Annotated in this window: 45 protein-coding genes (1 of these 45 only partly in view); 27 read left to right on the top strand and 18 right to left on the bottom strand. The window is 70.2% G+C overall.

All coding sequences use genetic code 11. The annotated features are described in order from the left end of the window. Nucleotides 1–977, top strand: the 3' portion of a protein-coding gene (locus tag NCG93_RS16215; protein WP_194412792.1) for a LacI family DNA-binding transcriptional regulator. 13 nt of this gene lie to the left of the window's left edge; only the last 977 of its 990 coding nucleotides appear in the window; its start codon lies off the left edge, out of view; it ends in the stop codon at nucleotides 975–977. A 49-nt stretch (nucleotides 978–1,026) separates the two neighbouring features. Further along, nucleotides 1,027–1,632, top strand: coding sequence for a YesL family protein (locus tag NCG93_RS16210; RefSeq protein WP_194412791.1), 606 nt, complete (start codon nucleotides 1,027–1,029; stop codon nucleotides 1,630–1,632). Between the two features lie 343 nt (nucleotides 1,633–1,975). Here the strand turns inward: NCG93_RS16210 and NCG93_RS16205 are convergent, their stop codons facing one another. From NCG93_RS16205 to NCG93_RS16195, 3 genes are read right to left on the bottom strand one after another with little or no spacing between them, the layout of a single operon-like run. Then, on the bottom strand, nucleotides 1,976–3,724 hold the full coding sequence (locus NCG93_RS16205) for a type 2 periplasmic-binding domain-containing protein (protein WP_194412790.1): 1,749 nt from the start codon (nucleotides 3,722–3,724) through the stop codon (nucleotides 1,976–1,978). A 32-nt stretch (nucleotides 3,725–3,756) separates the two neighbouring features. Next, nucleotides 3,757–4,713, bottom strand: coding sequence for a carbohydrate ABC transporter permease (locus NCG93_RS16200; RefSeq protein WP_206687293.1), 957 nt, complete (start codon nucleotides 4,711–4,713; stop codon nucleotides 3,757–3,759). 10 nt (nucleotides 4,714–4,723) lie between these two features. Next, nucleotides 4,724–5,725, bottom strand: a complete 1,002-nt coding sequence (locus tag NCG93_RS16195) for an ABC transporter permease (RefSeq protein WP_194412789.1) — start codon at nucleotides 5,723–5,725, stop codon at nucleotides 4,724–4,726. Between the two features lie 333 nt (nucleotides 5,726–6,058). Here NCG93_RS16195 and NCG93_RS16190 point away from each other — a divergent pair, with 333 nt between their 5' ends. Then, a complete protein-coding gene (locus tag NCG93_RS16190; protein ID WP_194412788.1) occupies nucleotides 6,059–7,066 on the top strand; it encodes a LacI family DNA-binding transcriptional regulator in 1,008 nt (335 codons plus the stop codon). A gap of 16 nt (nucleotides 7,067–7,082) precedes the next feature. Here the strand turns inward: NCG93_RS16190 and NCG93_RS16185 are convergent, their stop codons facing one another. Continuing rightward, nucleotides 7,083–7,754 (bottom strand): rhamnogalacturonan acetylesterase, encoded by a 672-nt coding sequence (locus NCG93_RS16185; protein ID WP_194412787.1) that lies wholly within the window; start codon nucleotides 7,752–7,754, stop codon nucleotides 7,083–7,085. A gap of 49 nt (nucleotides 7,755–7,803) precedes the next feature. Here NCG93_RS16185 and NCG93_RS16180 point away from each other — a divergent pair, with 49 nt between their 5' ends. Both NCG93_RS16180 and NCG93_RS20390 read left to right on the top strand, forming a co-directional pair. Next, a complete protein-coding gene (locus NCG93_RS16180) occupies nucleotides 7,804–9,591 on the top strand; it encodes an ABC transporter ATP-binding protein (protein ID WP_194412786.1) in 1,788 nt (595 codons plus the stop codon). Between the two features lie 135 nt (nucleotides 9,592–9,726). Then, a complete protein-coding gene (locus tag NCG93_RS20390) occupies nucleotides 9,727–10,827 on the top strand; it encodes a Gfo/Idh/MocA family protein (RefSeq protein ID WP_194412785.1) in 1,101 nt (366 codons plus the stop codon). A gap of 205 nt (nucleotides 10,828–11,032) precedes the next feature. On the opposite strand, the gene NCG93_RS16170 is transcribed toward NCG93_RS20390, so the two are convergent. From NCG93_RS16170 to NCG93_RS16145, 6 genes are read right to left on the bottom strand one after another with little or no spacing between them, the layout of a single operon-like run. Then, on the bottom strand, nucleotides 11,033–13,729 hold the full coding sequence (locus NCG93_RS16170) for an exo-rhamnogalacturonan lyase family protein (RefSeq protein WP_194412784.1): 2,697 nt from the start codon (nucleotides 13,727–13,729) through the stop codon (nucleotides 11,033–11,035). Further along, the gene (locus NCG93_RS16165; RefSeq protein WP_252787582.1) at nucleotides 13,726–14,370 is read right to left on the bottom strand and encodes a DUF1961 family protein; all 645 of its coding nucleotides are present in this window, start codon (nucleotides 14,368–14,370) and stop codon (nucleotides 13,726–13,728) included. The genes NCG93_RS16170 and NCG93_RS16165 overlap by 4 nt, the downstream gene beginning before the upstream one ends. Next, entirely contained in the window at nucleotides 14,367–15,248 is an 882-nt protein-coding gene (locus tag NCG93_RS16160; protein WP_194412783.1) for a carbohydrate ABC transporter permease, read from the bottom strand. The genes NCG93_RS16165 and NCG93_RS16160 overlap by 4 nt, the downstream gene beginning before the upstream one ends. Next, nucleotides 15,248–16,219 (bottom strand): ABC transporter permease, encoded by a 972-nt coding sequence (locus tag NCG93_RS16155; RefSeq protein WP_206687292.1) that lies wholly within the window; start codon nucleotides 16,217–16,219, stop codon nucleotides 15,248–15,250. Before NCG93_RS16155 ends, NCG93_RS16160 begins: the two co-directional genes overlap by 1 nt. 59 nt (nucleotides 16,220–16,278) lie before the next feature. Then, nucleotides 16,279–17,826 (bottom strand): extracellular solute-binding protein, encoded by a 1,548-nt coding sequence (locus NCG93_RS16150; protein WP_194412782.1) that lies wholly within the window; start codon nucleotides 17,824–17,826, stop codon nucleotides 16,279–16,281. Nucleotides 17,827–17,876: 50 nt separating this feature from the next. Beyond that, complete coding sequence (locus NCG93_RS16145) at nucleotides 17,877–18,536, bottom strand: YesL family protein (protein WP_194412781.1); 660 nt, start codon at nucleotides 18,534–18,536, stop codon at nucleotides 17,877–17,879. A gap of 414 nt (nucleotides 18,537–18,950) precedes the next feature. Here NCG93_RS16145 and NCG93_RS16140 point away from each other — a divergent pair, with 414 nt between their 5' ends. The 11 genes from NCG93_RS16140 to NCG93_RS16090 all read left to right on the top strand — a co-directional run bounded on the left by NCG93_RS16140 (nucleotide 18,951) and on the right by NCG93_RS16090 (nucleotide 33,605). After that, nucleotides 18,951–20,252 (top strand): ABC transporter substrate-binding protein, encoded by a 1,302-nt coding sequence (locus NCG93_RS16140; RefSeq protein ID WP_194412780.1) that lies wholly within the window; start codon nucleotides 18,951–18,953, stop codon nucleotides 20,250–20,252. A gap of 75 nt (nucleotides 20,253–20,327) precedes the next feature. Further along, complete coding sequence (locus NCG93_RS16135) at nucleotides 20,328–21,326, top strand: carbohydrate ABC transporter permease (protein ID WP_194412779.1); 999 nt, start codon at nucleotides 20,328–20,330, stop codon at nucleotides 21,324–21,326. Then, on the top strand, nucleotides 21,323–22,249 hold the full coding sequence (locus NCG93_RS16130; RefSeq protein WP_194412778.1) for a carbohydrate ABC transporter permease: 927 nt from the start codon (nucleotides 21,323–21,325) through the stop codon (nucleotides 22,247–22,249). Before NCG93_RS16135 ends, NCG93_RS16130 begins: the two co-directional genes overlap by 4 nt. Before the next feature lie 74 nt (nucleotides 22,250–22,323). Further along, nucleotides 22,324–22,971 carry a hypothetical protein gene (locus NCG93_RS16125; protein WP_194412777.1) on the top strand — a complete coding sequence of 216 codons (648 nt, stop codon included), beginning with the start codon at nucleotides 22,324–22,326 and terminating at the stop codon, nucleotides 22,969–22,971. A 58-nt stretch (nucleotides 22,972–23,029) separates the two neighbouring features. After that, the gene (locus tag NCG93_RS16120) at nucleotides 23,030–25,162 is read left to right on the top strand and encodes a beta-galactosidase (protein WP_194412776.1); all 2,133 of its coding nucleotides are present in this window, start codon (nucleotides 23,030–23,032) and stop codon (nucleotides 25,160–25,162) included. Between the two features lie 39 nt (nucleotides 25,163–25,201). Then, nucleotides 25,202–26,485 (top strand): ABC transporter substrate-binding protein, encoded by a 1,284-nt coding sequence (locus NCG93_RS16115; protein ID WP_194412775.1) that lies wholly within the window; start codon nucleotides 25,202–25,204, stop codon nucleotides 26,483–26,485. Nucleotides 26,486–26,772: 287 nt separating this feature from the next. Next, nucleotides 26,773–28,986: a beta-galactosidase gene (locus NCG93_RS16110; protein ID WP_252787581.1), complete on the top strand. Its 2,214-nt coding sequence runs from the start codon at nucleotides 26,773–26,775 to the stop codon at nucleotides 28,984–28,986. 97 nt (nucleotides 28,987–29,083) lie between these two features. Further along, entirely contained in the window at nucleotides 29,084–30,286 is a 1,203-nt protein-coding gene (locus NCG93_RS16105) for a Gfo/Idh/MocA family protein (RefSeq protein WP_194412774.1), read from the top strand. Between the two features lie 13 nt (nucleotides 30,287–30,299). Then, the gene (locus NCG93_RS16100) at nucleotides 30,300–31,517 is read left to right on the top strand and encodes a dihydrodipicolinate synthase family protein (RefSeq protein ID WP_194412773.1); all 1,218 of its coding nucleotides are present in this window, start codon (nucleotides 30,300–30,302) and stop codon (nucleotides 31,515–31,517) included. After that, nucleotides 31,514–32,416 (top strand): sugar phosphate isomerase/epimerase family protein, encoded by a 903-nt coding sequence (locus NCG93_RS16095; RefSeq protein ID WP_194412772.1) that lies wholly within the window; start codon nucleotides 31,514–31,516, stop codon nucleotides 32,414–32,416. Before NCG93_RS16100 ends, NCG93_RS16095 begins: the two co-directional genes overlap by 4 nt. Nucleotides 32,417–32,426: 10 nt before the next feature. Then, nucleotides 32,427–33,605: a dienelactone hydrolase family protein gene (locus tag NCG93_RS16090; RefSeq protein ID WP_194412771.1), complete on the top strand. Its 1,179-nt coding sequence runs from the start codon at nucleotides 32,427–32,429 to the stop codon at nucleotides 33,603–33,605. Here NCG93_RS16090 and NCG93_RS16085 read toward each other — a convergent pair. From NCG93_RS16085 to NCG93_RS16065, 5 genes are read right to left on the bottom strand one after another with little or no spacing between them, the layout of a single operon-like run. Then, nucleotides 33,589–36,570 carry an alpha-mannosidase gene (locus NCG93_RS16085; RefSeq protein WP_241741578.1) on the bottom strand — a complete coding sequence of 994 codons (2,982 nt, stop codon included), beginning with the start codon at nucleotides 36,568–36,570 and terminating at the stop codon, nucleotides 33,589–33,591. The genes NCG93_RS16090 and NCG93_RS16085 overlap by 17 nt on opposite strands. 53 nt (nucleotides 36,571–36,623) lie before the next feature. After that, on the bottom strand, nucleotides 36,624–38,459 hold the full coding sequence (locus tag NCG93_RS16080; RefSeq protein WP_206687290.1) for a glycoside hydrolase family 3 protein: 1,836 nt from the start codon (nucleotides 38,457–38,459) through the stop codon (nucleotides 36,624–36,626). 37 nt (nucleotides 38,460–38,496) lie between these two features. Beyond that, the gene (locus NCG93_RS16075; RefSeq protein WP_194412769.1) at nucleotides 38,497–39,420 is read right to left on the bottom strand and encodes a carbohydrate ABC transporter permease; all 924 of its coding nucleotides are present in this window, start codon (nucleotides 39,418–39,420) and stop codon (nucleotides 38,497–38,499) included. Then, the gene (locus NCG93_RS16070; RefSeq protein WP_194412768.1) at nucleotides 39,417–40,382 is read right to left on the bottom strand and encodes a carbohydrate ABC transporter permease; all 966 of its coding nucleotides are present in this window, start codon (nucleotides 40,380–40,382) and stop codon (nucleotides 39,417–39,419) included. The genes NCG93_RS16075 and NCG93_RS16070 overlap by 4 nt, the downstream gene beginning before the upstream one ends. Then, on the bottom strand, nucleotides 40,379–41,770 hold the full coding sequence (locus tag NCG93_RS16065) for an ABC transporter substrate-binding protein (RefSeq protein WP_194412767.1): 1,392 nt from the start codon (nucleotides 41,768–41,770) through the stop codon (nucleotides 40,379–40,381). Before NCG93_RS16065 ends, NCG93_RS16070 begins: the two co-directional genes overlap by 4 nt. Nucleotides 41,771–41,963: 193 nt before the next feature. On the opposite strand from NCG93_RS16065, the gene NCG93_RS16060 reads away from it, so the two are divergent. The 4 genes from NCG93_RS16060 (at nucleotide 41,964) to NCG93_RS16045 (ending at nucleotide 46,395) form a co-directional block, all read left to right on the top strand. Next, entirely contained in the window at nucleotides 41,964–42,989 is a 1,026-nt protein-coding gene (locus NCG93_RS16060) for a hydroxyacid dehydrogenase (protein WP_194412766.1), read from the top strand. Between the two features lie 58 nt (nucleotides 42,990–43,047). Beyond that, on the top strand, nucleotides 43,048–44,130 hold the full coding sequence (locus NCG93_RS16055) for a LacI family DNA-binding transcriptional regulator (protein ID WP_194412765.1): 1,083 nt from the start codon (nucleotides 43,048–43,050) through the stop codon (nucleotides 44,128–44,130). A gap of 67 nt (nucleotides 44,131–44,197) precedes the next feature. Beyond that, nucleotides 44,198–45,229 (top strand): LacI family DNA-binding transcriptional regulator, encoded by a 1,032-nt coding sequence (locus NCG93_RS16050; RefSeq protein WP_194412764.1) that lies wholly within the window; start codon nucleotides 44,198–44,200, stop codon nucleotides 45,227–45,229. A 161-nt stretch (nucleotides 45,230–45,390) separates the two neighbouring features. Then, nucleotides 45,391–46,395, top strand: a complete 1,005-nt coding sequence (locus NCG93_RS16045; RefSeq protein WP_194412763.1) for a LacI family DNA-binding transcriptional regulator — start codon at nucleotides 45,391–45,393, stop codon at nucleotides 46,393–46,395. Between the two features lie 71 nt (nucleotides 46,396–46,466). Here the strand turns inward: NCG93_RS16045 and NCG93_RS16040 are convergent, their stop codons facing one another. Continuing rightward, nucleotides 46,467–46,769: a hypothetical protein gene (locus NCG93_RS16040; protein WP_194412762.1), complete on the bottom strand. Its 303-nt coding sequence runs from the start codon at nucleotides 46,767–46,769 to the stop codon at nucleotides 46,467–46,469. 132 nt (nucleotides 46,770–46,901) lie between these two features. On the opposite strand from NCG93_RS16040, the gene NCG93_RS16035 reads away from it, so the two are divergent. Genes NCG93_RS16035 through NCG93_RS16015 form a run of 5 tightly spaced genes read left to right on the top strand, consistent with a single transcriptional unit; the run spans nucleotide 46,902 to nucleotide 52,744 of the window. Continuing rightward, complete coding sequence (locus NCG93_RS16035; protein WP_194412761.1) at nucleotides 46,902–48,284, top strand: Gfo/Idh/MocA family protein; 1,383 nt, start codon at nucleotides 46,902–46,904, stop codon at nucleotides 48,282–48,284. After that, the gene (locus NCG93_RS16030; RefSeq protein WP_194412760.1) at nucleotides 48,281–49,255 is read left to right on the top strand and encodes an NAD-dependent epimerase/dehydratase family protein; all 975 of its coding nucleotides are present in this window, start codon (nucleotides 48,281–48,283) and stop codon (nucleotides 49,253–49,255) included. The genes NCG93_RS16035 and NCG93_RS16030 overlap by 4 nt, the downstream gene beginning before the upstream one ends. After that, nucleotides 49,252–50,151 carry a 5-dehydro-4-deoxyglucarate dehydratase gene (locus NCG93_RS16025; protein ID WP_194412759.1) on the top strand — a complete coding sequence of 300 codons (900 nt, stop codon included), beginning with the start codon at nucleotides 49,252–49,254 and terminating at the stop codon, nucleotides 50,149–50,151. Before NCG93_RS16030 ends, NCG93_RS16025 begins: the two co-directional genes overlap by 4 nt. Beyond that, complete coding sequence (locus NCG93_RS16020; RefSeq protein ID WP_252787580.1) at nucleotides 50,148–51,254, top strand: mandelate racemase/muconate lactonizing enzyme family protein; 1,107 nt, start codon at nucleotides 50,148–50,150, stop codon at nucleotides 51,252–51,254. Before NCG93_RS16025 ends, NCG93_RS16020 begins: the two co-directional genes overlap by 4 nt. 29 nt (nucleotides 51,255–51,283) lie before the next feature. After that, on the top strand, nucleotides 51,284–52,744 hold the full coding sequence (locus NCG93_RS16015) for an aldehyde dehydrogenase (NADP(+)) (protein WP_194412758.1): 1,461 nt from the start codon (nucleotides 51,284–51,286) through the stop codon (nucleotides 52,742–52,744). A gap of 394 nt (nucleotides 52,745–53,138) precedes the next feature. Here NCG93_RS16015 and NCG93_RS16010 read toward each other — a convergent pair whose 3' ends face one another. Continuing rightward, a complete protein-coding gene (locus NCG93_RS16010) occupies nucleotides 53,139–53,450 on the bottom strand; it encodes a GIY-YIG nuclease family protein (protein WP_194412757.1) in 312 nt (103 codons plus the stop codon). 438 nt (nucleotides 53,451–53,888) lie between these two features. Next, on the bottom strand, nucleotides 53,889–55,016 hold the full coding sequence (locus tag NCG93_RS16005; protein ID WP_194412756.1) for a glycerate kinase: 1,128 nt from the start codon (nucleotides 55,014–55,016) through the stop codon (nucleotides 53,889–53,891). A 131-nt stretch (nucleotides 55,017–55,147) separates the two neighbouring features. Here NCG93_RS16005 and NCG93_RS16000 point away from each other — a divergent pair, with 131 nt between their 5' ends. Both NCG93_RS16000 and galE read left to right on the top strand, forming a co-directional pair. Further along, complete coding sequence (locus tag NCG93_RS16000; RefSeq protein ID WP_194412755.1) at nucleotides 55,148–55,849, top strand: ThuA domain-containing protein; 702 nt, start codon at nucleotides 55,148–55,150, stop codon at nucleotides 55,847–55,849. A 353-nt stretch (nucleotides 55,850–56,202) separates the two neighbouring features. Continuing rightward, the gene (gene galE / locus NCG93_RS15995; protein ID WP_194412754.1) at nucleotides 56,203–57,180 is read left to right on the top strand and encodes a UDP-glucose 4-epimerase GalE; all 978 of its coding nucleotides are present in this window, start codon (nucleotides 56,203–56,205) and stop codon (nucleotides 57,178–57,180) included. Nucleotides 57,181–57,671 lie beyond the last annotated feature (491 nt).

Below are 57,671 nucleotides of genomic sequence, written 5' to 3'. Positions count from 1 at the left end.
CGGACGTCGCACAGGCGGCAGGCGTATCGATCTCGACGGTGTCGTACGTCATGAGCGGCAAGCGGGCCATCTCGCAGGAGACGCGCGACCGCGTCGAGAAGGCCATCGACCACCTCGGCTTCAGCCCGCACGCCGGCGCTCGCTCGCTCGCGTCGCGGTCGACCAATGTCATCGGCCTCCAGGCGCCGCTGCGCACCGGCGTCGACGTGCACGTCGTCATGCAGATCGTCACCGGGGTCGTCACGCAGGCGCGCAAGCACGGGTACGACATCCTGCTGCTCGCCAGCGACGACGCCAAGGCGCTGCAGCGTGCGGCGAAGGGGTCGATGGTGGACGCGCTGCTGGTGATGGATGTCGAGTCCGACGACCCCCGCATCGACACGCTCTCGGGCCTCGGGCATCCGAGCGTCCTCATCGGCCTGCCGGTGGGCCGTCGGGCGATCCCGTGCGTCGACTTCGACTTCGAGGCGGCGGGCTGGCTTGCCGTGGACCGCCTCGTCGCGCTGGGACACCGGCGCGTGGCCCTCATCGGCTCGCCCCCCGAGGTCATGTCGCGCCACACGTCCTACGCCGACCGCCTCGCGCGCGGCTTCCTGGCCGCCTGCGAGGCCAACGGCGTGACGGGCACCGTGCACGCGTGCCCGAGCAGCGCGGAATCGGTCGCCACGGTCGACGCGGTGATGACCGCGGACCCCGACATCACCGGGTTCTTCGTGCACAACGAGGGCGCTCTGCCCCACGTCGCCACGACCATCGCACAGCGCGGTCACGCGCGCGGCGACGACCTCGCCGTCGTCGCGCTGTGCCCGGACGACGTGGCCCGCTCCGTCTCGGGCCTCGCCGACAGCATCGCGGTGCCGGCGGAGGCGATCGGCGCGGCGGCGACCGACATGATCTGCGAGATCCTCGCGAACGGCACGAAGCCTGCGGTGCGGCTGCTGCCGCCCCTCCTGACCGGTGCACCCGCGGCCTCATGACGGCGATCGGCGCGCACATCCCGAGGCCCGGGCAGCGGGTGGCCCGTTGATGAGGATCGACCCCGACAGCCGCACCCTCGGCGGCTTCTCGACGTTCCTGACGTTCGTCGCGCTCAACCTGCTCTACATCGTGCTGTGCCTGCCGATCGTCACGATCGGCGCCGCCACCAGCGCCCTGTACGAGGTGACGATCCGCTACTCCGACGACGAGAGCGGCCGGCCGTTGAAGGACTTCTTCCCCGCGTTCCGCACGAACTTCGGGCGGGCGACCGTGCTGATGCTGTGCCTGCTCGCGCCGGCCGCCCTCCTCGGGTTCTCGAGCGTGTTCTGGTTCGCGCACCCCGCGCTCTTCGCAGGGGTGGCGGGCGTCGTGGCCGTGATCGGCGCGGTGTATCTGTTCGCCGCGTTCCTCTACGCGATGGCCCAGGTGGCGTACTTCCGCAACACGGTGGGCCAGACGCTCAAGAACGCGCTGCTGCTCCCGGCGGCCGAGCCCGTCCGCACGCTCGGCGTGCTCATCATCCCGGTCACCGCCGTGGCCATGATGATCCTGTTCCCGCCGGCCGCGATCCTCGTCGGCACGATCGGCTTCTCGGTCGGCGCCTACGCCACGGCGTTCCTCTTCCGCAACGTCTTCACGCGCCACCTGGCCTGAGGCGACGCGCGACGGTCGGGCGGCGGGCGGCCGATCGTCGGCCCGGTCGTCACTGCTCCGGGTCGTCGCCCGGGGTCCGCTCCGCCGGTCGTCGGCCCGCCGAGGCGCGCCCCCTGTGTCGTCGAGACCGGGGATTCTCCGCGGAACCCAGGACCACACCCTCGGTCTCGGCGAGAATCCCTTGTCTCGACGGATGGCCGGCCCGCCCCGCAGCGACCGTCCCAGGACGGACCCACACGGATGCCGCGCCCGGCGCCCGAACGCAGAGCCACCGCTCTCACCCCCCAGGGGACGACGAAGGGCTCGGGATGCGGCATCCCGAGCCCTTCGCGTCACGCGGGGGTCAGCCGGCGAACTCCTCCGTCACGGCGACGCGCGCGTCGTTCTGCGACTTCGCGTTGTCCATGTCGAACTCGAGCACCTGCTCGTAGCCCAGACCGTTCGCCGTCTCGATGAGCTCGTCGCGGAGCGACTCGAACTGCGCCTCGCTGTCGGCGAAGACCATCTGCCACGAGAGCTGCTTGATGATCTCCTTGACCTGGTTGCGGAGCGTCTCGATCTCGGAGGTGTCGGCAGGGGCGGCGTAGCTCGCACCCGGGGCGACCAGCACCTGGTCGTTGGTCTGCAGGTACTCCATCGTCGAGGTGACGTCGCCCATCTTGGCCGACCAGTCCTCGGTGAGGGGGTTGGCGATCGACGCCTGGTACGTCGGCCAGAACGTGTAGCTGTACGGCAGCCCGGTCTCGGCGTCGACCTCGATCGGGAGGACCGCGCTCAGGTTCAGGGCCGAGACGCCGTCGGCGTAGTCGCCGCCGCCCCACTCCTCGGGAACCGTCGCCCCGCCCTCGAGGAAGACCTGGTTGCCGAACTCGGTCAGCTCAGGCTCACCGGCATCGTTGACGTCCCAGGTGAGACCCTGGGGGCCGGCCGACGCACCGGTCTGGCTGCTGTTGGCGTACGCGCCCTCGGCCGAGTAGAGCCAGTCGATGAACGCGGCGATGCGCTCCGGGTCTTCCGCCTTCGAGCCGATCGCGAACACCTGCTTGCCGCCGTAGGCCTCGGCACCGTACGAGAAGATCTTCTGGTCTTCGAGCGGGACCATCTCGAAGCCCTTGCCCGCGGCCATATTCTCTTCGGTGTTGTACGCCGACTGGCCGAGCCACGGCCACCACGAGAACAGCACCTGCCCGTTCTGGAACTTCGAGAACAGGGTGTCGTAGTTCTGCGTGGTCGACTCGGGGTCGACCAGGCCCAGCTGGTTGGCGTCGAAGTACAGCTTCAGGTTGCGCATGTACTCGCTGTCGGGGTCGAGGATGCTCTGGTAGTCCGAGCCGTCGGCCTTCGCCAGCACGAAGCCGATCTCGTCGTAACCGTAGAAGCAGGCGGGCTGCTTGGCGGTCACCATCATGTTGCCGTCCCAGTCCTTGAACAGCGAGAAGGCGTAGGTGGGCTGACCGTTCTCGGCGGTGGGGTGCGCCGCCTGGATGTCGGCGAGCACCGGGAGAAGGTCTTCGAGGGTGCCGATCTGGGGGTAGCCGGCCTCCTTGTAGTAGTCCCAGCGCAGGTAGGGACCGAAGGTGGGGTTCAGGCCCTCCGACGGTTCCGTGGGCTTGAGCGAGGAGACGGCCGACGGGAATCCGTAGACGCCGTCCTTGCCGTCGTTGAGCTTGTCGACGGCCGCGTCGAAATCGGCGAGGTTGTCCATCGCGCCGACGTAGTTGGACGAGTCCTGCACCAGGCCGCCCGCGATGAGCTCATCGAGCTTCTCGCCCTTGTCGGTGATGATCAGATCGCCCAGATCACCGGCCGCGACGCGGGTGTTGTAGAGGGTGTCACCGCCGCCCGCGACGTTGGGGGCGATGATGTTGAGCTTCATGTTGAACTTGTCTTCGACGATCTTGGCGAACCAGCCCTGCTGGATGCCCATGTAGTTCGCGAGACCGTCGAACACGTCGATCGTGATCTCCTTGTCCCACTTCTCGGGGAACTCGTCGATCGCCCCCTGCTCGGCGCCGCCCGCGCTGCAGGAGGCGAGCGAACCCGCCGCGAGCAGCGTCACGAGCGCCAGGGACACCTTCTTTCGAAGCTTCATTGCTTTCCTTTCTTGGTGGTGCGTAGCCGCCGTCAACCCTTGACGGCGCCCAGCATGATGCCCTTCACGAAGAAGCGCTGGAACAGGGGGTAGATGAAGATGATGGGCAGCACGACCAGCACCGAGACGGTCATGCGTATCGAGGTCGGCGTCTGCTGGGTCGCCACCCCGGCGATCTGCCCGAGATTGCCGCCGGCGTTCTGTGCGGCCTGGGCGAGGCTCGACGCCTGGTTGATGAACATGTAGAGCAGGTACTGCAGCGTGTACAGGCTCTGGTCGGTGATGTAGATCAGGGTGTCCTGGAAGCTGTTCCACTGCGTGACCGCGCTGAAGATCGCGATCGTCGCGAGGATCGGCGTCATGTTGGGCAGGTACACGCGGAAGAACACCTGCAGGATGTTGGCGCCGTCGACTTCGGCGGCCTCCTGCAGCTCTCGCGGCATCGACTCGACGTAGGTCTTCGCGAGGATCACGTTGAACGGCTGAACGACGAACGGCAGCACGTAGACCCAGAAGTTGTTGGTGAGCCCCAGCGTCTTCATGATGATGAACACCGGGATCAGGCCGGCGCTGAAGTACATCGTGATGATGAGGAACCGGTACCAGAACTTGCGGCCCCACATGCGGGTCTGCGTGAACATGAACCCGAGGAACGCGGACGCGAGCACCGTGAGCGCCGTGCCGATCACGGTGCGCCCGATGCTGACCACGGCCGCCATCGGCAGCCCGGGCAGCTGGAACACCTGACCGTAGTTGGACAGGTGGAACCCGACCGGCCACAGGCGCACGTCGCCGAGCGCCGAGACGTCGTTGGCACTGACGGAGTTGATGATCAGGTAGTAGAAGGGGTACGCGCAGATGAGCGCGAACACCAGGAAGAGCGCGTAGTTGCCGATGCGGAACAGGATGTCGCCGACCGAGGCCCGATAGCGCGCCGAGGTGTCGCCGCGCTTGGTGGTGGTGAGCGTCTTGGTCATCGTCGTCGTCATGGCCGGCCCCTCACACGATCGATTCGCCGCGGACGCGCTTGGAGACCGCGTTGACGGTGAGCAGGAGGGCGACCGAGATGAGGGACTTGAGCATGCCGATCGCGGTGGCCAGCGACAGGCTGTTGCCGGTCATGCCGATGTTGTAGACGTACAGGTCGAGCACCTGGATCCACTCCTTGTTGAACGCGTTCTGGAACACGTAGTACTGCTCCATGCCGTTGTTGAGGATGTTCGCGATCGACAGCAGCAGCAGCACCAGGTACGTCGGCATCAGCTGCGGCACGGTGATGTAGCGCATCAGCTGGAAGCGCCCGGCGCCGTCGATGCGGGCCGACTCGTACAGCGACTGGTCGATGCCCGCGATCGAGGCGAGGTAGATGATCGCGCCCCAGCCGAGCCCCTTCCAGATGCTCCAGAGCGTCATCGTGATCCACACGTTCTGGTCGCTGTCGAGGAACTTGATCGGCGTCGTGATCAGTCCCGTGTCGGCGAGGACGTCGTTGACCAGCCCCGAGCTCGAGAACAGCGAGAAGGCGATCATGTAGACGAGCACCCACGAGATGAAGTTCGGCAGCGCCGTCAGCGTCTGCACCGAGCTGCGGAACCACGGCGCCTTGATCTCGTTGAGCAGGATCGCGAAGAACAGCGGCAGGACGGACGTCGCGATCCCCAGGAAGCTGATCGCCAGGGTGTTCATCAGCACCTGGCCGATCTGGGCCATCTGCGTCGGCGAGCTCACCAGCATCTGGAACCACTGCAGACCGACGAACTCGCTGCCCTCCAACCCGAGGGCCGGCTTGTAGTCGTACAGCGAGTAGATCCACCCGTACAGCGGCAGGTACGAGAACAGGAACGCCAGGATCAGGAACGGGACGATGCAGAGGAACAGCCGGAACGAGGTCCGGCTACCCGCCGGCCGCAGCCGCCGGCCGCGGCGCTTCTTGCCGTTCGCATCCAGGTTGTGGACGGCTGCCTCCTGGAAGACCGTCTGCGCCTGCGCCTGCGTGGTCATCGGAACGTGACCGGGTGCCGGGCCGCCGAGCCCGTCGAGGCCGTTGCCGGGTGAGCATGACGCCGTCCCATGTCACTCCTTCGTGTACGTGGCTGCCGCTCCCCTCAGGAACGGAGTGCAATCTGTCGAACCGCTTCGATTTCGAACCGCTTCGATTGAAGAGTAAGCGTGAGCGCGCCGTTCGTCAAATGTCTGGCCGTAACGCCGCGGTAACGATCCGCCGCAGGCACGGCGCCGCGGCCGGCGCAGGGAAAGCGCATACCATGGTCGCATCGGACGCGCGGGGGCGTCCGCCCCGGCCGAGCGCCGGGCGACCAGGACGGAACGGGCGACATGAAGCGAGTCGGCATCCGCGATGTCGCGCAGCGCGCCGGCGTGTCGATCAGCACCGTCTCGAACGCGCTCAACCGTCCGCACATGGTCAGCGATCGTCTGATCGATCGCGTGCGTTCGGCCGCCGATCAGCTCGGCTACATCCCGCTGCAGGCCGCGCAGCAGCTGCGTGCCGGACGATCGGGCCTGCTCGGCATGACCGTCATCAACATCGCCAACCCGTTCTTCGCCGACATGGTCGCCGGCGCCGAGGACGCCGCCTCGGCGTCGGGCCTCCGCGTCCTCGTCGGCAACTCCAGCGATGACATCGCCAAGGAGCGCGACCACCTGGAGCTCTTCGAGCGCGTGCAGGTGGAAGGAGCGCTGGTCAGTCCCTTCGGCCCGCTCGAGCCCTGGCTGCAGCGACTCCGCGGCCGCGGCATCCCGGTCGTCCTGGTCGATGCGGTCGACGACACCGGCGAACTGCCGTCGGTGTCGTTCGACGACGTCGCCGGGGGGCGCCTCGCCGCCGAACACCTGCTGGCCGACGGGCGGCGCCGGCTGGCGTTCGTCGGCGCCCGCGAGGAGGTGCGCCAGGTACGCGAGCGGCTGCAGGGCGCGCGGCTGGCCGTCGCGAACCACGCCGGCGCATCGATCGAGCGGATCTGGACCGCGCGCACCACGTCGGCATCGGGTCTCGCGTTCGGCGCAGAGCTCGCGCGCCGCTCCCCCGCCGATCGGCCCGACGGCATCGTCACGTCGAACGACCACCTCGCGATCGGCCTCGTCCACGGGCTCATCTCGCACGGAGTGCGCGTGCCGGAGGACGTCGCCGTGGTGGGCTACGACGACATCGAGTTCGCCGCGATCGCCGCGGTGCCGCTGACGTCGGTGCGCCAGCCCGCGCGCGAGATGGGACGCACCGCGGCCGAGATCCTCCTGGCCCGCATCGCCGGAACGGCCGGCGCGGAGGTCGGCAACGTGGTCTACCTGCCGGAACTCGTCGTCCGCGCCTCCACCGGCGGCTGACCGGGCGGCCGACCCGTCAGCTGACGAGCTGCGAGCCCTTCGCCGGCTCATCGCCGTCCCTCCGCTCGATGGCACGCAACGACCGACCCACGTACGCCCCGATCCGGCGCGCCCCCTCCTCGCGGAAGTGCGTGTCGTCGGCGAGTCCCTCGCTCCAGAGCGCATGCTCGCCCGGTGCGAAGTGCGAGAGCAGACCAGCGGATGCCTCGGGGCCGAGGTCCTCGTAGAGCCACGTGGTGAACGCCGTCAGGTCGATGAGGGGGACGTCGAGGTCGTGCGCGAGGTCGCGCACCGCATTCGGGTAGTCGCCGTGCGTCGCAGTCACGCGGTCGCCGTCGAACCAGCGCCGTTCGACCGACGTGCACAGCACGGCGGTCGCGCGGCGCGCGCGGACGTCTTCGACCATGCCGCGCAGGTTCGTGGTGTACCCGGTGCGCGCGCCGAGCTCGGGAAGCTTCTGGTCGTTGTGCCCGAACTGGATGACGACCGTGTCGCCCGGTTCGACGGCGTCGAGGAGGCACGCCCACGATCCGTCGGCCAGGAACGACGCGGTGGTCGCGCCGCCGTAGGCCAGGTTGCGCACCGGCGCCCCCAGCACGGGCTCGACGTACGAGCCCCAGCCCGTCATCGGCAGCTCCTCGGGTTTCGCGGGCGCCACGGTGGAGTCGCCGGCCAGGTGGTACGTCATTTCTGCCCTTCTCGAGGTCGGTCGCGGCATGCGTCGGTACCATTGCATCATGACGCAGAAAGCGTTTACCGGCGCCATTCGCACCATCTCCATCGCACAGGGCCCCCGGCCGGGGCGATCCGTGCTGCGCCTGCTCGCGCGGCGGCCCGCCCGCATGACTGCGGCGCTGCTCGCTTTCGCCTGCAAAGAGATCCCGCTGTGGTTCCTGCCGGTGGTGACGGCGAAGATCATCGACCTCGTCGCGACCGGCGGCGAGGTCTCGACGGTGCTGGTCTGGTTCGCGGTCGCCGCGGTGCTGCTGATCCAGAACTACCCGATGCACATCGTCTACACGCGCAACTTCATGACCGTGGTGCGCGACACCGGCGCCGACCTGCGCAACGCGCTCGCGGCGCGGCTGCAGAGCCTGTCGATCGGCTATCACACGCGGGTGAGCTCATCGATCGTGCAGACGAAGGTGGTGCGCGACGTCGAGAACGTCGAGCTGATGCTGCAGCAGGTCACCCACCCCCTGCTGTCGTCGACGATGGTGCTGATCGGCGCGATCGTCATGACAGCGATCGCCGTGCCGCAGTTCCTGCCGGTCTACGCCCTCACGGTGCCCATCGCGCTCGTGCTGCGCGCCGCCCTCAGCCGCCGTTCGCGCGCCCGCAACGAGGTGTTCCGCCGCGAGGTGGAGGGCTTCGCCGCCCGCGTGGGCGAGATGGCGTCGCTCATCCCCGTGACCCGTGCCCACGGGCTCGAGCGCACCGCGGTCTCGCGCGTGCAGGCCGGCGCCGACGGCGTGCGTCGCGCAGGGCTCGACCTCGACATGCTCAACGGACACGTCGCGTCGATCTCGTGGGTCGCGATGCAGCTGCTGGGACTCGGATGCCTCGTGCTCGCGGCGATCTTCGCGCTCACCGGCATCCTCCCCATCACTCCCGGCGAGGTCGTGCTGCTGTCGTCGTACTTCACGCTGCTCACGCAGGGGCTGACGTCGCTGCTCATGCTCATCCCGGTCGGCGCCCGCGGCCTCGAGTCGATGCGGTCGATCTCCGAGGTGCTGCAGGAACCCGACCTCGAGCAGAACGAGGGCAAGAGCCCCGTCGCACGGGTCGGCGGCCACCTCGAGCTCCAGCACGTGTCGCACCGCTACGACGGCGCGGAACGGGATGCCGTCCACGACGTCTCGCTCGACATCCCTCCCGGCGAGACAGTGGCCTTCGTCGGCTCGTCCGGATCCGGCAAGTCGACGATGCTCAACCTCGTACTCGGCTTCGTGCGGCCGACGTCCGGACGGATCCTCCTCGACGGCGCCGACATGCAGGGCCTCGACCTGCGGACGGTGCGCCAGTCGGTCTCGGTCGTGCCGCAGGAATCGGTGCTGTTCGAGGGGACGATCCGGGAGAACATCGCGTACGGTCTCGACGACGCGACCGAGGAGCGCCTGCGCCAGGCGCTGCGCGACGCGAACGCCGCCGAGTTCGTCGACGTGCTCCCCGACGGCTGGGACACGGTGGTCGGCGAACGCGGTGCCCGCCTCTCGGGCGGGCAGCGACAGCGTCTCGCGATCGCGCGGGCACTCGTCCGCGATCCGCGGATCCTGCTCCTCGACGAGGCCACCTCGGCCCTCGATCCCGAGTCGGAGGAACTCGTCAAGGAGGCGCTCAATCGGCTGATGCGCGGCCGCACCACTCTGGTCGTCGCCCACCGGCTGTCGACGATCCGCCAAGCCGACCGCATCGTGGTGCTCGAGCACGGGCGGGTCGTCGAGATCGGCGCCCACGACGACCTGCTCGCAGCGGACGGCCGCTACGCCCACCTCCACGCCACGCAGGCCGGCCGCCCGCGCTGACGCCCACTGCCCCGCGAGCAATCACAAAGAACACGAAGACGCATCGGGATAGCGCTTTCCGGGCGTAGAGCATAGCCTGGAACATGCGGATGCCGCGGGCCGCGGCATCCGTTCCCCACCGTCGAAGGAGCCACCGTGACCGACACCCTCCGCTGCGCGATCGTCGGAACCGGGGCGATCGCGCACGCCCATGCGCAGGCCATCGCGGCATACCCGCACGCGGAGCTGGTCGCGGTCACCGACCTGTCGCGGGACTCCGCGGCGGCCTTCGCGCGCGAGTTCGGCGGCCCTGCGGTGTACGACGACCTGGACAGCCTGCTCGAGACCGAGCGTCCTGACGTCGTGCACGTGTGCACTCCCCCGGTGGCGCACCGCGACCAGGCCGTGGCTGCGTCGACCGCGGGCGCGCACGTCATCGTCGAGAAGCCGCCGGCGCCCAGCCTCCAAGAGCTGGACGAGATGCGCAGCGCGGCAGCCGCTGCCGGCCGCGAGCTCGTCGTGGTGTTCCAGCAGCGCACCGGCACGGCCGCCGCGCATGTGAAGCGCCTGCTCGACGACGGCGCGTTCGGGCGTCCACTCATCGCGCAGTGCCAGACGCTGTGGTTCCGCGATCCCGCCTATTTCGCGGTGCCGTGGCGCGGCAAGTGGGAGACGGAGGGCGGAGGCCCGACGCTCGGTCACGCGATCCACCAGATCGATCTGCTGGCGTTCCTGCTCGGAGACTGGGAGAGCGTGCAGGCGCGCCTCTGGCGGCTCGATCGCGAGACGCAGACCGAGGATGCCTCGACGGCGACCGTCGCGTTCGCGAACGGCGCGATCGCCTCGGTCGTCACGAGCGCCGTGTCACCGCGCGAGACGAGCTCCATCCGGATCGACACGCAGCGCGCGACGATCACCGTCGACCACCTGTACGGACACGGGCACGAGAACTGGCGCATCACGCCGGCCCCCGGCTTCGAAGACCAGGCCGGCGACTGGGCCCTCCCCGACGCCGAGGAACCCAGCGGCCACGACGTGCTCATCCGGGACGTCTTCGACGCGCTGCGCAGCGGCGGCCCGCTTCCCGCCGTCGGCGAGGAGCCGGCACGCTCGTTCGAGCTCGTGGCGGCGGTCTACGCGTCGGCCGCCGCCGACGGCGCCGTCGTGACCCCCGACGCGCTCGCCGCACACCCCACGCACCGGCGCGGGTTCGCCAGCCCGGTCACCGATCGCCGAGGACCAGACCCGGTCGGATGACCCGGGCCCCCGGGATCACCCGGGTCGCCCGATGACCGCGGCCGAGCGAGACGGCGGCCGAGCGGGTGCCCAGGGTCGCCCGATGACGCGGCCGGGCAAGACCGTGGCCGAGGGGTGACCCCGCCCGCCCGATGACCGCGGCCGAGCGAGGCTGACCGCGGTCATCCGGCTCCCCCCACGCACCTGCGTGGGAAGCGAGTGCCGGCTACGAGCGCAGCTCGGGCAGGCGGTCGCCGATCAGCGCGAGGTTCTGGATCGCCGCAAGGCCGTACTGGGCCACGTCGTTGGTGCCGACGCTCGGCGCCTCGTCCACAGGGTTCAGCACAGCCGGACCGTCCACGCGGCGGAGCACGAAGTCCCGTCGGTGCACCAGCCACTCGCCGATGCCCTCGAACGCCTGCCACGCGGCATCCGCCATCGTCTCGTCACCCGTGCTCGCCGCAGCGTAGGCGGTCAAGCGACTGTGCGCCTGTTCGAGATGGATGCCGGTGAGCCGCTGGCCGACGGCCGCCTCCTGCTCCTCGGGGGAGGCGAGGTAGAGGCGGCAGTACTCGAGCCATGCCTCGCGGAATCCCGGGACGTCGACGAGGTCGATCAGCTCGCTGCACACCTCGACGAGTCCGAACACGGCGCTGAGGTGCGACACCGCGACCCGGTCGCGAGTCGTGTCGAAGCGGCCGGTCTCGATGTCGTACAGCGCCTCGCCGGTCAGGAAGCCGTGCGGCAGCGCGCCGATGTCGGCCATCGTGCCCAGCAGCCGGTCGCGCGAGCGCTCGTTGCCCGTGCGCTCCCAGTCGGCGAGCCAGGTCGCGGCGAGCGCTCCCCAGTCGGTGCCGAGCCCGACGGCGAGGGCGCCGCGGTCAGGACGATAGGTCGCGGCATCCGTGCGCACCTTGCGCGTGGGATCCGTGTCGACGAAGCGCTCGTCGCTGTCGCGCAGCTCGGTGAGCAGATCGCCGACCCGCTCATCGGCGGTGAGGAAGTGGAAGATGCGCCGGTAAATAGGGCTCGAGATGCGCAGCTGCTTGGCGCTGCATCCCCAGTGCTGCACGTTGTGGCGCGAGCCCAGGCCCTGCCATCGGCCGAGGTGATAGACGTCCACCTCGCCGGTGTGCCTGGTCATCGCCTCGGCGAGTCTGAACACGTCGGCCCGCCCGGTGCGCAGGTACGAGTACCAGAGCCAGAGATCGGGTGACAGCTCGCTGTTGTCCCACGCGTACCCCCCGACGTCGTAGCGCCACACGTGCCGGTCGAGGTCGTACGCGTGCATGACGTCGCCGTAGTTCCAGAAGCCGTACCAGCGGCGCTGATCGATCTGGCCGAGGTAGTAGTCGAGCAGGAAGTCGACGCTGTCCTCGATCTCGGCGCGGGCAGGAGTCGACCGGTCGACCGGCGCCCAGTCGCCGAACACGCCGACCGCGTGCAGGTGCTCGGGCGTCGGCTGCAGCAGCGGCGGGCGCTGGACTGCGGCGACGGATGCCGCGACCTCCTCGATCGCGGGGGTCGCGGCATACGCGAAGAGGGTCAGCTCATGCGTGCGGGCCACGCCGTGGGCGTCACCGAAGCCGGGCTCGTAGTCCTCGTAGGTGATCTCGAGGCCCTCGAGCTGCGTCGCGAAGTCGTCCTGCCCGAGACCGTCGTGGTAGAACCGCACGTCCATCGGCTGCGCCTCGGGTGCGTACAGCCAGGCGGTGAGCTCGGCCCTCTCGCTCGTCGCCCGCCGGAGGTCGAGCTGGCCCGGGTGGGACTGCCAGAACGAGCGGATGCCGACCCCGAAGCCGCCGGTCGGATCGCTGATCGCGACGTAGCCCTCTGCGCGGGTGCCCGCTCCGGCATCGATCCACGCGTGACCGCGCGCGGTGCGCTTGCGGATGCCGAATCCATCGGCGCTGAGCTGGGTGAGCGTGACGTCGCCCCACGCCGGGATGAGCTCCAGGCGTTCGGACACCTCGGGGTTCCACGTCGCGGTCGGCGGCGTCTGCTCACCACGGATCTGGGCGGCGCGCACATCGGCGCCCGGGTCGCGGCGGAGCCCCGTCAGCCCGCGCACCGCCTCGGCGAAGAACCCGCCGTCGGCGCCGGCGAACCGCACGTGGCGGTCGTGCAGCGCAGCGCGCAGCGGCACGTCGGCGCGCAGGCCGAGCCCCGACAGGAAGTCGTGCTCGGCATCGCCGTCCCACACCACGCTGTGCACGACCCGCACATCGGCGGATCCGGCGACGACCACGACGCGCACGGTGAACGGCAGCCACTGGCGCGAGCCGTCAGCGGCGCGGTGGACCCCCTCGAGCCTCACCACCGCCCGCACCGGGCCGTCCTGCTCGACCTCGACGGTGCGGATGCTCGAGCGGAAATGCCGTCGGGGCGCGGCGCCGCCGTCCTCCGTCACCTCGTCCTGCAGCAGGCTGACCAGCCGGAGATCCTCGGCGACGCTGCGACCGTCACGCACGACGCGGCGGACGAGGGTGTCGACCGCCGCATGCTCGGGACGCGCGAAGGCGATGTCGACGACACCGTTGGAGACGACGATCTCGTCGGGCGTCTGCTTCACCCGCACGCGCTGCGCTTCGTCTCGCTGGCGCTCGCTCAGCGGCCGGGCACCGGCACCGGCACCGGCACCGGCACCGGCACCGGTATCGCCGGCATCCACCACCACCTCGTACTGGGTGGGCGCCTCCAGCGCGCCGACGGCGCAGCCGGCCCACTTGAGTGAGCCGTCGGGCCACGTCGCGAGGGGCCAGAACTGGGCCGGAAGGAACGAGCCGTCGACCTCTCGCAGCCCGAGTGCGGAAGGCGAGGCGACGGTGCCGCGCGGAAGCGGGACACCCCATGTCGCACCTCCGGGCAGGCGGGCGGGCGGGGCGTCATCGAGCCAGCGGAGCGGGATGGGTGAAGCGGTCACAGCGAGTGAACCTCCAGGTTGCGGTAATGGGCGACGAGCGGCGCCATCTGACGGAAGCCGATCCGGCCTGCGCGCACACGCGGGCCGGTGGACTCGTCGTCGGTCCAGGAGAAGAGGGGCAGGTCGTCGATCGAGAACGCGACGCGCGCGGCGTCCTTCACGACCTCGATGCGGTAGAACGCGTCCTTCGCGTCGACGACCGGTGGCAGCGGGTCCGCGCCCTGAGACACCAGATGGAACCCCGGCGATTTGCGCAGGTTGCACGTGTGGAACGCGCGTTCGTCATCCCACCGCCGGCGGAAGTACGACACGTGCAGGGTGCGGATGTCGCCGGAGTGGTACTGCGGGTACCGCCCGGTGCGGTGGGCGACGCCGTCGTCGAAGATGCCGCCGCCGTCCCGCGCCGAGGCGCCGAAGAACAGCATCGCGAGGCCCGGCTCCTCCCGCGGGGAGAACTCCCAGGTGACGCGGATGCGGTCGGGGAAGACCTCGGGGCACCACAGCGTCCAGTGGTCGTCGGCTCCTCCCCCGCTCGACAGCGCCAGCGCGCCATCGGCGCCGCGTGCGCTCACGGGACCCTCGGCGACCCAGCCGTCCAGATCGGATGCCGTAGCCAGCGGGTTGCGATACAGCAGCGTCACCCCTTCACCGATCCGATCAGCATCCCCTTCGCGAAGTGCTTCTGCAGGAACGGGTAGAACAGCACGATCGGCAGGGTCGCGACGATGATGACCGCGAACTTGATGCCCTGCGCGGGCGGCAGCTGGGTCGGATCGGACTCGACGATCGACAGGTCGGTGGCCACCGTCACCTGGCGCAGGAACATCTGCAGCGTCCACATCGAGCTGTCGTTGAGGTACAGCAGCGGCGACATGAAGTCGTTCCAGATGCCGACCGCGTAGAACAGCGCGAACGTCGCGAGCACCGGCTTCGACAGCGGCAGCACGATGTTCCAGAGGGTCTGCAGCTCGTTCGCGCCGTCGATCTTCGCCGACTCCTCCAGCTCGGCCGGCAGCTGCTGGAAGAAGTTCTTGATGATGATGAGGCTGAACGGGTTGATCGCCATCGGCAGGATGAGCGCCCAGTAGTTGTTGAGCAGCCCCAGGTCCTTCACGACGAGGAACGTCGGGATCATGCCGCCGCCGAAGACCATGGTGAACACGATCAGCGACAGGATCAGACGGCCGCCGGGCAGATTGGCCTTGCTGAGCGGGTACGCCATGGCCGCCGTCAGCGTCAGCTGCACGAGCGTGCCCACGGCGGTCACCACGATCGTCGTGATGAGCGCGCGCACGAACGCGGAGCTGGTGAAGATCGCCTCGTACGCGTCGAGTGAGAACGTCTCGGGCCACAGGAAGAAAGACCGGGTCGCGAGCTCGGCCTCGGTCGCGAACGACCCTGCCAGCACGAAGATGAACGGGATGAGTGCGACGATCCCGATCGCCGCCATGAGCGCGACGTTGAACACGTCGAACACGCGGCCGGCGGGGGTGTTGAAGCGGTACTTCTCGCGAGCCATCAGAAGATCCCTGCCTGGTTGAAGCGCTTGGCGATCCAGTTCGCGCCGAAGATGAGCACGACTCCGACCACCGCCTTGAACAGGCCGACCGCGGTGCTGTAGCTGTACGAGCCCTGCGTGATGCCCATGAAGTAGACGTAGGTGTCGAACACATCGGCCACCGAGCGGTTCAGCGAGTTGGTCATGAGGTAGATCTGCTCGAAGCCGGTGTTGAGGATCTGGCCCATCTGCAGCACGAGCATCACGATGATGGTCGGCATGATCGAGGGCAGGGTGATGTGCCACACCCGCTGGAACCGACCCGCCCCGTCGATGATGGCGGCCTCGTACTGGGCCTGATCGACGCCCGCGAGCGCCGCGAGGAAGATGATCGTGCCCCAGCCGGTGTTCTTCCAGATGTCCTGCAGCACGATGATCGGCCGGAACCACGCCGGATCAGCCAGGAAGTTGATGTCGGTGCCGAGCATGCCGTTGATCAGCTGGAACAGCGGACCGACGTCGAGGGCGAACAGCAGGTACGTCAGCGACGCCACCACGGTCCACGACAGGAAGTGCGGAACGTAGAGGAGCGTCTGCGTCGTCCGCTTGAGGACCGTCACGCGCAGCTCGTTGAGCAGCAGCGCGACGATGATCGTCAGCGGGAACGCGATCAGCAGGCTCAGCAGGGCGAGGATCAGCGTGTTCGCGAGCAGCCGGGGGAAGTCCGGGCTCGTGAAGAAGTCCTCGAAGTGCGCGAAGCCGACCCACGGGCTGTCGGAGATGCCGAGGAACGGGATGTACTCCTTGAACGCGATGATCGCGCCGTACATCGGCCAGTACCGGAACAGCACGAAGTAGACGATCCCGGGCAGCAGCAGCAGATACAGCCACTTGAACTGCGTGAAGTGCACGCGCACCCCGCGGCGACGACGCGACTGCTTCGCAACAGTCAGCGTCTCGGTCTCGGTGATGGCGGTGTCGAGCATGGCCATGGCAGGAACCTCTCAGGGCGCCGGGGCGACGGCGGACCCGCCGCCCCGGCATCCATCGATCACTTGTCGGCGTCAGCCAGCTCGTTGATCTCGTCGATGACGTCATCGCCACCGCTGGAACGCCACAGCTCGATCGCGTCCTTCAGCCCGTCGAGGTCGATCTGACCGGCGATGTACTGGATGCGCGCGTCGGCCACGATGGTGTCGAGCTGCGCGCCCTTCGAGATGTAGGTCTGCGACACGTACGGCGCCGACGGGTCGAATTCGGCGACCTTGAGGTCGTCGGCCTCGATCTGCTTGCGCTTGTCGTACATCTCCTGCTCGTAGTCGGACGCCTGCTTGGGCAGGTAGCCCTGGAATCCGGTCACGTTGGTGCCGAGCTGGGCGTAGCTCGCCGACGTGTCCTTGAGCGCCTGCGGCGCGTCGTCGACTGCCACGGCCAGATCGCCGTCGAGCGTGTAGGTCTCGCCCTCGATGCCGTTGTTGAGGATCGGGCCTGCCTCTTCCGAGTTCAGCTTGTTCAGCACCTCGAGCACGCCCCGGAGGTCCGCCTCGGTCTTGACGCTGGACTTCGGGATGGCGAGGAACCCGCTGTAGCCGGTGGTCGGCAGCGCGTGCACTTCGCCGTCGGGGCCTTCCAGGTTGCCGGTGACATCGACGTAGGCGTCGAAGTTCTCGGGGTCGGACTGCTTGAAGAGGTTCATCAGCACGGCGGCGCGCGAGTGCACGTCGAGGATGATGCCGCCCTGGCCGTTGAGGAACGGCTCGTTCCACTTCGCCGAGTCGAACGTCGCGTAGTCGGGGTTCACGACGCCCTCCTCGACCAGCTTCCGCTCGAACTTCACCGCATCGAGCCATTCGTCGGTGGTGAAGTTGGGCACCAGCTCGCCGTCGCGCTCGGTCCAGCGGTTGCCGGCGCCGTACCAGGTCTCGATCGCGTCCCACGGGCTGTTGGTGCCGATCGTGCCCGGCCACTTGGGGATGATGAGGCCGTACGTGTCGTCGGCGCCGTTGCCGTCGGGGTCGTCCTCGGTGAACGCCTTGGCGACCTTCTCGAGGTCGGCCGTGGTCTTCGGAATCTCGAGCCCGAGGTTCTCGAGCCAGTCCTTGCGGATGAGCACCGCTTCGCGGATCACGTCGCGGGCGCGGAACACGCCGTAGACCTTGCCGTTGACGCTGGACGCCTTCTGGACCTCGGGGAACGTCGTCTTGAGATTGGGGTAGTCGGCGAGGTAGTCGGTGAGATCCCAGAACGCCCCCGCCTCCGCGTTGCGCACGAAGCCCGGGTCCTTGCCCTGGATCACCATGACCTGCGGCAGGTCACCGCCGGCGAGTGTGATGTTGACCTTGTCGCCGTACGACGAGTTCGGCACCCAGGTCATGTCGAGGTCGACGCCGATGACGTCCTCGACGGCCTTCTCGATCTCGTTGTCGGCCTCGGGCGCGTTGGTCACGAGGTACGGCGCCATGATCGAGAGGCTCTTGAGCTTCGCGGCCTCCGTGCCCTTCGCCTCATCGTCGCCGGAACCGCCTCCGGAGCAGCCGGTGAGGGCGAGGGCGGCGACGACGGCGATGCCGAGGCCGACGAGTGGCTTGCTGTGGTTCATGACGGGAACTCCTTCGTTCGGTGGGGACTGTTCTCTGGGGACGGAAAGGATCAGGAAGACGGGGATGCCGCGGCGGCACGCTCAGCGAGAGCACGGTCGTTGGCAGTGAAGAAGGCGATGCACAGGGCCGTGCTGAGGGTCAGCCACGCGCCCACCGTCAGGAACGGGGCGACTCCGGGAAGGATGCTGGCGACGCCCGCGATCGCGACGGCACCCAGGACCAGCAGGACCACATGGAGGATGTTTCGCATCGCCCACCGGCTGGCCGTCACGAGGTAGGCGCCGAGCGGCAGCTCGTAGTGGACGTACAGCGGGACCGAGACCGCGGTGATGGCGAACGCTGCGACCAGCGCGACGATCGTCGAGATGCCGAGCGCCGAGCCGATGGCGCCGGCCGCGAGCTGGCCGGCGACGCCGACCGCCAGCATCCCGGTCACGAGGAATCCGAGACCGAGCGCGAGGTTCGACGTCCGCAGATCGCGGCGCCACGCGGTGGCGAAGCTCCGTGCCACCGGGAACACGTCGCCGCGCAGGCGGCGCCGTGTCAGGTCGGCGGCGGCGGTGCTCGAGGGGACGATCCCGAAGACCACACCGCCGGCGAGGACGAACACCCACCAGAGCACGTTCACGTACGCCATCCACCACACCCACTCGAAGACGGCGTGGGCACGGAGGGCCCACGTCGGCATGGCTGACGCAGAGTTCGTCATCACATCTCCATCGTTGTGGGCGAGAGCGCTCGTGCCGGAATACGTTTTCCCGCCCGAGCCACGAGTAACGTAACCGCCTCCCCTGGCGGAGTCAACTCGTTCACCGCCCGAAAGTGAAACGTCTCATGCAAATCTCAGAAACGTTTCGCAGCCCACGCGGACATCGGCGCCGCGCGGTGGAAGGCCGACAGCGGCATTCGACACCCCTCCGATCTCGAATGCGCGGTCTCCTCGTTACTGAATCGTTCTAATTCGTCGAGAGGATGCCTTGCGAAACGTTTTTAGAGCGGGTACCGTAGCGGGCAAGCGCTTTCCAGCACACATCACCCAGACCCGGATGCGCCCACCCGCACACCCAGACGACGTAGGTCTGCACGCGGACAGCGAACGCAGACGTTCCTAAGGAGGACAAGGATGTTCAGCAAGAAGCGGGCACTCGCCACAGCCGCGATCGCGGCCGGCGCCGCCCTGGTGCTCGCCGGCTGCGCCGGCGGGAGCAGCGAGACCCCCGGCGGGACCCCCACGTTCGACCCGGACGAGAAGGTCACCCTCAACATGTCGTTCTGGGGCAACGACGTGCGGGCCGACCTGTACAACCAGGTGATCGAGGCCTTCAACGAGGAGTACCCGAACATCACGGTCAACACGTCGTTCCTCGCCTTCCCCGAGTACTGGGAGAAGCGGCAGACCGAGGCGGCGGGCGGCGGGCTGCCGGACGTCATGCAGTTCGACTACTCGTACCTGCGCCAGTACTCCGAGAACGGGCTGCTGCTGGACCTCGACCCGTACCTGGGCGGCATCATCGAGACGGACCCGCTGCCGGAGAACATCCTCAGCATCGGCGTCGTCGACGACAAGACGACCGCCATCCCGACATCGACGAATGCGTGGGGCCTGTACACCAACCCCAAGCTGCTCGAAGAAGCCGGCGTCGACGACTTCGCCGGCGGCGACTGGGAGGACTACACCGACTGGATGGGCGAGATCACCGACGCCAGCGGCGGGGCGATCTACGGCGGCACCGACTACACCGGGCGCATCCAGAACTTCGAAGTGCAGCAGCGCGCGAAGGGCGAGGACCTCTTCACCGAGGACGGCGAGGCGAACTTCACCAAGGACGACCTGAAGGAGTTCTGGGAGCAGGGTGACGCGACGCGCGACGGCATCGGCCTCCCCGCGCAGAAGGCGGAGGAGCTGCTGCCCCTGTCCGGCTTCGACGCCGGCCTCACCGCGAGCGAGCTGACCTGGGACAACTTCGGCGCCGGCTACCTCGCGAACCTCGGCGAGGGCTTCACCGAGCTGAACCTCATCGCGCCGCCGGTCACCGAGGAGGGCGCCAAGGATCTGTATCTGAAGCCGTCCATGCTCGAGGCGGTCTCCGCCAAGACCAAGCACCCCGAGGCCGCGGCCACCCTGGTGAACTTCCTCATCAACAGCCCGGAGTCGGGCGAGATCTTCGGCACCAACCGGGGCCTGCCCGCGTCGGAGACGGCGCTCGAGGCCGCGAACCTCGACCCGATCAGCCAGCAGATCAAGGACTACGAGGCATCGATCTCGGACCGCCTGGGCGACGCCCCGCCCGTCCCGATCAACGGCTACGGCACTCTCGAGCAGAAGTTCCTCGAGATCGGCAAGGAGCTCGGCTTCGGCACGATGTCGGTCGATGACGCCGTCGATCAGTTCTTCTCCGAGATGGACGTCGTCCTCAACCAGTGACGTTCCCCCGGTCCGGGTGCGCAAGCGCCCGGACCGGGACCCCTCGACCCTCCTTCGTGCATTGGAAGTGTTCTCGTGAGTACAACTGCTACCCGTGTGATCGTCACCGGTGAGAAGTCGTCGCGTCGATCGTTGCTGCGGCGGGGCCGTCCCGAAGGCCCGCTGGCGCGTCCCGGCGCACGCGGCCGCGCGGTGCGCGAGAACCTGGCCGGCTACGGCTTCCTGATCCCGTGGCTTGTCGGATTCTTCGGGCTGACGCTGATCCCGATGGCGTATTCGCTGTACCTGTCCTTCACGAGCTACAACATCTTCTCGCCGCCGAAGTGGATCGGCCTGGACAACTACATCCGAATGTTCACGAACGATCCGGCGTTCATCCAGTCCGCGCAGATCACCCTGGTCTACGTGATCGTCGGCACGCCGATCACCCTGGCCGCCGCGCTGGGCGTGGCGATGCTCCTGAACTACCGCGATCGCGGTGCCGCGTTCTTCCGCTCGTCCTTCTATGCGCCGTCCCTGATCGGCGGATCCGTCAGCGTGGCGATCGTGTGGCGGGCGATGTTCGCCAGTGACGGCCCGGTCGACTCCGGCCTCTCGTTCTTCGGCATCGACCTGGGCGGCTGGGTGGGCAACCCGGCGCTGGTCCTGCCGATGATGATCCTGCTGCACGTCTGGCAGTTCGGCGCGACGATGGTCATCTTCCTCGCCGGTCTCAAGCAGATCCCCAAGGAGCTGTACGAGGCCGCCGAGATGGACGGCGCCGGGGCATGGCACCGGTTCCGCGCGGTCACGCTGCCGATGCTCAGTCCGGTGATCTTCTTCAACCTGCTGCTCGGTCTGATCGGCGCGTTCCAGGTGTTCGCGGCCGCCTACATCATCAGCAACGGCACCGGCGGCCCGGCCGGTATGACGAACTTCGTGACCGTGTACATGTACAAGCGCGGCTTCAGCGACGGGCAGATGGGCTATGCCGCCGCCATCGCCTGGGTGCTGCTGATCGTCGTCGCCGTCATCGCCCTGATCCTGTTCCGCACCCAGCGCAGCTGGGTCCACTACTCGGGAGACAACCGATGAGCTCCACCAGCTTCGGCGAACCCGCCATCGAGACCCTCGAGCACCAGCTCGACACCGCTCCGACCACCCCCCGCCGGCGCGTGAAGCGCAAGACGTGGCAGACGGTGATCTGGTTCATCGTGCTCATCGCCGTCACCGCGATCGTGCTCTATCCGCTGCTGTGGCTGTTCCTGTCGACCTTCAAGCCGAACAGCGAATTCGGTCAGAACCCCGGGCTGATCCCCGAGAACCCCACGTTCGCCAACTACCTCAAGGTCGCCGACGGCATCGCCGGCGTGCCGATGTGGCGGTTCTTCCTGAACAGCTTCATCATCGCGGCCTCCTCGGTGGTCGGCGTCCTGATCTCGTCGTCACTGGCGGCCTACGCCTTCGCCCGCATCCAGTTCAAGGGCCTCGGCATCCTGTTCGCGGCGATGATCGGCACGCTGCTGCTGCCGTTCCACGTCGTGATCATCCCGCAGTACATCCTCTTCAACAACCTCGGCTGGGTCGACACCTTCATCCCGCTGATCCTGCCCAAGTTCCTGGCGACGGAGGCGTTCTTCGTCTTCCTGCTGGTGCAGTTCATCCGCCAGATGCCGCGCGACATGGACGAAGCCGCGCGCATCGACGGCGCCGGGCACATCCGCATCTTCTGGTCGATCATGCTCCCGCTCATCAAGCCGGCGCTCATCACGTGCTCGATCTTCGCGTTCATCTGGGCGTGGAACGACTTCCTCGGACCGCTCCTCTACCTGACGAGCCCCGAGAACTACCCGCTGCCGATCGCCCTGCGCCTCTACAACGACGCGTCCTCCGGCGGTGCGGACTACGGCGCGACCGTCACCGCGAGCTTCGTCGCACTGCTCCCGGTCCTGCTGTTCTTCCTCGTCTTCCAGCGCTTCCTCGTCGACGGCGTCGCCACCCAGGGCCTCAAGGGCTGAGTCGCGACCCGCCCCACGCCAGCCGACACCGCCGCAAGACGAGAACCGACAGACGAGAAGGGATGCCGCCGCACATGAGCCGCAGAGAACTCCGCGCCGCGCGCCGCGCGGACGCATCCGGGAGCGGACCCACGCTCGAGGAGCGCGACCCGGCCCGCTATCCCGGCGCGAAGGGCGCCTTCGCACTGTTCGGCGAGGTGCTCCTGACCGGGCTGCTCGTCACCGTCGCCGGCATCCTCGTCGTCACCCTCCCCGCAGCACTGGCCGCCGGCATCCGCCATCTCCGCCGCTATGTCGACGCCGAGCAGTCCCATGCCAAGACGTTCTGGCGGGACTGGTGGACGGCCCTGCCCGGCGGCATCGTGGTCGGCGTCGCGAGCGTCGCGCTGGCGATCCTGCTGCTGCTCGACATCGACCTGGCGAACTCGGGCGCCCTGCCCGGCGGGCCCGTGGTGGCCGTGATCGGCTGGGCCGGCCTGCTCACCGCGGCCGTCGCACTGCTCCTCGCCTGTGGCGCGTGGACGCCGGAACGCGGCTGGCGGGCGGCGGTCCACGGCATCCCGTCGTCCCTCACGTCCGACCCGATCGGCGCCCTGTACCTCGCCGCGGCGGCCGTGCTCGTCGTCGTCGTGACGTGGATGCTGACACCGCTGATCGTCGCCGGGCTCGGCTGCGCGGCCTTCGCGGTGATGGCGATCCCGGCACGCCGCGGCCGGCGCTGATCCGCTCCCGATAGACCACACGCTCACCTGCCACCGACGACAGAACCAGGAGCTCGACGTGCTGTACGGCGCCGACTACAACCCCGACCAGTGGCCCGAAGAGGTATGGGACGACGACGTGCGCCTCATGCAGGAGGCCGGTGTCAACATCGTGAGCCTCGGCATCTTCGCCTGGTCGCGCATCCAGCCCGCCGAGGACGTGTGGGACTTCGCCTGGCTCGACACCGTGATCGAGAAGCTCCACGCAGGCGGCATCGCCGTGAACCTCGCGACCGCCACCGCCTCTCCCCCGCCGTGGGTGAGCGCCCGCTACCCCGAGACGCTTCCGGCCGATGAGTCGGGCGCGTCGTACTGGCCGGGGAGCCGCCAGCACTTCGCGCCGTCGTCGCCGATCTACCGCCGCCTGGCCGGCGAGCTGGTGCGACGCCTCGGCGAGCGCTACGCCCACCACCCGGGCGTCGTCATGTGGCACGTGGGCAACGAGTTCGGCTGCCACCTGTGGATGGACTTCTCGGATGCCGCGCGCGACGCGTACCGCGAATGGCTCGAGAAGCGGTACACCACCGTCGACGCGCTGAACGACGCGTGGGGCACCAGCTTCTGGTCGCAGCGGTACGGCGCGTTCGACGAGATCTTCCCGCCGCGGCTCGCCCCGTACAGCCACAACCCGTCGTCGATGCTCGACTGGCGGCGCTTCACGAGCGACATGCTGCTCGAGTGCTACCTGATGGAGCGGGAGATCCTGCTCGAGGCCGGTGCCACGCAGCCGATCACGACGAACTTCATGGGCCCCTTCAAGCCCGCGGACTACCGCCGGTGGGCGCCGTTCATGGACGTCATCGCCGACGACTGCTACCCCGATCCCGCGAACCCGCACCGCGTGCGCGACGCGGCGTTCCAGCGCGACCTGATCCGCTCGCTCAAGCCCGGCGTGCCGTGGCTGCTGTGGGAGCAGGCGACGGATGCCGTCAACTGGCGCCCCGCGAATGCCGGCAAGCTGCCCGGGGCGCTGGTGGCGGAGACCGCGCAGTCCATCGCGCGCGGCGCCGACGGCATCATGTTCTTCCAGTGGCGGCAGTCCCGCGCGGGCAGCGAGAAGTTCCACTCGGCGATGCTCCCCCACGCCGGCACCGACACCCGCACCTGGGACGCGGTGACCGAGCTCGGCGCACGCCTGGCGGCGCTGCCGGAGCTGCCGGCGCCCGGCCGCGACGCCCAGGTCGCCCTCGTCTTCGACTGGGAGAACTGGTGGGCCGTCGAGGAGCGGGACCACCCGACCGAGGTCGACTATCTCGCCCTCGTGCTCGAGTGGTACGGCGCGTTCCACGCCCGCAACATCCAGGTCGACATCGTGGGCCCCGAAGAGGTCGACGACACGTATCGCCTGGTGGTCGCCCCGGCCCTCTATCTCCTCCGCGACGACGGCGCCGCGGCGCTCGCCCGCTTCGTCCACGACGGCGGCACGCTCCTCACCGGTCCGTTCACCGACATCGTCGACGAGCACGACCACTTCCGCGACGGCGGATTCCTGACGCAGCTCGGCCCCGTGCTCGGCCTGCGCTTCGAGGACTTCGGCGCGCTGGCGGGCTCGGCGGCGGGCGCCGCCGGTGTGGGTGCGCTCAGCCCCGACGCCGTGCTGGCGGCGCGCCGCGCCGCAGCGGAGGGCACGGTGACCTTCGGACTCGACGGCGCCGTGTACCGGAGCCGCCTGGTGGCAGAGCACGTCCACGCGACCGGCGCTGACGTCGTCGCAGCATTCGACTCGGGCCCCCGCGCAGGATCACCCGCCCTCACCCGTCACCGCTACGGCGCGGGTGAAGCCTGGTACGTCGCGAGCGTCCCGGTGAGCGGCGGGCCTGCAACCGGCAGCGCCGGTGATGCACTCGGCGCGGTCGTGGCGACGGTGGTGGCGGCATCCGGAGTCCGTCCTGTCGTCGAGGGACTGCCCGCCGGCGTCGAGGCAGCACGCCGCGGCGACCTCGTCACGCTCATCAACCACGGCGAGACGCGGGTCGAGATCGCGATCGACGGAACGGATGCCGAGACCGGCGTCGCCGTCGACCGCGTCGTGCTCGAGACGCAGGGGGTCGCGTTCGTCACGGCACCCGTCGCCGCCTCGCCCGGCGCCGATCCTTCCGTTGCCCCGGTCGCGGACGTGATGCCCGCAGCGGCCACCGTTCCCCTCCCCTGACCCGCACCGCCTGCCACCTCGATACGACTGGAGCCTCACATGCCCGCACCCCGCACCCTGTTCGCGGCAGCCGCCCTGACCGCGAGCGCCGCCCTCGTCCTCGCCGGCTGCGCCGGCGGCGCGCCCGACGAAGCCGCCACGTTCGATCCCGACGAGAAGGTCACGCTCGACTTCGCGTTCTGGGGCAACGACGACCGTGCCACCCGGTACAACGACCTGATCGCCGCGTTCAACGAGGAGTATCCGAACATCACGGTCAACGCCTCGTTCACCGACTTCCCCAGCTTCTGGGAGAAGCGGCAGACCGAGGCGGCGAGCGGCGGGCTCCCGGACGTCTTCCAGTTCTCCGACAGCTACTTGCGCCAGTACGGCGAGTCGGGCAACCTGCTCGACCTCGCCGAGGTGTCGGACTACATCGACACCACGACGTTCGACGAGTCGCTGCTCGGCACGGGCGCGCTCGACGGCGTGCAGTACTCCCTTCCCACCGGCTACAGCCTGTGGGCGAACTTCGTCAACGACGATCTGGTCGCCCAGGCCGGCGTCGAGGCGCCCGAGGCCGGCACGAGCTTCGCCGACTTCGACGACTGGATGGCCGACGTCACCGACGCGACCGGCGGTGCGGTCTACGGCGGGACGGACTACACCCAGCGCATCCAGGTGTTCGAGATGGTGCTCCGCGCGAACGGCGGCAACCTGTACACCGACGACGGCGAGCTCGGCTTCACCGAGGACGAGCTGCGCGACTTCTGGGAGTCCGGCGACGAGATCCGCGACGGCGTCACGGTGCCGCAGCAGAAGCTCGAGGAGCTCTCTCCGAAGTCCGGCTTCGCCGCCGCCGCGACCGCCAGCGAGATGAGCTGGAGCAACTTCCTCGGCGGCTACCTCGCCGACTCGGGCGCCTCGTCGATCTCGATCGTCGCGCCGCCCACGGCGAAGGAGGGCTCGAAGGACCTCTACCGCCAGGCCGGCCTGCAGGTCGCGATCGCGAAGAAGACCGAGCACCCCGAGGCGGCCGCCCTGTTCCTCGACTTCGTCGTGAACAGCCCCGAGGCCGGCGAGATCTTCGGCACGACGCTCGGCTTCCCGGCGTCCTCGTCGAAGCTCGAGGGCGCGGCCCTCGAGGGCCCCGACAAGCAGGTCGCCGACTACATCGAGTCCGCTGCCGACCGCATCGGCGACGCCCCGCCCGTGCCCGTCGTCGGCTACGGCTCGCTCGAGCAGACCTTCTGGGACCTCGGCAAGTCGATCGGCCTGGGCGCCCTGTCGGTCGACGACGCGGTGTCGCAGTTCTTCGCCGAGGCGGACGCCATCCTCGGCTGAGGCACACGCTGATCGCTCCGCAGCCGCATTCGGCCGTCCCGCACCGGGAACCAACGGGCGGATTGTGACTGCGGAGCGCAGCGCGGCGTGCGTGACCACCGCGACGAGCGGAGGAGATGTGACGAGCGGAGGGCTGATCTCCGCGAAAACCTCCTCCGCTCCTCGCATCTCCTCCCCTGATCCCCTGATTGGAACCCCGGATGCTGCGAGTGGACGCCACCCGACCCGGCCGCGCAGAGCGCCGGCCCGCCATGGCGAATGCCGAAGACGCCCGGCCAGGGCTGTCCGTGAGCAGTCGCGCGCTGATGCGCGACGGGCGGCCGTGGCTGCCGGTGTCGGGCGAGCTGCACTACACGCGCGTTCCGCGCGAGCGCTGGACCCAGCGACTTCGGCTCATGCGCGCCGGCGGCGTCTCGGTCGTGTCGACGTACGTGCCGTGGCTGCACCACGAGCCGGTGCGCGGTCAGGCCCGGTTCGATGGGCGCTTCGACGTCGGCGCCTTCGTCGACGCGGTGCGCGCCGAGGGGCTCGAGCTCGTGCTGCGCCTCGGTCCGTGGGTGCACGGCGAGATGCGCAACGGCGGGTTCCCCGACTGGGTGCAGGACGCGCGCGTGCAGCACCGCACCGACGACCCGGCCTACCTCGACCTCGTGCGCGAGTGGTTCGGGCAGCTCGCCCGCGCCCTCGACGGGCGCTGCCGACCCGACACCGTGCTCGCGATCCAGCTCGAGAACGAGCTGTACGACCAGCCGGGCCACCTCGTGACGCTCAAGCGCCTCGCCCGGGAGGCGGGACTGTCGGCACCGCTCTGGACGGCGACCGCCTGGGGAGGAGCCGATCTTCCCGACCCCGAAGTGCTGCCGCTGTGGGGCGGCTACGGCGACGGATTCTGGGTCGATCCGGCCGAGCCCTGGGATCCGACGTTCCGCGCGCACTACTTCTTCTCCGACACGTGGGACGACCCCGGCATCGGCGCCGATGTGCGTGGTGCCGGCGACGCGGCGACCGCGCGCCGTGCCGAGCTGTCGCCGTGGTTCCCACCCGCGACCTGCGAACTGGGTGGCGGCATGGCAACGGCGTACCACCGCCGGCCCCGGCCGGACGCCCTCGACATCGCGGCGGTCGCCCACGCCAAGCTGGGCAGCGGGTCGGCGTGGCAGGGCTTCTACATGTACGCGGGCGGCACGAACCCCGGGCCAGGTCTCGAAGAGACGCAGTCGACCGGCTACCCCAACGACATGACGCGGCTGAGCTACGACTTCCACGCACCGATCGGCGAGTCCGGCCGAGCCGCCCCCAGCCACGCGGCGCTGCGGCTGCAGCACGCCTTCATCGAGGCGTTCGGCGAGCGCGTCGCGCCCATGCCGGCGCACCTCCCGGAGAAGCGCCCGACGGGAGTCGAGGATGCCGCGACCCTGCGCTGGGCCGTGCGCGCCGACGACGGCTCGGGCTTCGTCTTCATCGGCCGGCATCAGCCGCACGTGCCACTGCCGACGTACCGCGGCGCGCAGTTCCGCATCGAGACCACCCGCGGCGCCGTCACGCTGCCGAGCACGCCCCTCGACATCCCGCCCGGCACGCTCGCACGCTGGCCGCTCGGTCTCGAGGTGGCTGGCGTCACGATCGACTCGGCCACCGCCTCGGCGCTCACCGTGCTGCCCGGGGCTGCGGCATCCGTTTCGCCTCCGACGCTCGTGCTGGTGGAAGACGCCGGCATCCCGGTCGAGATCGTGCACGACGGCCTCGCCCACCGCGTGACACCGGGACCGTCGCCCCTGCGCATCGAGGAGTCGCACGGCGCGGCCCTCGACGTGCTCGTCGTTCCCGCGTCGCAGGCCGCGCACCTCTGGGTCGTCGACGCGGACGGCGGAGAAAGCCGGGTCCTGCTCAGCCGGGACGAGGTGACGTGGGATGCCGCGGGCCGCGTGTCGGTGCGCGCCGGCGGAGCGGCACCCGATGTGCGCGAGTACGCCGGCGGCGCCTGGCGCGAGCTCGTGTGGGAGCACGTCAGCGGCGTCGCTCGCGCAGCGCGTGCGGTGACCGGGCAGCGGGGGGATGCGGCATCCGTCGACGTCTCACTCGTGCGAGCGGCGTCGACGCCGTCCGGAGAGTACGGGTCGCGCGACGGTCGGCCGGCCGCCCCCGACGACGCGGTGTTGGAGGAGCACGCGGCGGTGTACCGCCTGGAGGTTCCCGGGTGGGTGGACGAGGACGCGGTGGTGCGAGTGGCCTGGGCGGGAGACGTCGCGCAGCTGCGCGTGGACGGGGTGACCGCGACCGACCGGTTCTGGGACGGCTCCGACCTCGTCGTGAACCTGCGCGACATCGGCGTCTCGGCGTCGTCCCGCGTGGAGCTTCATGTGCTGCCGCTCCGGCGCGAGAGCGCCGTGCACCTTCCCGCCGACGCCGCTGCACGGCTGGCCGCCGCGACGGATGCGCTGTGCGCGCTCGACGCCGTGGAGATCAGCCAGCGCGCGCTCTGGCCCGAAGCGCTTGCATGACGCTTCCTCCCGTGTCAGACTGTTGGAAAGCGTTTACCCAGCTCGTGCTCCGAGACCGGGAACCACACAGGCCTTCAGAGAAGAAAGCAGGACCCCCATGACCGACACGACACTCGCTCCGGCCCCGGCCGAGGCATCCGCTCGTCCGCAGGTGCGCGAGATCGGCATCATCATGAACGGCGTATCCGGCCGCATGGGGTACCGCCAGCACCTGGTGCGCTCGATCCTCGCGATCCGCGATCAGGGCGGCATCGAACTCGCCGACGGCACGAAGGTGACCGTCAAGCCGCTGCTCGTCGGCCGCAGCGAGGCGAAGCTCGCCGACCTCGCCGCCCAGCACGGCATCGAGGACTACACCACCGACCTCGACGCCGCCCTCGCCGACCCGCGCTGGGAGATCTACGCCGACTTCCTCGTCACGAAGGCGCGCGCCTCGGCCCTGCGCAAGGCGATCGCCGCCGGCAAGACCATCTACACCGAGAAGCCCACCGCCGAGACGGTCGAGGAGGCGCTCGAGCTCGCCAAGCTCGCGCAGGAGGCCGGTGTCAAGACCGGCGTCGTGCACGACAAGCTCTACCTCCCGGGGCTCCAGAAGCTCAAGCGGCTCATCGACTCCGGCTTCTTCGGCCGCATCCTGTCGGTGCGCGGCGAGTTCGGCTACTGGGTGTTCGAGGGCGACTGGCAGCCCGCACAGCGGCCCAGCTGGAACTACCGTGCCGAGGACGGCGGCGGCATCATCGTCGACATGTTCCCGCACTGGAACTACGTGCTCGAGAACCTGTTCGGCGACGTCAAGACCGTCTACGCGCAGGCAGCCGTGCACATCCAGGACCGCTGGGACGAGAACGGCGAGCACTACACGGCGACCGCCGAAGACGCCGCCTACGGCATCTTCGAGCTCGAGGGCGACATCGTCGCCCAGATCAACTCGTCCTGGACCGTGCGCGTGAACCGCGACGAGCTCGTCGAGTTCCACGTCGACGGCACGCACGGCTCGGCCGTCGTGGGCCTGTTCGGTGCGAAGATCCAGCACCGCAACGCGACGCCGAAGCCGGTCTGGAACCCCGACCTCGCCGACGACCACGACTACGACGCCGACTGGGCCGACGTGCCCACCAACGACGTGTTCCAGAACGGCTTCCGCCAGCAGTGGGAGGAGTTCCTCGAGTCGTACGTGCTCGGCACCGAGTACGCGTTCGACCTGCTCTCGGGCGCCCGCGGCGTGCTGCTCGCCGAGGCGGGTCTGCAGTCGAGCCGCGAGGGCCGCAAGGTCGAGCTGCCCGCCCTGTCGCTGGACTGAGCAGGATCGACGGATGCCGCAGCTCACACTTCTCTCATCCGACGGCGCCACCTCGACGGCGGAGCTGAACGAGTCCCCGGGCTACACCAAGCCCGGGGACCCGCTCCGCAGCCGGGTCGCCTACGCCGCCGCGCACGTCGTGCCGCAGACTTGGGCCGACAACACCCCGGGCCGACCGGCCGAGGTCGACTGGGACGCCACCCTCGACTTCCGCCGCGCCGTGTACTCGTGGGGACTCGGCGTCGCCGACGCCATGGACACCGCCCAGCGGAACATGGGTCTCGACGCCGCCGCCACCCGCGAGCTCATCGCACGGTCGGCGCAGGTCGCCCGCGAAGAGGGCGGGTCGGTCGTCGTCGGGGTCAACACCGACCACGTCGAGGCGGAGGGCATCTCGATCGACGAGGTGATCGACGCCTACAAGGAGCAGCTCCACTTCACCGAGGAGCAGGGCGCCGGTCCGGTGCTCATGGCCTCGCGCCACCTCGCCCGCGCCGCGGCGTCGGCCGACGACTACCGCCGGGTCTACCGCGAGGTGCTCGGCTCCGCCACGACGCCCGTCGTGCTGCACTGGCTCGGCACCGCCTTCGACCCGTCGCTCGAGGGCTACTTCGGCTCACCCGACTGGCGCGACGCGTCGGCGGTGCTGCTCGAGATCATCGAGGAGAACGTCGACAAGGTCGCGGGCGTCAAGATGAGCCTGCTGGATGCCGCCTCCGAGGTGTCGGTGCGCGAGCGCCTTCCCGAGGGCGTGCGCATGTTCACCGGCGACGACTTCAACTACGTCGGGCTGATCGGCGGCGCCGACGTTCCCGAAGCGACGCAGCCCGACCGCGACGCGGCGAGCGCTCGCCAGCACTCCGACGCGCTGCTCGGCGCCTTCGCGGCCATCACGCCGGTCGCCTCGGCCGCGATCCAGGCGCTGGACGCCGGCGATCCGGCACGTTACCTCGAGATCCTCGGCCCGACCGAGGAGCTCAGCCGCCAGGTCTTCGCCGCGCCCACGTTCTACTACAAGACCGGGGTCGCCTTCCTGTCGTGGCTCAACGGCCACCAGTCCGCGTTCCAGATGGTCGGCGGCCTGCATTCGGCGCGGAGCCTCCCGCACCTGTCGCGCATCGTCGAGCTCGCGAACGCGTCCCTCGCGCTCGAGCATCCCGAGCTCGCCGCGATCCGCTGGCACGGGATGCTCCGCCACAACGGCATCGACGTACCGGGAGTGATCGCATGACCCTTCGACAAGCTCAGGGACCGGGTGTCGACCCGCGCCTGTCGATCAACCAGGCCACCATCAAGTACGCCGACCTCGCCACCGCGCTGCGCGTGACGGCCGAGGCGGGCGTCGAGGCCATCGGCCTGTGGCGCGAGCCCGTGCAGGAGGTCGGCCTCGCCACCGCGGCGTCGATGCTCGCCGACTCGGGGCTGCGCTTCACCACGCACTGCCGCTCGGGCTTCTTCACGATGCCCGAGGGCCCGGCCCGCCGGGCGTCGATCGACGACAACCGCGTCGCGATCGAAGAGGCCGCGACGCTCGCCGCTGCCGGAGCCGAGGGCTCGACCGCGATCCTCGTGCTCGTCGCCGGCGGCCTGCCCGAAGGATCGCGCGACCTGGTGGGCGCCCGCGAGCGCGTGCGCGATGCGATCGGCGAGCTGGTTCCGGATGCCGCAGCCGCCGGTGTGACGCTCGCCATCGAGCCGCTGCACCCGATGTACGCGTCGGACCGCTGCGTCGTCTCCACGCTCGGGCAGGCGCTCGACATCGCCGCGGACTTCGACCCGGCCGTCGTCGGCGCGACCGTCGACACCTTCCACATCTGGTGGGACCCCGACGTGCTGTCCTCGATCGCACGCGCCGGCCGCGAGGGCCGCATCGCCACGTACCAGGTGTGCGACTGGAAGACCCCGCTCCCGGCCGACGTGCTGCTGGCCCGCCACTACCCCGGCGACGGCGTCATCGACTTCGCCTCGCTCACCGCCGCCGTCGAGGCGACGGGGTACGACCGCGACATCGAGGTCGAGATCTTCAACGAGGAGATCTGGGCCACCGACCCGCTCGTCGCCGTGCAGCGCACGGCCGCCGGGTTCGCGGCATCCGTCTCACCGCATCTGCGCGCCCGCGTCGCGAGCTGAGCGCGCCTCGATGAGCACCGGAGCGCTCGCGGGGTACGCCGACTGGCCGGCGTACCTCGCGGGCGCTCCGGCGTTCGTGCCGCGCGGTTCCGACGGCCAAGCGGTCACGGCCGTCAGCGACGCGGCCTCGTCACCGGGTGCCGGCGCCGACCGCGGCAGCGATGCCGACCGCCATGCTCTGGTCGAGGTGCTGGGCGTCCGCGGCGCGACCGCCGCCGACGTGCGCATCGAGCGCGAGTGGGTCGTCGACGGCGTGCAGGGTCGCGAACTGACGTGGTCGCTCGGCTTCGGTCCACGCACGCGGGCCTACCTGCTCAACCCTGCCGAGCGCGCCGCCGAGCTTCCCGGGGTGCTCGCCCTGCACGCCCACGGCGGCGTGCGGTCGACCGGTGCCGAGCAGCTCGTCGACACGGGCCGGGCGCCTCATCCGTCGGCGGCCCGCCTTCGCGCACGCTGCTACGGCGGGCGCACGCCTGCGAACGATCTCGCCCGCGACGGCTTCGTGGTGCTGGTGCCCGATGCGTTCTCGTGGGCCAGTCGCGCCTTCGATCTGTCGGCGCCGCCTGCGGTGCTCGCCCGGCTGGGCGCGGCCCTCGACGCCCTGCACCGCGAGCGCGACGAGACGCTCTCGGCCGACGAGCGCTTCGATGAGCTCTCGTCGCTGCACGAGTACGGCATCGCGAAGGCGGCGGGCGCGTTGGGCACCACGTTCGCCGGCGCCGTCGCCACCGACGACCTGGCCGCGCTCGACGTACTGGCGAACTGGCCGGGCGTCGACGGCGCGCGCCTCGGTGCTGTCGGCTTCTCGGGCGGCGGCGGACGGGCCCTGTTCGTGACCGCGCTCGACGGCCGGGTCGCGGCATCCGTCGTCTCCGGCATGATGGCGACCACGGCCTCGCTGGTGCCCGACTACCTCGACACCCACTCGTGGCTGCTGCACAGCCCGGGTCTCGCCGCTCGTTTCGACCTGCCCGATCTCGCCGCCCTCGGTCGCCGAGTGCTCGTGCAGTACGGCCGGCACGACGAGCTCTTCCCTCCGCAGGGAATGACGGATGCCGATACCCGGCTCCGCACCCTGATCGACGCCCGCTACACCGCAGCCTGGCACGACGCCGGGCACGAGTTCACGGCCGTCATGCAGGACGAGGCGCGCGAATTCCTCGCAGGGGCGCTCATCCGTTCCGCGTGACCCGATACCGCAGCGTGACGATCTCGAAGGGTCGGAGTACGAGTTCGACGGTCGAGGGATCCGCTGCCGCGAGCGGTGCGTCGAGCGAGCGCTCCAGGACGTCAGTGCGCTGGACATCGGCAACAGGGAACGAAGCGCGGACCGTCGTCCGCCGTCGACCCCCGGATGCCTCGTAGAGGCGCACCACGACGTCGCCGCTGCGGTCATCGGCGAGCTTCACCGTCTCGATGAGAACATGCGGGTCGCTGGAGGCGATGAGTGCGGGGATCGGGCGCGACGACCGCACCGGACGCAGCGGATGAGCGAGACGAAGCGCCTCTTCACGCGCATCGGCGACGCTCGCCGCCGGGCGCAGCGAGAACCGCACCCGATGCCTTCCGCGGTCGGCATCCGGATCGGGGAAGCGGGGGCCTCTGATGAGCGACATCCCGATCATCGTCGTCGTCCCGCCGTCCGATCTGGTCCGCCGCTCCACGGAGTGCCCGTACGTGGAATCGTTGGCGATGGCGACGCCGTAGCCGGCCTCGCCGACGTGGATCCAGCGTTGTCCGGACACCTCGAACCGCGCCGCATCCCAGGAGGTGTTCACGTGCGTGGGCCGCGCAAGGTGGCCGAACTGGGTCTCGGTGCGCGTCTCCTCGGCGTGGACGTCCAGCGGGAACACCAGCTTCAGCAGGCGCCCACGATGCTGCCAGTCGACGTCGAGGACGATGTCGACAGCCGCCCGTCCGGGCGCCAGTGTCAGCTCCTGTGTGACGGACGAAGACCCGAAACCCCGGACGCACCACACCACGGCGACGCCGTCCTCCATGACGACGCTGAGCTGCTCGAAGTCCGCGAGGTCGACGGCGTGACCGAGGTCATGGCGCTCGATGTCCCAGGCGTCCCACTTTCCCGGCGCATCCCGGTGCAGCCGGAGCAGCCCGGCCGCCTCGCCGGCCGGGATCGCCTCGCGTCCGTCCGGCCCCTGCAGCGACACCAGCAGTCCGCGCCGGTCGACGACCGCCCGGACGATGCCGTTCGTGAGCACCCACCCGTCGGCCGTCTCCTCGAGCCGTGCAGCTCCTGCCGGCCGAGCTGATTCCGCGACCGCGTGCGCGGGCACTCCGGACAGCTGCACCGCAGTGGCATTCGCGTACAGCAGCGGCTCGTCCTCACCGGCGACGCGGAGAGCATCGAGGCTTGCCGCCACCATGCCGTCCAGCTCCCGTCCGATGGCTGCGTGATCGGCCTCGGCCTCACGATGCACCCACGAGATCGAGCTGCCGGGCAGGATGTCGTGGAACTGCAGCATCAGCACCCGCTTCCACAGGCGATCGAGTGCGTCGTAGGGATACGCGGTCCCCGCCTGAACGGCGGCGGTGGTCGCCCACAGCTCCGCCTCGTGCAGCAGCTCCTCGCATCGACGGTTGCCCTGCTTGGTGCGCAACTGGCTGGTCAACGTGCCGCGGTGGAGCTCGAGGTACATCTCGCCGCGCCAGACCGGGAGTTCGTCCACCTCCTGGACGGCAGCCGTATAGAAGTCGCCGGGCGTTCCCAGGCGCACGCGGGGCGACCCCTCCAGATCCGCCTGACGGCGGGCAGCGGCGAGCATCTCGCGCGTGGGCCCGCCGCCCCCGTCGCCCCAGCCGAACGGTGCGAGCGAGATCGTGCCCGCGTCGTGATCGCGGTAGGTGCGCTCGGCGTGTGCCAGTTCCGCCGCGGACAGCTCGGCATTGTAGGTCTCGATGGGCGGGAAGTGCGCGAAGATCCGCGTGCCGTCGATGCCCTCCCAGGCGAGGGTGTGGTGCGGCATCGCGTTGGTCTGATTCCAGGAGATCTTCTGCGTCATGAACCAGTCGACGCCGGCGAGCTTCATGATCTGCGGGAGCGCTGCTGAGTAGCCGAACGTGTCAGGCAGCCACACTTCACGTGTCTCGACGCCGAACTCCTCGAGGAAGAACCGTTTGCCGTACACGAGCTGGCGTACCGTGGCTTCGCTTCCGGGCATGTTCGTGTCGGGCTCGACCCACTGGCTGCCGACCGGAACGAACTGACCCGATGCGACCTTCTCGCGGATGCGGGCGAACAGCTCCGGATAGGACTCCTTGACCCATGCCAGCTGCTGTGCCGAGGAGCACGCGAAGTGGAAGTCGGGATGCTCGTCCATCAGTGCGAGCGCGTTCGAGAACGTTCTGGCGCACTTGCGGACGGTCTCGCGCACCGGCCACAGCCACGCGGTGTCGATGTGCGCGTGACCGGTCGCGAGCACGGTGTGTGCACTGGCCGCCGCCGGGGCCGCGAGAGCCGGCGCGAGGGCACGGCGGGCGGCGAGCGCGCTGCCGCCGATGTCGTCCGGATCGACCTCGTCCATCATCCGGTCGAGCGCGCTCCACAGCTGGAGCGCGCGCGGTCCGCTCGCCGGGAGCTGCGCCGCGAGACCGCGGACAGTCTCGATGTCCTGCAGCAGCTCCCAGATGGCGATGTCGACGAGAGCGATCTCGAGCCGCCGCAGCCGGTACAGCGGCCCGAGGCCCGCCGTCGCCCTGTCGCCGAGGGCCGTCGGCCGCCAGTGCGATTCCGGCGGGATGCCCGGATTTCCCGCGAGCTCGAGGAAGTAGTCGATCTCTCGGCCCAGGACAGGCAGGTGCGAGTTCCGCGGTGACACAGCCTTCACGACGGTGCCGTCCGGCCGGAAGGCGAGACCCTCCGCCTGGAACCCGGGCATGAGCCCGTCGAAACCCAGGTCGATGACGATCTCGGGGCGATGGCGGGCGTCCACCGGCCATTCCGCCGGCACAGCGCCCCGCACGTGCAGCCACAGCGTGCTCCACGGCCGCCCCCACGGGTCGCCGACCGCGAACGGGGTGTACCGCTGTCGCGCCGCATCGGCGAATGGGACGGGCTCTCCAGGCGCCTCCCACCCCAGAAGCTCGAGCGGCGCCGTGCGGGCATGGACGGCTCCCGCCAGCGACTCACCGACCATCCTGTCGAGCCGCTCCGCGACCCGCTCCGGGTCGGTCCGCCATCCGCCACGCCTCATCGGCTGGCCACAGCGGACACGACGACGCGGTGGCCGAACGCGAACAGCGGGTCCACGGTGTCGTGCGGCACGTCCTCCCTCGATCGACGCACCGCCTCCATCGAGCGCGGTATCTCGAACGGCAGGCTGCCCCGAGGGTGGATGACCCCGGTGAGCGCGGCGACGAACGCCTCGTCACTGGTGCCGAAGCTCGCCGTGAGAACAGATGCGATACGGGCCAGCGGCTCAAGGATCGCCGGACGCTCCAATGCCACATCGACCACGAGCGGCACGTCGGCCGCAATGCCGGCGAGACGGGCGAGGAGCCCCGGACGGAATTCCAGCGATCCCTGATGGAACAGCGATTCGAACAGCAGGTCGTCGCGCGGCTCGTACGGCGCGGCGAGGCGCACCACAGCGAGATCGGCCTCCGCCGGACGGTCCACGACGGTTCCGAGTGCCGCCGCTGCTGCGCGCGACAGCCCTTCGACGTAGACGCGCGCACCCGCCTCGAGCGGCAGCATCCGTCCGTCGTCCTGAAGCACCGCGAGCGACTCGCCCTGTGCGCGGAACCCGAGTGCGCGGAACCCGGCATTGCCGACGAGCCGCTCGGCCTCGTCCTCGTCGACGAAGGGATCGTCGAACAGACCGAGACGGAACTTCAGCTCGAGGATCCGGCGGGCTGACGCATCGATCCGCGACTCCGGCACGCGACCGTCGCGAACGAGCTCGCAGAGGACATCGACGCATTCCTCGCCGCCGAACTGGTCGCACCCGGCATCCAGGATCGCCAGCATCCGCTCCGACGGAGTCAGGTGCTCGACGCCCCACGCCTTGGCCGGAAGCACCTGCCCGTGGGCGATGTTGTCGTTGACCAGCTCCCAGTCCGTCACCACCAGGCCGTCGAAGCCGAGCTGCTCACGAAGCAGATCGGAGACGATGCGGCGGTTGTATCCGAAGCCCACCGGCGGAACCGGCTCGCCGTCGAGCTCGAGACCGACGGGCATGCCGTAGTACGGCATCATTCCCGCGGTGCCGCACGCGACGGCCGCGCGGAAGGGTGCGAGGTGCAGGTCGAACGCGCCGCCGGGATAGACCTGCTCCCGGCCGTAGGGGAAATGCGCGTCCTCGCCGTCCTGCTGGGGGCCCGCCCCGGGGAAGTGCTTGGTCACGCAGGCGACCGACGACGCACCGATCTCGGGCCCCTGGAACCCCTCGATGTAGGCGGTGAGCGCTCTCGTGGTGCGATCCGGGTCCGCGCCGAACGTGTGCAGCTGACGACCCCACCGTGGCTCGGTGGCGAGATCGACCTGCGGATGCAGCGCCATCCGGATGCCGACGGCGAGGTACTCCCGGCGCGCGATGTCGGCGAACGCACGGATGTCGTCATCGTCCAGTCCGGCAAGGCCGAGCGGCTCCGGCCACTGGGAGAAGGCGCCGGCGGTGAACGACGTGCCGGCGTTCTCGATGAACGCATGGCGCGGATCGGTGCTGATCGTGACCGGGATGCCGTGGGGTGTCTGCTCCGCGAGCCGCTGGAGGGCGTTCGCCCACCGTGCGGCATCCCGTCCCGAGCCCAGGGCATGGACGTTGAAGTGGCTGAGGTGCTTCTCGAGCACGACGGTGCGCGTCGAGGACTTGCTCAGCGCGCCGGGCGCATCCAGGAGCGTTCCATTCGGTCCGCTCTCGATGACCGTGTGGAACATCAGCCCGACCTTCTCCTCGATCGAGAGACGGCCGAGGAGGTCGGCGGTCCGTGCCGCCGGATCGAGGCGAGGATCTTCGTACGGATCGAGGATGCCGTTGCGGTTGAGGTCTCGCCAAGGGATCGCGATGGGAACGGGCGCAGCCAAGGAAGTCCTTTCTACGGACAGAAGCGGGGGCAGCGTCTCAGCCCTTGAGACCGGTGAAGCCGATCCCCCGGACGATCGACCGCTGGAAGATCAGGAAGATGATGATGGGAGGGATGCTGGCGATGAGCAGCCCCGAGATCAGATACGCGGGGTTCGTAGCCTGCGCGAGGCGGGGCAGCGCGACGGCCAAGGGCTGGGTCTCAGGATCCGTCAGCACGATCAGCGGCCAGAGGAACTCCTTCCAGGCCGACATGATCGCCAGCAGCGAGACCACCGCGATGATCGGCCGCGACATCGGCAGGACGATCCGCCAGAAGACGGTGAACCAGCCGGCGCCGTCGATCTGTGCGGCCTCGAAGAGCTCGCGCGGAATCTCCTCGAAGAACTGCTTGACGAGAAGGATCGTGAACGCGTTGGCTCCCGCCGGCAGCCACACGGCCCAGGGTGTATCGGTGATGCCGAACCCGAGGAGCGGGAGGTCGAGCACCGTCAGGTACAGCGCGATGAGCGTGACGGTGGCCGGCACGAAGAGCGTGACCAGGAAGGCGCCGTAGACGAACCGGCCGTACCAGGGCCGGATCACTGCGAGGGCGAACCCGGCGGTGGTCGACACCACGAGCTGCACGACCCAGGAGCCCAGCACGAGCACGACGGTGTTGCCGAGGTACTGGCCGATGTCGAGCAGGTTCCAGGCCGTCGGGATGTTCTCCCACAGCGCCGGCTCGGGGATGAGGCTCAGCGGCCGGTTCACCAGGTCGCTGGTCGTCGAGATCGCGGCCCGCAGCATCCATACCAGTGGGATCGCGCCGAAACCGATCAGCCCGGCGAACAGCACGATGTGCACGAGCCGCCATCCGGTGCCGACCGCAGGGCGGCGCCAGTCGTGCGCGGAGAGGATGCCGCGGTCCCGCGGCTCGGTGCGGGCACGCCGTCGGCGCGCGGTGAGGAGGGGCGCGGTCATCGGGTGCTCCAGGATCGCGTGAGGCGCAGATAGACGGCGGACACGACCACCAGGACGATCGCCAGCAGGACGCTCAAAGCGGTGGCGACGCCGTAGTTGCCGAACAGGAACGCATAGCGGTAGATCATGAGCATCACCGTGACGGTGGCATTGGCCGGTCCCCCGTCGGTCATCACATAGGGCTCGGTGAACACCTGGATGGCGCCGATGATCTGCAGCAGCAGCAGGATCAGGATGACGCCGCGCATCTGCGGCAGCGTGACGTGCCATACGCGCCGCCACACCGAGGCCCCGTCGAGCTCGGCGGCTTCGTACAGCTCGGTGCTCACGCCGGTGAGGGCGGCGAGATAGATCAGGATGGCGGTGCCGGCGCCCGACCAGGTCGCCACGATCACGAGGCTCGGCATCGCGAGTTCCGCGGACTGCAGCCACGGCAGGGGGCCGAGGCCGACGAGGGCGAGCAGACTGTTGGCCACTCCCGCCTCTCCCGGGGCGAAGAACACCTGGAACAGCAGCACCGCGACCACCGGCGGGATGACGACGGGAAGGTAGGCGAGCACTCTCGCCGCGGTGCCGCCGTGGCGCAGCTCCGACATGAGCACGGCACACAGGAGCGGGATCGGCAGTCCGATCGCCAGCGAGAGTGCCGTGAACCACAGCGTGTTCAGCGCGGCCTTGGGCAGGAGCGGGTCGGCGAAGAGGATCTCGAAGTTGCGCCATCCGACCCATTCGGCGGGCGTGACGAGATTGGTCTCCTGGAAGGCCAGCAGCACGCTCTGCGCGATCGGCCACCACGCGAAGTAGGCGAACACCACGAGCGCCGGCAGCAGGAAGACCAGCGCCGCCAGGGCCGCACGGTGGCGCATCGACATCGCGCGGCGGGGCACCCGGCCGGTCCGGCCGCCCGCCGGGGCGGCACGGTGTGTGACCGTGCCGCCCAGGCGCTCGGGAGCGATCGTCATGACGCGTGCTGCGCCAGGATCGTGTCGACGCGGCTCTCGGCGTCCGCCAGAAGAGCGTCGATGTCGGCGTTCGGATCGGTGAGCACGGCCTGCACCACCGGATCGAGCGCGGCGTAAATCTCCTGTGACGCGACCACCGGCTCGGGAACATACTCGAACTCGGAGAGCGACGCGACGTACGGTGCGAAGTTCTCGACCGGGACGTTCACGAACTCGTCGATCGCGTCCCGATACGCGGCATAGGTCTCGTCGCTGAAGATCGGCAGCACCGGTACACCGACGGGCAGCCCGTCGGCAGCCGACGCCTCCGCGGTCTCGGCAGCCACATCGAAGTCGTAGTTCGGGCGGAGCGCCCGGTACTCGATCCACTTCACAGCGGCCTCCTTCTCGGCTTGGGTGGCGGTGGCGCTCACCATGAGCACCGTGGCGCCGGCGAGAGTGGCATCCGCACCGCCCTGCGGCATGGGTCCGGCTCCGAACGCTTCCGGGTCCCCACCCTGGGCGATGTAGTTGGGATAGACGTCCGGCGGTGCGGAGACCCACATGCCGACATTCCCCGCCGTGAAGTCCGCGACCAGATCCTCCTGCTTGCCCAGCACATTGTCACCGAGCGAGTCGTCCTCCCAGCGCATCTGCTTCCACAGCTCCAGCACATCGCGTGCGGCATCGTCGTCGAACGACGCCGACCATGTGTCATCCTCAGCCTGCTCGATCATCGAGCCGCCGTTGGTGTACGTGTAGCCCGTCAAGTGCCAGCCGCCGCTGTTGTTGGTGCTGATCTCGCCGAAGCCGGTCTTTCCGGTCTTCTCGGAGATCTGCGCGGCGTAGTCGCGCACTTCGTCCCACGTCGTGGGCGGCGAGTCGGGGTCGAGCCCCGCCTGCTCGAAGAGGTCGCGGTTGTAGACGAGGCCGAACGCGTAGCTCTTCTCCGGGATGCCGTAGACGGCGCCGTCGCGCTCGAGGAACTGCATGACGCGCGGGTTCAGCTCGTCGAAGCCCTCGATCTCGCCGGTGACGTCGGAGAGGTCTGCCACCTGCCCGCGTTCGATGAGCGCCGGGGGTTCGGTGAGGGGCACGCGAAGCAGCGTCGGCGCGCTGCCGCCCGCGAGCCGCGTGGCGAACGTCTTGGCGTCCCACGGCACATCGGACGCTTCGATGGTGATGTGCGGGTTCGCCTCCTGGAACTCCTCGACCTGGCGCTCGAAAAGGGCGAGGGCGGCGGTGTTCGTCGCCGCCGGCTTGCCCATGATCGTGATCGTCACGTCTTCGGGCTCACCGGCGGTGGTCGGGTCGGGGTCGCCGCCCGACGTGCTGCTGCAGGCCGCTGTGCCTGCGAGCAGCGGAACAGTGATGAGCGCGGCGAGGAGCCGGCGCGTTCGCTGGTGCATGTTTCCTCCGATAGGGACAGGTGCGGCGATGCCGCGGTTTCGCGGACGGCGGGATCAGAGGATCCGGTGACACTCCGTCGTGCTTCGTGGCCAGTATGTGGGCTTGATTTGCGTTACGCAAGCTTTTGTCACATTTTCTTAAGTTAAACTTTCTAACTTGTGAATTATGAGAGGTTTGTGATGTGATCTGAGCATGGCATCGACGTCTTCCAGTCGCCCCGCAGCGCTCGTCGCGATGGGCGCCTCCGCGTTCGCGGACCTCTTCGACACGCCGCGACTCGCCTCGCTGCGCGAACTCACGGAGTTGGAAGAGCCCGTCCGCGTCGACGATCTGACGTCGCCGCACGCCGTCGCCCGCCTGCGCGATGTCGAAGTGCTCGTCACCGGATGGGGCGGGCCGAGCCTCGGGCCCGAGCTGCTGGCCATGGCCCCCCGCCTGCGCGCGGTCCTGCACGCGGGCGGCTCGGTCAAAGGACAGATCAGCCAGGCGTTCTGGGACGCGGGTGTGCTGGTCACCAGCGCAGCCGACGCGAACGCGATACCCGTCGCGGAATACACGGTGGCCACGATCATCCTCGAGGCGAAGCGCGTGGCGGCGTACATCGACGGGTACGCCCGGAGCCGAGATGTCGGGGGCGCGTGGCGACGCGACGTTCCTCCCGCCCTCGGCTTCGGCGGCACCGTCGGCATCGTCGGCCTCTCGCGGGTGGGCAGGCGCGTGGCCGAGCTGCTGCGTGCGTTCGACTTCCGGGTGCTCGCAGCCGACCCCTTCCACGATGCGCGGAGCGCCGCACTCGCGGGCGCGCAGCTGACCGGTCTCGATGATCTGCTCGCGCAGAGCGACATCGTCACGATCCACGCTCCCGAGCTTCCGGAGACTCGGCATCTCATCGACGCGCGGCGTCTGGCCCTCCTGCGGCAGGACGGCGTACTCATCAACACGGCGCGCGGCTCCCTCGTCGACTCGGAGGCTCTCATGGCCCGCTGCCGTGCGGGCACGCTGCGCGCGATCCTGGACGTGACCGAGCCCGAGCCGCTTCCGGCCGATTCGCCGCTCTTCACCACCCCGGGCGTGGTGCTCACGCCGCATATCGCGGGTGCCATGCATGCCGAGACGCATCGGCTCGCCGATGCCGTCTTGGAGGAGCTGCGGCGCCTCAACGAGTCTCAGCCGCCGCTGCACCGCGTCGACCGAGGGAGTCTCAGCCACATCGCCTGATCGATCTTGAGCGATCTCGAAAATCCTGTTCATTCTCGTGAGGAACGTTAGTCTGAGCATGGCCACAGCGACGGGAGGCGAGATGCTGGCAGCAGAGCGGCGCGCACGCATCCTGGAGCTCGCCCAGCAGGACGGCGCCGTCAGCATCGCGCGGCTGACCGCAGATCTCGGTGTCTCCCATGTGACCGTGCGACGCGACCTGGACACCCTCGTCGCCGAGAACTCACTCGACAAGGTGCGCGGCGGCGCGATGCTTCCCACCGGGCATGTCACTCCTCCGCGGACATCGTCAGCCACGATCGGCGTCGTCGTGCCGACGTCGTACTACTACCGGTACGTCGTCGAAGGCATCGGCGACGCGCTCGACGGGATCGGCGAGTTCAAGCTCGTGATCTCGGAGTACGACCTCGACGTCGAGTATCGCCTCGTCGAGGAGCTGGTCGAAGCGGGCGTCGACGGACTGCTGTGGGTTCCCACGGTGTCGGAGGTCGAGGAAGCTCCGGAATTCGCCGCCTTCACGTCCGCGCTGAGCGTTCCCGTCGTGTTCGTCGAACGCGAGACTCCGGGCGGCGGGCTCGCGATCGTCTCGTCGGTCCGCTCGGCGCACGAGCGCGGCGTCGTCAGTGCGCTCAGGCATCTGCGCGAACTCGGCCATCGCCGGCTCGTCATGGTCAGCCGCGGCAGTTCGCAGAGCGCCGAGTTCGTGCGGCGCGGCTGGGGCGATGCGATCGAGCGACTGGGTTTCGATCCTGAGAGCGTCATCCTCGGACCGCGGGAGCTGGGCGCCGGCCCGACGTGGGAACGCGGGAGCGCCGACGTGGTCCTCGACACGGTGGAGGCGCTCGGCGCGACAGCCGTCTTCAGCCACGGCGACGAGAACTCGCTGTTCGGACTGGTGCAGAATGCGCGCAGTCGTGGGCTCTCCGTGCCCGGAAAGCTGTCGATCGTCGCGTACGACGACGACGTCTCTGCGCACGCGGACCCGCCCATCACCGCCGTCGCGCCGGAGCGGCGGCGGGTCGGTGCCCACGCCGTGCGGATGCTGCTCGACCTCATCGACCATGGGACGGCAGAACCGCCCGTGCAGCTCCAGGTCGATCCCCGGCTGATCGTGCGGGCGTCCACCGCGCCGCCCGCCTGAGGATTCCGTCAGGAAACCGTTTCCCAATGCCTGCAGCGAACCGGACACAGGGCCTAGACTCTGGCCTGTGAGTGACATCACCGCGCCCACCCGAGGCGCAGCCACCCTCCACGACGTCGCCCGCGTGGCCGGCGTCTCGCTCGCCACCGCGTCGCGCGTGCTCAACGGCTCGACCCGCAAGGTCGCCGAGAGCTACCGAGAGCGGGTCGAGGCGGCCGCTGAGCAACTGGGCTACTCGGCGAACCTCTCGGCACAGGCCACCGCGCGCGGCACCTCCGCGATCGTCGCGCTGCTGGTCGCCGACATCGCCGACCCCTACTTCGGTCAGCTCGCCTCGGGCGTCGCGCGGGGGGCGGACGAGGCGGGCCTCGTCGTCACCATCGCGATCACCGAGCGAGACCCGCAGCGCGAGGTGAAGCTGGTGCGCGCGCTGCGAGGCCAGCGTCCGCGCGGCCTCATCCTCGCGGCATCCCGCGTCGAAGGACCGGACGCCGTCGGCCTCCAGGGTGAGCTCGACGCCTTCTCGAACATGGGCGGCCGCGTCGTCGTGGTCGGACCGGGCGGGGGCGCAGCGCGTTCGGTCGCCGTCGACAATCACGGCGGTGCGGCAGCGCTCGGCGCGGCGCTGGCCCGACTCGGCTATCGGGATGCGATCGTCGTCGCGGCAGCCGAGGGCATCCGCACGTCGGACGACCGACTCGCCGGGTTCTCCGAAGGCTTCACCGCGGCCGGCGGCGCGATCCGCGAGGTGCGACGTGTCGGCTTCACCCGTGACGCGGGCTACGAGGCGGCCGCCGACCTGCTCACCGGCGATGTGGAGGCAGGCACGCTGATCTTCGGCATCAGCGACGTCGTCGCGATCGGCATCATGTCGGCCGTCCGCGACGCCGGACGCCAGGTCGGCGCCGACATCGCCGTCGCCGGCTTCGACGACATCGCGACGGGTCGCGACATCCGTCCCGGCCTGACGACCGTGCGGGTACCGCTGGAGGATCTCGGCCACCGCGCCCTGCGGGCGGCGACCGACCCGGAGTGGGAGGCCGACGAGCCCCAGCTCCCCCTCGAGGTCATCGTCCGCGGCAGCACACCGAAGCGCTGACACCCGCGCCGGCCCGTAGCACCCACGCCCTGTCGGGCTGCACGCGACGTGCGCCGGGCGGCGGCGCCTCCCCCTCCCCTCGCAGATCTCGCCTCCCGGCAGCGGCGCGCCGCGGGAAGCGTTTCCTGCCCGGTTAGGCTGAGCCGACGGTGAGGAGAGGCATGACTCGACGCAACGACGGGCCGGCGCGCGTCACGATCGCCGATGTCGCGGCACGCGCGGGGGTGTCGCTGTCGACCGTCTCGCGCGCACTGAACGGCAATCCCACGGTGGATCCCGCCCTGACGGAACGGGTGAAGGATGCCGCGGCCGCCCTCGACTACACCGCGAGCCCCGTGGCGCGCAGCCTCGTGCTGGGCCGCACGCAGACCGTGGCGGTTATCGTGCCCGACCTGGGCAACCCGACGTTCCAGGCGATCCTGCGCGGGCTGAGCCGTGCCGCCGCTGCCGACGACTACCACGTGCTCGTGGCCGACTCGGCGGAGTCGGTCGAGGAAGAGCGCGTGCTCGCCGGCGCCACCCGGCGCCGCACCGACGGGGTGATCCTGTGTTCGCCGCGACTGCCGCAGGACGAGCTCGACCGGCTCGTCGGCGGCCTGCGGCCGGTCGTGCTGATCAACCGCACGTCGGGCGAGGTGCCGTCGGTGCGGGCCGACTACGGAGGCGCGCTGGCCGACGAACTCGCCCATCTCCACGGGCTGGGTCATCGGCGCATCGTCTTCCTGGCGGGCGCGCCGCGCAGCGTCGCGAACGCCGCGCGGCTCGAGGCGATCGCCGCGTTCGTGGCCGACCACCCCGACACCGAGATCACGGAGATCCCCTGCGGCGTGGACTTCGAAGCCGGCGCCGCCGCCGGATCAGCCGTGCTCGCCTCGGACGCCACGGCCGCGGTCGCCTTCAACGACCTCGTGGCGATGGGCCTGCTGAGCGCGGTGCAGGCGAGCGGATGCCGCGTCCCCGGCGACCTCTCCATCGTGGGGTTCGACGACATCCCGTTCGCGCAGTACACGACTCCTCCGCTCACCACGGCCGCCGTTCCCGCGGCCGAGCTCGGCGTGCAGGCATGGGCGCGCATGCGCGAGCTGCTCGAGGGCGACGAGCCGGGCGGCCCGCTGACGGTACTGCCCGAGCTCACGGTGCGCGGCACGACCGGCCCCGCCGCCTGAGGCACCCCCGGGCCCAGCGGCGCCGTCCGCGCGCGGCTTGCGTACCCACGCCCCCGTCGAGCCGGGTGGCATCACCCCGTGCGGGTGCCGAGGACGTTCGAGGGCGGGAAGAGTCCCGCTTGCGCGGTGCCCGTCAGCCGGTCACCCCTGACCTGCAGCGCGAAGACCAGCGAGGTCGGCAGCGGCGCGACCAAATCGAGGACGAACTCGACCCTGTCTCCCGCCGCAGTCCCGCTGCGGATCGGAATCAGTCCGGTGGGTCCGACCGCCGTGCCCGTGAGGGACGTGCCGACCGTCGTCAGAGTGAGGTCGAAGCGGCGGGAACCCACGAGTGTCGCCACCTCGATCGCCCAGCGTCCGTCGATGTCAGCCATAGGTCGACCTCCCGTCGATCCCTCGGCCGAACCGGCCGTCGGGCCATTCTCCTCGCTCCTTGCCCGCCGCACCCCTCGGCACCAGCTCGCGCCCGCGTGCTATTCTGAGAAAACGTTTCCTGAAGGAGTGAGATGAGTCGCCGCCGGTATGCCCTCGTCGGTGCGGGACACCGCGCCCAGATGTACGTCGACGCCATCATCGGGCGCTACCGCGATGACGCCGCGCTCGTCGCCATCTGCGAGCCGAACCCGGTGCGCGCGCAGTACTACGTCGACCGCGTGGTCGAGGCCGGCTTCCCCGCCCCGGCCGTCTACGGCCCGGACGATCTCGAGGACATGATCCGCGCCGAGCAGGTCGAGCGCGTGGTGATCTGCGCCCGCGACGACCTGCATGCTCCGCTGATCGTGCGCTCGCTGGATGCCGGAGCCGACGTCGTGGTCGAGAAGCCGCTGACGATCGACGGCCCGAGCGCCGCTGCCATCGAGGACGCGATCGACCGCACCGGCCGCGAGGTGGTCATCACGTTCAACTACCGCTACTCGCCCCGCAACTCCGCGCTGCGCCAGGTCATCCAGGACGGCACGATCGGCCAGGTCACCTCGGTGGACTTCTCGTGGGTGCTCGACACCAAGCACGGGGCCGACTACTTCCGTCGCTGGCACCGCGAGAAGGAGCACTCCGGCGGCCTGCTCGTGCACAAGGCCAGCCACCACTTCGATCTCGTCAACTGGTGGATCCGCTCGGCGCCGCGGCGCGTCTTCGCCTCGGGCGGGCTGCGCTTCTACGGCTCCGAGAACGCCGCGGCCCGCGGCATCCGGAACCGGCCCGAGCGCGGCACCCACGACGGTGCCGACTCCTTCGAACTCGACCTGCGGGGCGACGAGCGACTCAAGGCGCTCTATCTCGACGCCGAGCAGCACGACGGGTACCTGCGCGACCGCGACGTGTTCGGCGAGGGGATCACCATCGAGGACAACCTCGCCCTCGTGGTCGACTACGCGTCCGGCGCGACCCTCAGCTACTCGCTCAACGCGCACTCGCCGTGGGAGGGCTACCGCGTCGCGGTCAACGGCACCCTCGGTCGCGCCGAGCTCGAGGTCGTGGAGCGCGGCGCCGTGCTCGCCGACGAGGGCCTGCACCCGGTGCTCGACCCGTCCGCCGTCGACGCCGGCAGCTCCGGGTCGCTGCGCCCCGAGGGCGAGCGCCTCATCGTGCAGAAGCACTGGGAGGCGGCCTACGAGGTCCCCATCGTCGCCGTCGGCGAAGGCGGTCACGGCGGCGGCGACGAGCTGCTGCTCTCCGACGTCTTCGAAGGCCCCGGCGACGACCCCCTCGCCCGCCCGGCCGACTGGCGCGACGGCGTGCGTTCCATCGCGGTGGGCATCGCCGGCAATCGCTCGCTCGAGACCGGGCTGCCGGTGCAGGTCGCCGAGCTCGGCATCCGCTTCCTCGCGTCGGACGCGGCCGGCGACGCCGCCGCCGACTCGACCGCCGTCGCGGCCGCACGCGCATGAGCCGCATCGCCGTCACCGGGGGCGCCGGACGCCTCGGACGCAGCCTCGTCGCAGGACTCGCCGCGGCCGGCCACGAGACCGTGTCGCTCGACCGCGCCGTCTCCGACGCCGTCGAGCTGCAGGGGCTCGAGCAGATCGCGGTCGACCTGACCGACACGGATGCCGCCACCCGCGCGATCGCCGGCACCCGTGCCGACGCGCTCATCCATCTCGCCGCGATCGCCGTGCCGTTCAGCGCCCCCGAGGAGGTCATCCTCCGCACCAACGCGACGATGGCGCTCACCGTGATGACGGCGGGCGTCGCCGCCGGCATCCCGAAGATCGTCACAGCGTCCAGTCCCACCGTGCTCGGCTACGGGGCGCCGAAGGGCTGGCTGCCCGACCGCCTGCCCCTCGACGAGGAGACGACGCCGAAGCCGTGGAACGCCTACGCGCTGTCGAAGCACCTCGCCGAGCAGACGATGGCGATGCTCGCGCGCCAGACCGGCGACGCGACCCGGTTCGCCGCCTTCCGCCCCTGCTACGTCATCGCGCCTGAAGAGTGGAAGGGCGCGCCCACCCAGCAGGGCCACACGGTCGCCGAGCGCCTCGCCGACCCCGCCCTGTCGGCGCCGGCGCTCTTCAACTACGTCGACGCCCGCGACGTGGCGACCTTCATCGACACGCTGCTGGTCGCGCTGCCCGACATCCCGAATGCCGAGGTCTTCTTCGTCGGCGCCGACGATGCGCTGGCGCGCCGGCCCCTCGCCGAACTGCTGCCGCGGTTCGTGCCCGGCACCGAGGAGCTCGCCGCGGAATTGACCGGCACCGCTCCGGCGTTCTCCAACGCGAAGGCCCGCCGCGTGCTCGGCTGGCGCCCCGCCCACAACTGGCGGGGCGAGCTGGGCGAGCCGCCCTTCGGCCCCGTTCCCCACTCCCACCCCGCACTCGCCCCCTCCCCCGACCTCGCCCGAAAGGACGTGCTGGCGTGAACTTCGACGGCATCCTCTTCTTCCCCGTCACCCCGTTCGACACCGACGGCCGCATCGACGAGGACCTGCTGCGGCAGCACCTCGACACCACGCTCGCCCACGCGCCCGGCGGAGTCTTCCCGGCGTGCGGCACGGGTGAGTTCCACGCCCTGTCGACCGAGGAGGCCACCCGCGTCGTGCAGGTGGCGACCGAGACCGTCGCCGGCCGCGTCCCCGTCGTCGCGGGTACGGGCGGACCCCTCGGCCACGCCACGGCCCTCGCCCGCGCCGCCGCCGACGCCGGCGCCGACGCGCTGCTGGTGCTGCCGCCCTACCTGGTCGGCGGTCCGCAGGCGGGACTCGTCGCCTACGTCGAGGCGGTGGCTGCGGCATCCGATCTTCCCGTCGTGATCTATCACCGCGCCAACGCCCAGTTCTCGGTCGACTCCGTGCGCCGGCTCGCACGCAACCCCAAGGTCGTCGGCTTCAAGGACGGCGTCGGCGACGTCGGCCTGGCGCAGCAGATCGTGCGCGCGGTGGCGGCCGAGGGACGCGACGACTTCGCCTTCTTCAACGGCCTGCTCACCGCCGAGCTGACCCAGGGCGCCTACCGCGGCATCGGCATCCCGCTGTACTCCTCGGCGGCGTTCGCGATGATCCCGGCCGTCGCGAACGCGTATTACCGCGCGTACGTGCGCGGGGACGAGGACCGCCGTGCCGCCCTGCTCGACGGCTTCTACTCGCCGCTCGTGCAGCTGCGCGACGAGACCCCGGGCTTCGGCGTCTCGCTCATCAAGGCCGGCCTCCGCCTGGGCGGCCTGCCGGTCGGCTCGGTGCGCGCACCGCTGGTGGACCCGACTCCCGCACAGGAGCAGCGCCTCGCCGAGATCCTCGAGGCAGGACGCGCGCTGCTGTGACGACGGCTCCCGAGTCCCCGACGATCGCCGCGTTCGACACGCGGCTGATCCGCGTGCCGCTGACCCGGCCGTGGGGCGCCGATGTCACCTCGGTGGGCGTGGTCGCGACGCACGTCGTCCGCTCCGACGGCGCCGAGGGCTGGGGCTTCTCGTGGACGCCGCAGATCGGCGCCGAGGCGGTGCACGCGCTCCTGGCGAACGACATCACGGCGTTCGCGATCGGCCGGTCCGCCGACCCGGGCGCCGAGTGGCGCGCGCTCTGGCAGCATCTCCACGAAGCCGGTGGCGGCGGCCTCTCCACCATCGCGCAGGCGGGCCTCGATCTTGCACTGTGGGATGCCGCGATCCGCGCGGCCGGCACGTCGCTGACCGGCTTCCTCGGCGCGCAGCGCGAGAGCACGAAGGCCTACGGCTCGGGCGTGAACCTGCACTACACCCAGGACGAGCTGGTCGCCCAGGTGCGGCGCTGGGTCGACGCGGGGTTCGACGCCGTCAAGGTCAAGGTGGGCAAGCCCGACGTCGCCGAAGACCTCGATCGCCTGCGCGCGGTGCGCGAGGTGCTCGGCCCCGATCGCGCGCTCATGATCGACGCGAACCAGCGGTGGGAGCTCGACCGCGCGACGCGGTCGCTCGAGGTGCTCGCGGAGGTCTCGCCCGCCTGGATCGAGGAGCCGCTGCGCGCCGACGACCTGTACGGCCACATCGAGCTCGCGCAGCGTCTCGCGGCGTCGAGCGGCATCCCCATCGCGGTCGGCGAGAACCTGCACAACGTGTTCCGCTTCGACGACTTCCTCCGCACGGGCGCCGCGCAGATCGTGCAGCCCAACGTCGTGCGCGTCGGCGGCATCACGCCGTTCCTCGGCATCGCGGCGATCGCCGCCGAGTACGGTGCGGCTCTGCACCCGCACCTGCTGCCCGAGCTGTCGGGCCAGCTCGCGCTATGCCTGCGCGCCGTGCCGGGCGTCCCCGAGCCGATGGTCGAGGACGTCGAGGACGCCGGCTTCGGCGCTCTCGGCGCCCTGGTGGATACCTCACCCGTGCGCATCTCGGACGGCATCCTCACCGAGGCCGACCACGCCGGTCTCGGCATCCGCTTCTCATAACCCCAACTGCACGCTTCCGGAGGAGTCTCATGACCACCGCCCTCACCACCACCAGCACCACCGAGCTCGACGCTCTCGCCGCAGCGGCAGCCGCCGCCGCACCCGTCTGGCGGGCAGCGGATGCCGCGACCCGCGCGTCGTGGCTGCGCGCAGCCGCCGACGCGCTCGACGCGCACGCCGACGAGCTCGTCGAGATCGCCGACCAGGAGACACGCCTGGGCGCCGCGCGGCTGCGCGGAGAGGTGGGCCGCACGACGGGCCAGCTGCGGCTGTTCGCGACCGTCGTCGAAGAGGGCTCGTACCTCGAGCTCACCATCGACGACGCGGACGCGGCGGCGACCCCGCCGCGACCCGAGCTGCGCCGCATGCTCGTCGGCGTCGGCCCGGTGGCGGTGTTCTCGGCCTCCAACTTCCCCTTCGCGTTCTCGGTCGCCGGCGGTGACACGGCATCGGCGCTCGCCGCCGGCAACCCCGTCATCGTGAAGGCGCATTCGGGCCACCCGCGCCTGTCGGAGCGCACGGCGGCGATCGTGTCCGCCGCGCTCGTCGACGCCGGCGCGCCCGAAGGATCCCTCGCGCTCGTCGAGGGTCGCGAGGCGGGCAACGCGCTGGTGCAGCATCCCGTGATCCAGGCGGCGGGCTTCACCGGCTCGCTCACCGGCGGGCGGGCGCTCTTCGACCTCGCTTCGGGCCGCCCCGATCCCATCCCGTTCTACGGCGAGCTCGGCTCGGTCAACCCGGTGGTCATCACGCCGGCCGCGGTCGCCGCGCGCGGCGAGGCGTTGGCGCAGGGCCTCGTCGGATCGTTCACGCTCGGCGTCGGCCAGTTCTGCACCAAGCCCGGTGTGGTGTTCGTGCCGGACGGCGCCGGTTTCGAGGACCTCGTCGCGGGCTTCGCGACGGGCGCCTCGGGTGGGCCGCTTCTCACCGACCGCATCACGGCTGCGTTCCCGTCGGGGATCGAGCACCTCGAGGGCGACCCGTCGGTGGCGGTCGTCGCACAGGGCCTTCCCGCCGAGGAGGGGTCGGCACGCCCGGTGGTGCTGTCGACGGATGCCGCGGCCGTCGCCGCCCGCCCGGAGACGCTCCTCGAGGAGTGCTTCGGACCCGTCACCCTGCTGGTGCGCTACTCCTCGGACGAGGAGCTGCACGCCGCCCTCGAGGCGGTGCCCGGTTCGCTGACCGCGACGCTGCACTCCGAGCCGTCGGACGAGGTCGCGAGCGTGCTCGAGGTGCTCACCCGCAAGGCCGGCCGCGTGCTCTTCGCCGGCTGGCCGACGGGCGTGGCGGTGACGTGGTCGCAGCAGCACGGCGGCCCGTGGCCCGCGACGACGTCGCTGCACACCTCGGTCGGTGCGACGGCGATCCGCCGCTTCCTCCGCCCGGTCGTGTTCCAGGATGCGCCCGAGGCGCTGTTGCCCGAGGTGCTCCGCGACGCCACGCTCGAGCGCCTCCCGCACCGCCGCAACAGCGTGCTGCGGGTCCCCTGACCCGGCGCGCCCTTCGTCTCGGTCGCTTCGCTCAGGACCGGGCAACTTGACCCGCGCGGAAACACAGACCCGGTCGCTGAGCGAGCGCCAGCGAGACGAAGCGCCCACCCTTCGTCTCGGTCGATGGCGCTCCCTCGCTCAGGGACCGGGGAACTCGTGGAGCCCGGCGGCATAGACCCCGGTCGCTGAGCGAGCGCTAGCGAGACGAAGCGCCCACCCGCTTTGCCTCGGCCGCTGGCGCTCCGTCGCTCAGGACCGGGACCGGGACCCGCGCGGAAACACAGGCCTGGCCGCTGAGCGAGCGCCAGCGAGACGAAGCGTCCACGCCTTCCCGGTCGCTGAGCGAGCGCCAGCGAGACGAAGCGTCCACGCCTTCCCGGGCGCTGAGCGAGCGCTAGCGAGACGAAGCGTCGCCGGGGGAACGCGCGGACCGTGTGCGGGCACTCCACCCGGGGAGCTCCTCGTAGCGACCATCGATCAGCAACTGCTTCTTCGCTCGGCTCCATCCTTGGATCCGCTTCTCCCAGCCGAATGCCTCGGCGATGCGCTGGAACTCCGCCTGCCATACCAACTCGACGGGACGACGCTCGCGCGTATACGCCGCCCCCTCACCCGCATTGTGCTGGGCGACTCGAAAGCTCAGGTTCACCGTGCTGCCCGTGTAGAAGCTGCCGTCGGAGCACCGCAGGATGTAGACGAAGGCCATGCCGGGACCTTAGGCGTCATCAACGTCGAGCGGTCGTCGTTATCCACAGGCGAGCCCTTCGTCTCGGTCGCTGGCGCTCCCTCGCTCAGGGACCGGGAAACTTGACCCGCCCGGAAACACAGGCCCGGTCGCTGAGCGAGCGCCAGCGAGACGAAGCATCCACCCTTCGTCTCGGTCGCTGGCGCTCCCTCGCTCAGGAACCGGGAAACTTGACCCGCCCGGAAACACAGGCCCGGGCGCTGAGCGAGCCCCAGCGAGACGAAGCATCCACCCTTCGTCTCGGTCGCTGGCGCTCCCTCGCTCAGGGACCGGGACCGGGACCGGGACCCGCGCGGAACACAGACCCGGTCGCTGAGCGAGCGCCAGCGAGACGAAGCATCCACCCTTCGTCTCGGTCGCTGGCGCTCCCTCGCTCAGGGACCGGGGAACCGGGTTGCGTCAGCGGAGGGCGAAGGCGCGCGCGAGGACGGCTCCCGCCTCGGTGAGCCACCGCGCGGGATCCTGCATCGCGGCCTCGCTCGACCCGGCGAGCGCGGTCAGCGAGGCTGTGGCAGCGAAGCCCGACGTGTCGGCATCCGTCGTGATGCGGCCCGCGACGAGGGCCACCGGCACGCTCGCGGCCGCAGCGAGCGCGCCGACGTGGGCCGGCACCTTGCCCGCGGCCGACTGCCCGTCGTACGACCCCTCACCGGTGACGACGACGGATGCGGCAGCCACCGCGGCATCGAGCCCCACCAGCTCCGCGACCGCAGCCGAGCCCGGCACCAGCTGGGCACCCCACGCCAGCAGCCCGAAGCCGGTGCCGCCCGCAGCACCTGCGCCCGCAGCATCCGGATCCGCGTCGACCAGCGCAGCCAGGCGAGCCAGCCCCGCGTCGAGCTCTCCGATGTCAGCGGGGCGCGCACCCTTCTGCGGGCCGAAGACGGCGGCAGCGCCGCGGGCGCCCAACAGCGGGTTGGTGACGTCGCTGAGCACGGTGACGCCGTGGGACGGGAGCGGCGCCAGGCCCGACAGGTCGGCCGCCGACAGCGCACCGAGGCCACGGGCGCCGTCCGCGATCGGCGAGCCTGCGGCATCCGCGAACCGCGCCCCCAGCGCCGTGAGCATGCCGGTGCCGCCCTCGGTCGACGAGCTCGAGCCGATGCCCAGCACAAGCCGCGACACCCCGTGGGCCAAGGCGTCGGCGATCGCCTCGCCGAAGCCGCGCGTGTGCGCGTCGAAGGCCCGAAGGCGCGGCGGAGTGCCGAGCAGCTCGATCCCGCTGGTGTTGGCGAGCTCGACGACGCCGGTTCCGCGCGGCGCGTCGGGGCTCGGCGGGAGGAGGACCCAGGATGCCGCCACCGGCGCGCCTTCCGGACCTGTCACGGTCACCGGCATCCGGCGGGCGTCCGGCACCGCCGCCGCGAACGCGTCCACCGTGCCCTCGCCACCGTCGGCCATCGGCAGCAGGCGCACGTCATCGGAGGGGCTCTCGCGCCGCCACCCTGCGGCGAGCGCCGCGGCGGCGGCCGCGGCGCCGATCGTCCCCTTGAACGAGTCCGGCGCGATCACGATGGTGCGGGCCATGGCGTCATTCTCCTCGTGCGTGCGACGTCGCGTCCTGGGGCGGACGCCCGCGCGCGTCATCCGTGCGTGCCCGGCTGGCGTCGAGCACATCCGTGGAAGACAACCTCGCGGGAAAGCGTTATCCTGCCATCATGCCATCCAGTGAGCGCCCCGAAGCCCCGCCCACGGCGCCGCGGGCCACAGTCGCCTCGGGTTCCGGTCGCTACGCCGACCCGTGGCATCCGTTCACCGAGACGTCCGCGCGCGTAGCCGCGATCCTGCGGGAGGACGGCTGGCAGGTCACGGTCGACGGTGATGTCGACCACGCGCTCGCGCATCTCGACGAGGTCGACCTCCTCGTCGTCAACGCCGGCGACCCCTGGCGTCACGGAGACGCCGAGCTCGAGCGCTTCGCCGATCCGGCCGCCGATGCCGGGCTGCGGGCAGCGGTCGCCCGCGGCATCGGCATCGTCGCCGTGCACGCTGCGCTGTCGACGCTGCGCGACCACCCGGCCTGGCGCGAGGCCATCGGCGGCGAGTGGGAGCCGGGTCGGTCGTGGCATCCCGCCATCGGCGATGCGCACGTGCGGGTGGTCGACGGCGGTCATCCGGTGACCGACGGCATCCCGGGGATCGACGTGTTCGACGAGCGCTACAGCGACCTCGCGGTCGACCCGGGTGCGCGGATGCTCGCCGAGCACGACGTCGACGGTACCGCGCACGCGGCGATCTGGGTGCGCGAGCAGCCGACCCGGGCGGTCGTATCCTCGCTCGGCCATGACGAGCGCGCCTACGACGCTCCGGAGTACGTCGACCTGCTGCAGCGCGCGGCGCGCTGGGCCGCACGAGTCTGACCTCTCCCGCCGGTTCCAAGCGCCGGCCACCGGGCGCCTGACGCCTCCCACCGGGGCCGGGCCCCTCCCATCGGGGCCTCCCACCGGGGCCAAACCCCGCCCATCGGGGCCTCGAGCCGGGGCCGGTCGCCTCCCTTCCGCGTCCCCCGCCAGGCGCCGCCAACAGGTCAACCGCGCTTCCACAGGAGGCTGAATCGAATCAACCTCCTGTGGAAGCGCGGTTGACCTGTCGGTACGCGGGCCGCGGCATCCGTCCCGCCCTGCCACCCGACAGGGACGCCGTACGGGAGCGGGCAGAATGGAAGCGCGCCACTCGGCGAACCGACCCCCGCTCAATCGACCGACGGAGTGACATGACCTGGCTCGTGACCGGAGGTGCCGGCTACATCGGCGCCCATATCGTCCGCGCTCTCGACGGTGCGGGGCTGACCCCCGTCGTCGTCGACGACCTCTCGAGCGGCCACGCCGGCTTCGTGCCCGAGGGCGTTCCGTTCGTGCGCGGCTCGATCCTCGACCGCGACCTCGTCGAGCGCGCGCTGCGCGACCACGAGGTGGAGGGGGTCATCCACCTCGCCGGGTTCAAGTACGCCGGCGTCTCGGTGCAGCGGCCGCTCCACACGTACGCGCAGAACGTCGAGGGCACACGCGCGCTCCTCGAGGCGATGCAGTCGGCGGATGTCGCGAACCTGGTGTTCTCGTCGTCGGCGGCCGTCTACGGAACCCCCGATGTGCCCCTCGTGACCGAGGATCTGCCCAAGCGCCCGGCATCGCCGTACGGCGAGTCCAAGCTGATCGGCGAGTGGCTCATCCGCGACCAGGCGATCGCGACGGCCGCGTCGGAGCATGCCCTCCGCTACACCGCGCTGCGCTACTTCAACGTCGTCGGCTCGGGCGACCCGACGGTATACGACACCAGCCCCCACAACCTGTTCCCGCTCGTCTTCGAGGCGCTGATCGAGGGGCGCACCCCCCGCATCAACGGCGACGACTACGACACCCCCGACGGCACGAACGTGCGCGACTACGTGCACGTGGCCGACATCGCGGCCGCCCACGTCGCGGCCGCACAGCGCCTGCTGACCGGCCAGCCGATCGAGCCCGCGTACAACCTCGGCTCGCAGAATGGGCTGAGCGTGCGCGAGATCATGGACGCGATGGCGCGCGTGACCGGTATCGACTTCACGCCCGAGATCGCGCCCCGCCGGCCCGGCGACCCCGACCGCATCGTCGCGACCGGAGAGCTCGCCGCGCGCGACCTGGACTGGAAGAACCGGTACACCGTCGACGAGATGGTGCGGTCCGGCTGGGAGGCCCGTCAGGCCGCTCGCTGAGCCCCTCGGCCCCCGGCCGAGGCCTTGGAGCTCGCGCCGCCGCGGAGCGCGCTGGCACGTCGGGCGGGCGGGTGAGTGCTCGCGCCGGGCTCGGCATTCAACCTTCGGCGTCGGCTTTACCGCTTCTCGCTTTCTCCCTCTCTCGCCGCTCCCTCACGGGCTCGGCGGCCGCGCGAGGCGCATTCCTCGGCGACTCGCGAAACGGTCCGCATTCACCGCACGCTTCTTGGCGACTCGCCAAGAAGCGCCATCGAAACTCCAGATCTTGGCGACTCGCCAACATCGCCAGGCGACGCGACGCGAAACCGCTGACTGCAGGTCTCGGCGACTCGCCAATAGACGCAACGGCACCCGCAGATTATGGCGACTCGCCAAGAAGCGCACGGTCGGTGTGGCTCGAGGTTCGCCGGGCCGGAGCATCCGGGGTCACAACCCGCGGCAACACCCACCCCGAAACGACGCGTTGTGACACCTCGAGCGCGCGCCGCGCG

Source organism: Microbacterium yannicii (assembly GCF_024055635.1).
Classification (GTDB): domain Bacteria; phylum Actinomycetota; class Actinomycetes; order Actinomycetales; family Microbacteriaceae; genus Microbacterium; species Microbacterium yannicii.
The sequence above is the reverse complement of the archived record's forward strand: the minus strand, read 5'-3'. Positions and strand labels throughout refer to the sequence as shown.

Excerpts from the sequence above, each read along its gene's own strand:
- NCG93_RS16210 (WP_194412791.1), top strand. The coding sequence starts at position 1,027 with ATGAGGATCGACCCCGACAGCCGCACCCTCGGCGGCTTCTCGACGTTC.
- NCG93_RS16205 (WP_194412790.1), bottom strand. The coding sequence starts at position 3,724 with ATGAAGCTTCGAAAGAAGGTGTCCCTGGCGCTCGTGACGCTGCTCGCG.
- NCG93_RS16200 (WP_206687293.1), bottom strand. The coding sequence starts at position 4,713 with ATGACGACGACGATGACCAAGACGCTCACCACCACCAAGCGCGGCGAC.
- NCG93_RS16195 (WP_194412789.1), bottom strand. The coding sequence starts at position 5,725 with ATGACCACGCAGGCGCAGGCGCAGACGGTCTTCCAGGAGGCAGCCGTC.
- NCG93_RS16190 (WP_194412788.1), top strand. The coding sequence starts at position 6,059 with ATGAAGCGAGTCGGCATCCGCGATGTCGCGCAGCGCGCCGGCGTGTCG.
- NCG93_RS16185 (WP_194412787.1), bottom strand. The coding sequence starts at position 7,754 with ATGACGTACCACCTGGCCGGCGACTCCACCGTGGCGCCCGCGAAACCC.
- NCG93_RS16180 (WP_194412786.1), top strand. The coding sequence starts at position 7,804 with ATGACGCAGAAAGCGTTTACCGGCGCCATTCGCACCATCTCCATCGCA.
- NCG93_RS16160 (WP_194412783.1), bottom strand. The coding sequence starts at position 15,248 with ATGGCTCGCGAGAAGTACCGCTTCAACACCCCCGCCGGCCGCGTGTTC.
- NCG93_RS16155 (WP_206687292.1), bottom strand. The coding sequence starts at position 16,219 with ATGGCCATGCTCGACACCGCCATCACCGAGACCGAGACGCTGACTGTT.
- NCG93_RS16150 (WP_194412782.1), bottom strand. The coding sequence starts at position 17,826 with ATGAACCACAGCAAGCCACTCGTCGGCCTCGGCATCGCCGTCGTCGCC.
- NCG93_RS16145 (WP_194412781.1), bottom strand. The coding sequence starts at position 18,536 with ATGACGAACTCTGCGTCAGCCATGCCGACGTGGGCCCTCCGTGCCCAC.
- NCG93_RS16140 (WP_194412780.1), top strand. The coding sequence starts at position 18,951 with ATGTTCAGCAAGAAGCGGGCACTCGCCACAGCCGCGATCGCGGCCGGC.
- NCG93_RS16130 (WP_194412778.1), top strand. The coding sequence starts at position 21,323 with ATGAGCTCCACCAGCTTCGGCGAACCCGCCATCGAGACCCTCGAGCAC.
- NCG93_RS16125 (WP_194412777.1), top strand. The coding sequence starts at position 22,324 with ATGAGCCGCAGAGAACTCCGCGCCGCGCGCCGCGCGGACGCATCCGGG.
- NCG93_RS16115 (WP_194412775.1), top strand. The coding sequence starts at position 25,202 with ATGCCCGCACCCCGCACCCTGTTCGCGGCAGCCGCCCTGACCGCGAGC.
- NCG93_RS16105 (WP_194412774.1), top strand. The coding sequence starts at position 29,084 with ATGACCGACACGACACTCGCTCCGGCCCCGGCCGAGGCATCCGCTCGT.
- NCG93_RS16100 (WP_194412773.1), top strand. The coding sequence starts at position 30,300 with ATGCCGCAGCTCACACTTCTCTCATCCGACGGCGCCACCTCGACGGCG.
- NCG93_RS16095 (WP_194412772.1), top strand. The coding sequence starts at position 31,514 with ATGACCCTTCGACAAGCTCAGGGACCGGGTGTCGACCCGCGCCTGTCG.
- NCG93_RS16090 (WP_194412771.1), top strand. The coding sequence starts at position 32,427 with ATGAGCACCGGAGCGCTCGCGGGGTACGCCGACTGGCCGGCGTACCTC.
- NCG93_RS16085 (WP_241741578.1), bottom strand. The coding sequence starts at position 36,570 with ATGGTCGGTGAGTCGCTGGCGGGAGCCGTCCATGCCCGCACGGCGCCG.
- NCG93_RS16075 (WP_194412769.1), bottom strand. The coding sequence starts at position 39,420 with ATGACCGCGCCCCTCCTCACCGCGCGCCGACGGCGTGCCCGCACCGAG.
- NCG93_RS16070 (WP_194412768.1), bottom strand. The coding sequence starts at position 40,382 with ATGACGATCGCTCCCGAGCGCCTGGGCGGCACGGTCACACACCGTGCC.
- NCG93_RS16065 (WP_194412767.1), bottom strand. The coding sequence starts at position 41,770 with ATGCACCAGCGAACGCGCCGGCTCCTCGCCGCGCTCATCACTGTTCCG.
- NCG93_RS16060 (WP_194412766.1), top strand. The coding sequence starts at position 41,964 with ATGGCATCGACGTCTTCCAGTCGCCCCGCAGCGCTCGTCGCGATGGGC.
- NCG93_RS16055 (WP_194412765.1), top strand. The coding sequence starts at position 43,048 with ATGGCCACAGCGACGGGAGGCGAGATGCTGGCAGCAGAGCGGCGCGCA.
- NCG93_RS16045 (WP_194412763.1), top strand. The coding sequence starts at position 45,391 with ATGACTCGACGCAACGACGGGCCGGCGCGCGTCACGATCGCCGATGTC.
- NCG93_RS16040 (WP_194412762.1), bottom strand. The coding sequence starts at position 46,769 with ATGGCTGACATCGACGGACGCTGGGCGATCGAGGTGGCGACACTCGTG.
- NCG93_RS16035 (WP_194412761.1), top strand. The coding sequence starts at position 46,902 with ATGAGTCGCCGCCGGTATGCCCTCGTCGGTGCGGGACACCGCGCCCAG.
- NCG93_RS16030 (WP_194412760.1), top strand. The coding sequence starts at position 48,281 with ATGAGCCGCATCGCCGTCACCGGGGGCGCCGGACGCCTCGGACGCAGC.
- NCG93_RS16015 (WP_194412758.1), top strand. The coding sequence starts at position 51,284 with ATGACCACCGCCCTCACCACCACCAGCACCACCGAGCTCGACGCTCTC.
- NCG93_RS16010 (WP_194412757.1), bottom strand. The coding sequence starts at position 53,450 with ATGGCCTTCGTCTACATCCTGCGGTGCTCCGACGGCAGCTTCTACACG.
- NCG93_RS16005 (WP_194412756.1), bottom strand. The coding sequence starts at position 55,016 with ATGGCCCGCACCATCGTGATCGCGCCGGACTCGTTCAAGGGGACGATC.
- NCG93_RS16000 (WP_194412755.1), top strand. The coding sequence starts at position 55,148 with ATGCCATCCAGTGAGCGCCCCGAAGCCCCGCCCACGGCGCCGCGGGCC.
- galE (WP_194412754.1), top strand. The coding sequence starts at position 56,203 with ATGACCTGGCTCGTGACCGGAGGTGCCGGCTACATCGGCGCCCATATC.